Here is a 56,467-nt window from a genome sequence, read left to right as displayed (position 1 = left end):
ACCGCACGGCGTCCAGGTTCTCCCGTCCACCGTGGACGTTCGGCAGCCACTGGCCCTCCTCGCGGGAGTAGTCCAGGTACAGCATCGAGGCCACCGCGTCGACCCGCAGGCCGTCGATGTGGAACTCCTCGATCCAGTACAGCGCGTTGGCCACCAGGAAGTTCCGCACCTCGGTCCGGCCGAAGTCGAACACGTACGTGCCCCAGTCCGGGTGCTCGCCTCGGCGCGGGTCGGCGTGCTCGTACAGCGCGGTGCCGTCGAACCGCGCGAGCGCCCACTCGTCCTTCGGGAAGTGCGCCGGCACCCAGTCCATGATCACGCCGATGCCCCGGTTGTGCAGGGTGTCGACGAAGTACCGGAAGTCGTCCGGCGAGCCGAACCGCGCGGTCGGCGCGTAGTACGACGTCACCTGGTAGCCCCACGACCCGCCGAACGGGTGCTCGGCCACCGGCAGCAGCTCGACGTGGGTGAACCCGTGCTCCTCGACGTGGTCGGCCAGCTCGACGGCCAGCTCGCGGTACCCGAGGCCGGTCCGCCACGAGCCGAGGTGCACCTCGTAGACGCTCATCGGCGCGTTGTGCCACTCGGTGGCCTCGCGCCGGGTGACCCACTCCTGGTCGGTCCACTCGTGGGTCGACACGGTCACCCTGGACGCGGTGTTCGGCGGCACCTCGGTGCCGAACGCCATCGGGTCGGCCTTCTCGTGCCAGGCGCCGTCGTGGCCGAGGATGCGGAACTTGTAGCAGGTTCCGGCCGGCAGTCCGGGCACGAACAGCTCCCAGATGCCGGACGAGCCCAGCGAGCGCATCGGGTTCGCGCGCCCGTCCCACCCGTCGAAGTCGCCCGCCACCCGCACCCCGCGCGCGCTCGGCGCCCACACCGCGAACGACGTGCCCTCCACCGGACCGGTCGGCGTGTCGTAGGACCGCACGTGCGCGCCGAGCACCTGCCACAGCCGCTCGTGCCGGCCCTCGCCGATCAGGTGCTGGTCGAGCTCGCCCAGTGTCGGCAGCCAGCGGTACGGGTCGTCGACCAGGACCGGGTCGCCGCCGTAGTCCACTTCGAACAGGTACCCGCCGGGGGAGCCGGGAAGTACGCCGGTGAACACGCCGTCGGCGGTCTCGCTGAGCGGGTGGCGCTGCTCGCCGGCCAGGAGCGTCACCGCCTTGGCGCCCGGCCGGTACGCCCGGGCGACGGTCGTGCCGGCGTGATCGGAATGCACGCCGAGCACCGAATGCGGGTCGTGGTGCGAGCCGGTCACCAGCCGCCGCAGGTCGTCGGGCGGCATGGCGCTCGGGTCGGTTCCCGGGTTCACGTCAGTCATCGAGGTTCATTCTGCCGCTGCCCGGCGGCACCTGCTCAACAGCGTCCCCGCTCAGCCCCGCGCGATGTAGGACTCGAGCTGTTCCTGGTGCGACTCGAGCTGCTCGATGCGGCTGCGCACCACGTCACCGATGCTGACGATGCCGATCAGCCGGCCGTCCGCCACCACCGGCATGTGCCGGATCCGGCGCTCGGTCATGGTCGCGGCGAGCGAGTCGACCGCCTCGTCCGGCCCGCAGGTGACCACCCGGCTGGTCATGATCTCGGACACCGGCGCGGTCAGCAGTTCGGCGCCGCGCTCCTCGAGCCGCCGGACGACGTCCCGCTCGGAGACGATGCCGACCAGCGTCCCGGTCTCGTCCACCACCACGAGCGCGCCGACGTTGTGCCGGGCGAGATCCTCGAGCAGGCCGGAGACCGACAGCGCCGGAGGCACCGTAGCCACCTCGGAACCCTTGTGCCGCAACAAATCCGCTATCCGCACCTGGACACCCCGATTCGTCCGCGTCGGCCGCCCCGCCGCCCGGGACGGCGTGGATCCAGGCTAGCCAGCGGGGGTGGGGGCCGCCAGGGGGGAAATGGTCAGGGCATCGACCAGCGCTGGATGGCGGCCAGGGGGATCGGGAGCCAGTCCGGGCGGTTGTGGTGCTCGTAGCGGACCTCGTACACCGCCTTGTCCAGTTCCAGGGCGCGCAGCAGGGTGTCCTGCTCCGTGGGATCGCCGGCCACCTCCGCGTAGCCCGCGCTGAACGCCGCCCGGTTGCGGTCGGACCACTCCTCGGCCCGCGCCATCAGCTGCCGGTCGGTGTCCTCGCCGCCGAGCAGGTGGAACGCCGCGTAGTCGAAGCTGCGCAGCATCGCCGCGACGTCCCGCAGCGGCGAGCGCGGTGCCCGCCGCCGTTCCAGCGGCGCGGCCGGCTCGCCCTCGAAGTCGATCAGCACCCAGCCCTCGTTGCTGCGCAGCACCTGCCCCAGGTGCAGGTCGCCGTGCACCTGCTGGACGGTCAGCGGCTCCCGCAGCTCCCGGACGGCGTCGAACGCGGACCGCAGCAGCCGTTCCCTGGCGGCCAGCTCGGGCACCTCGGACAGCGCGGCGTCGAGCCGGGCGTGCATGGCGTCGACCTCGGCGTCGACCTCGTCGGGGGAGGCCGCCGAGGTGCCGGTCTCCGTCGCGAGGGCCGCGTGCACGTCGGCGACGGCGGCGCCGAGCCGGTGGGCCTCGCCGGCGAAGTCGCCGCCGACCTCGTCGGCGTGCAGGTCGCCCTCGGCGAGCAGGTCGCGGACGCTGGCGGTGGCGGTGGCCCAGCCCTCGACCGCGTTGGGCAGGAACTCCTGCAGGAAGCCGAGCACCAGGTCACCCTCGCTGATCACGCCGAGCGGGGCGGCGATGTGCGGGGTCCCGGCCGAGCGCAGCGCCCGGTGCAGCTCGACGTCCCGGTTCGGGCCGGGGTCGGGCTGGCGGTACAGCTTCAGGATGTACCGCGCGCCGTACACGATCGAGGTGTTGCTCTGTTCCACCCCGATCGGCCGGGCCCGCAGGTCGCGTTCGAGCGTGACGCCCGGCTCGGTTCGGAACGACAGGCCGTCGACGGTCGCGCCGTCGGCGAGCAGCGTCAGCAGGTGCGCCATCAGCTCGGTGTCCTGCGTCGCGTCGTACACCGACTCGTCACCCAGCCGGGTGATCACCGCGGGGGTGAGGTGGTCGGGGATGTCCCGCCGCGCGCCGAGCGGCAGCTGGTACAGGTCGGAGTCGACCTCGATCATCGTGTGCTGCAGCCCGTGCCCCAGCGCGGTCGCGCCGCGGGTGCCGACCGTCGTCGCGCCGCGCGCCTTGGCCCGGAACCAGCGCTGCTCCACCAGCCAGGTCAGTAAACCCTCGCCGAGATCCTCCGGTCGGATCACGGCGCCTCGCCCTCCTCGACGTCGGTGGTCAGCTGGAACCAGTAGAAACCGTGGCCGGGCAGCGTCAGCAGGTACGGCCACTCGCCGATCGGCGGGAAGCGCACGCCGCCGGTCAGCTCGACCGGGACCCGGCCCTCGTGCTCGGACAGGTTCAGCTCCACCGGCTGGGGGAACCGGGACAGGTTGTTCACGCAGATGACGAGGTCCTCGACGACGTCGTGCTCCGGGTCGGCCGACAGGTGTCGCAGGTAGGCGAGCACGCTCGGGTTCGAGGATCCCAGCTCGACGAACTCGCCGAGCCCGAACGCGGGGTGCTCGCGGCGGACCTGGAGCATCCGCCTGGTCCAGTGCAGCAGCGAGGAGCTGTTGTTCAGCTGCGCCTCGACGTTGACGGCCTGGTACCCGTACACCGGGTCGGCGATGACCGGCAGGTAGATCCGACCGGGATCACAGCGCGAGAACCCGGCATTCCGGTCGGGTGACCACTGCATGGGGGTACGGACGGCGTCGCGGTCACCGAGCCAGATGTTGTCGCCCATGCCGATCTCGTCGCCGTAGTAGAGGACGGGCGAGCCGGGCAGCGACAGCAGCAGGGCGGTGAACAGCTCCATCTGGTTCGCGTCGTTGTCCAGCAGCGGAGCGAGCCGCCGGCGGATGCCGATGTTCGCCTTCATCCGCGGGTCCTTGGCGTACTCCGCGTACATGTAGTCGCGCTCGTCGTCGGTGACCATCTCGAGGGTCAGCTCGTCGTGGTTGCGCAGGAAGATGCCCCACTGCGCGCCGGACGGGATCGGCGGCGTCTGGGCCAGGATCTCCGAGATCGGGAACCGGGACTCGCGGCGCACGGCCATGAAGATCCGCGGCATCAGCGGGAAGTGGAACGCCATGTGGCACTCGTCACCGCCCGTGTTCGGGTCGCCGAAGTAGGCGACCACGTCCGAGGGCCACTGGTTGGCCTCCGCGAGCAGCACGCGGTCCGGGAACTCGTCGTCGACGACCTTGCGGCAGCGCTTGAGGAACTCGTGCGTGCGGGGGAGGTTCTCGCAGTTGGTGCCCTCCTCCTCGTAGAGGTAGGGGACCGCGTCGAGCCGGAACCCGTCGATGCCGAGGTCGAGCCAGAACCGGAGGACGTCGATCATCGCGTCCCCGACCTCGGGGTTCTCGTAGTTGAGGTCGGGCTGGTGGGAGAAGAACCGGTGCCAGTAGAACTGCCCGCGGACCGGGTCGTAGGTCCAGTTGGAGGCCTCGGTGTCGACGAAGATGATCCGGGCGTCCGGGTACCCCTCGTCGGTGTCGGCCCAGACGTAGTAGTCCCCGTACGGCCCGTCCGGATGCTGCCGCGACTCCTGAAACCACGGATGAGCGTCACTCGTATGGTTGAGCACCAGGTCGGTGATCACCCGGATGCCCCGCTGATGCGCCTGGTCAAGCAGGTGCACGAAGTCCTCGACGGTACCGAACTCCGGCAGCACGGCCCGGAAGTCCGAGATGTCGTATCCCCCGTCCCGCAGCGGTGAGGCGTAGAACGGCGGCAGCCAGAGACAGTCGACGCCGAGCCACTGCAGGTAGTCGAGCTTGTCGGCCAGGCCCCGCAGGTCGCCGGTCCCGTCGTTGGTGAAGTCGTTGAACGCGCGGACCAGGACCTCGTAGAAGACGGCGGTCTTGTACCACTGGGCGGACTTCGGGGCGGATCTGGCGTGCCTGAACTCGCCGGCCTGCGGCTCGACGAGATGGCCGTCGGAGGTCATCGTCTCCCCGGTATGCGGCACGCCGTCCAGCCCCAGGCTGGCGTCCGGACGTGTCGTCTCGGGAGATTCCGTCATTCCCGCACCCTCACTCACACGCTCGCGTCCCACGGCCTCATTGCCGCGATTCGCGATCATGGTGCCAGGTGGTCCCCGGCACTCATCTCCATGGTCACCGCTGCCCCCCGATCGTGCACAAGGAGGGTGCCACCGATCCCGGCGACACCCTCCACTGTGGAGCTGGAGTCGCCGGGACCGCCGCGCCCGGGGTGGCCTGTTCACCGTCGGGTCCTGGCGGCCGTGGCTGGTCGTCGCCCTCTGTGTCGCACCGGCGGCGGTGGAAACCCGGCACGCCGTACTCGGGAGAGGCGGCCTGACCGGTCAGTCGTCGATACCCAGCGCCGCGCACAGTTCGGCGACGGTGTCCTCGGGAGTCTTCCCGGCCGTGTCCAGCACGACGTGCGGCCGGTCCCACGGCTCGTACTCGCGGTTCACGATGTCCGCCCAGGTCGGCAGGGTCAGGTCCGGGATGTCGACCGTGCGGGAGGTCGCCCGGCGCTCGTGTTCGGCCGGGTCCGAGCAGACCAGCTCCACCTCGACCAGGCGCGTCGACGCGGCCGCGTCGCGCCAGGCGTCGCGGGTGATCTCCATGGGGTTCACGCACTCGGCGATCACGGGTGAGCCCTGCGAGAGCAGGTCCCTGGCGACCGCGTAGGCGATGTCGTAGCCGAGTCCCCAGGTGACGGCGTGCCGCAACTCGTCGCCGGAACTCTCACGTTCGGCGAACCGGACGACGGCTTGCTCGATCGTGTCGATGCGGAGGTAGGCGGCCCCCAGTTTCCGAGCCACCGCGCGGGACACCGTCGTCTTTCCGGTCGCCGGCAGGCCACCGACCACGACCAACACGGGTCACCCGACCTGTTCCAGCACGTGGCCGGCCATCGAGGTCAGGCGGGCGGTGTCGGCCGGTGTGACTGTCACCCAGGCGTTGTCCTGCCGGATCGCGTAGCGGCCGGCCGCGGTGTCGCGCCAGGAGATCCGCACTGGTGCGTGTCGCCAGGTGCCGGTGTCGTCGCGTCGCACGGCTGCCAGCATGCCACCGTCGGTGCTGTCCTCGACCGCTCGGGCGAGCGTCGGTATGTCCCGCTGGTGCACGCCGGCACGGTCGAGAGCGTCCCGGAACGCCCCCGGGCCCCGGGCCGCCGCGGCGTCATACGCACGCTGGAAGTCGACGACCGGGGCGTTCGCCGATGCGCCGGTTCCGGGTTCCCTCGGCGGAAGGTCCTCGATCAGGTCTGTGACGAATTTGGGAGCCTTGGCTGTCCACAGTCGAATTTCCAGGTCGGTTCGGGTGGCGACCACGGCTCGCCCGTCTCGGACAGCCGCGACCGTCCACGCCGCCGCCTCGGGGCGGGTGCGGCCGAACTCGATCCGGGCCGGCGTCTCGGCCAGGAGACCCACCATTTCTCGCAGGTCTGCCGCGGGGTTCTCGATCGTACCCAGATCTCGCTCGGCGAGCGTCGCGCTCGCGGCGGCCGTGTGCTCCGCACGTTCGGTCCGGGAGTCTCCGACGGGGTTGACGCCGAGAAAGGAAGGCAGATCGCTGAGCTTGTGGTGGGCGTACCACAGCAGAAAGAACTCGGCTACTCGGAGTGATCGAATTTCAGTAGGCACCGCTGGGGCCTCCCGGAGGAGGTGGCGGCTCCTCGTAGTCCTTCAGGTCCTCGATGTCGGAGCGGTCACTCTTCTCGATGTGCCGATCGACCGATCCGCCGTTGCCGTGATCGGATCCGTTGAGATCCGGACCTTTTTCCAGTGCGCGCATGACGGCTTCGTTGTCCGTCTCGACACCGTAGTACTCGCGAGCGGTGTCATGGAGCCGAGAACCTGCCTCGTAGTACCGTGCGCAGGTGGTTCGCAAGAACGAAATCAACGAATCCCGCGTGTCTTTCAGCTCCTGATCTCCTGCGGTTTCGACATCGTTTTCCCCCGTCAACTCGCCATCGGCCGCGTCCGTCCCCAGGACCTTGCCGAGGACGCGTTCGTACTCTTCGGACGCTTCGAAGCAATACTGTGCGAGCTTGTCGACCTGCTCCACCGACACCTCGAATCCACCCGCCGGGGGCGCGGAGCTGTTTGCCGTCTGCCCCGAGAAGTCGTACAGCTCCAGCTCCGCACTCGGCACACTCGCGATAGATCTCTGCAGCTCGGTAACCTTGCCGAACCATTCGTTTTCGGCGGTGTGGGCGTCAATCCCTGCCTGTCCCAAATCAGTCATCAAGCCCACCACGACATCCTTGATCTCGTTGGCGTACTTCTGATCGGGGTTCTTGCTGTCCAAATATCCGCCGATTATCGCGCCACCAGCAAGTACCGCACCTGCTCCGGCGCTGGCGAACCCGACGGCGATGATGGCGACGTTGACGAATGCCCAACGTGCATTTTCCTCGCCGGAGGCGACGGTTTCACGGATCTTCTCCGTCGCGCGCTGGAACGCCGTCAGGGTGTTGCTGCGCGCGGCGTCGATGATGCAGGCGCGGCCATCATAGAGATTGAGCAGGCTGGTGGCGAGATCCGCCTGGTTCTCCATGGTCGGGTCGACCGTCTGCCCGAAATTGTTCCGGAACGCCTCACCGGAGATTCCCGCCCACTTGGTGAAGTCGTCGGCGTCCCCGCTGCGGCCGTTGATCTTGTTCGTCAGGGTGGGGAGCCCGCTGTCGTCACCGACGGCCGACCGCTCCCCGAGGAGCGCCGCGGCGGCATGCAGATCGTTGAAGGCCGACTCCAGCTTGCTCAGGTCCTGGCTGTCATACACCGCGATCATGGGTTCCACCTGGGCGCGGACTTCCGTCACCCAGCCGGGCGCGTTCTCCTTGGCCCTGTTGTACCCGATACTGACCGTGTCGGGCCCAGGACCCGCGCTGGCGGTCGGCTTCGGGTCGGGTTCTTCACCGTGTGGCGTCCACACCTGCATGTGGTCATCGAGGTCCGCCCTGTACCGCTCGAGGAGCGCGCTGTCGAACGCCGCCATCGCGTCCCTGAGGTCCGTGGCGTAGAGGTACGGGTTCGCGTGCTTGATCGTCATGTCCCCCCCGAATCGCATGTGCTGTGCTGGTGTCGCTCGCGGGTGTGACGTACCGGGCCCGGCGAAGGTTCCTTCATACATCAACCCGGCGGCACCGGTCGTTCCAAGGGGTACGGTTCGCTGATGACCTGGTTGAGCGAGACCCGGGACTCGTACGACAAGATCGCGGCCGGCTACGCCGACGAGACCCGCGACCTGCTCGACCGGCTGCGTCACGTTCGCGCCGGGGTCGTGCTGTTCGCCGACCTGGTCCGCGCGATCGGCGGCGGACCCGTCGCCGACGTGGGCTGTGGGCCTGGACACACCACCGCTCTGCTGCGGGAGCTTGGCACGGACGCGTTCGGCATCGACCTGTCACCCGCGATGATCGAGATCGCCCGCCGCGAGCACCCCGGTGCGCGGTTCGAGATCGGTTCGATGACCGACCTGGACGTCGCCGACGACTCCCTGGCCGGCGTGCTCGCGTGGTGGTCGCTGATCCACATCCCGGACGAGGCGGTGCCGGGCGTGCTCGCACAGTTCCACCGGGTCCTGCGGCCGGGCGGGGTGCTGGCCGCGGGGTTCCACGTCGGTGACGATGCGAAGATCGGCACCGAGCCCACCGGGGCGTATGGGCACCGCCGCCAACCGTCCCGCGTGGCCGACTGGCTCCGCGCGGCCGGCTTCACCGTGGAGGCGCAGCACCTGCTGAATCCGGACGAACCGAAGCCGGGCGCGATCCTGTTCGCTCGCAGACCGGCGGCGTCGCGGGGGTCAGGTGCTCACGCGACGCGTGAGGCCGGCCAGTAGCTCGGCGTTCGTCGGGGTGCGGCGGAGGGTGTCGAGCAGGGTGTCGACGTCGCGGTTGTCGAGGGCGCGGCGGAGCGCTCTGGTCGCGGCCAGCTCGGCGGGGGAGAGGAGGAGTTCCTCCTTGCGGGTGCCGGACTGGTGGACGTCGACGGCCGGGTAGACGCGTTTGGCGGCGAGCCGGCGGTCGAGGCGGAGTTCGGCGTTGCTGGTTCCCTTGTACTCCTCGAAGATCAGTGTGTCGCCTGCCGATCCGGTCTCCACGAGGGCGGTGGCGAAGATCGTCAGGGAGCCGCCGTGTTCGATGTTGCGGGCGGCGCCGAGGAAGCGCTTCGGCGGCGTGAGCGCGGTGGAGTCGACGCCGCCGGTGAGGATGCGCCCCGTGGCGGGGGCGGCGAGGTTGTACGCGCGGCCGAGCCTGGTGAGCGAGTCGAGCAGGACGACGACGTCACGGCCGTGTTCGACCAGGCGTTTCGCGCGTTCGATCGCCAGCTCGGCGAGCGCGGTGTGGTCCCTCGGCGGCCGGTCGAACGTCGCGGCGACGACCTCGGCGGGCACGCCGCGGGCGAGATCGGTGACCTCCTCGGGCCGCTCGCCGACGAGGACGAGCATCAGGTGACACTCGGGGTGGTTCTTGGCGATGCCGTGCGCGATGGCTCGCAGGACCGTGGTCTTGCCGGCCTTCGGCGGAGCGACGACGAGCGCGCGCTGCCCCTTGCCGACCGGCATGACGAGGTCGGCGACGCGCGTGGTGAGCGCGTGCGGCTCGGTCTCCAGCCGGAGCCTTTCGTTGGGGTACAAAGGAGTCAGCTCGGCGAACGCGGGTCGCTGGTAGTGGGGTCGATGGTCGTTGACCGTGTCGACGGCGACCAGCCGCCCGGACGCGGCGGTGCCGGTGACGGTGTCACCCCGACGCAGCCCGTTGCTACGAACGAGTCCGATGGGGACGGTCGGGTCGCCCGGGTCGGGAAGATAGCCGTCGGTACGCAGAAACGCACGTTCGCCGATGATGTCCAGAATCCCGGACACGTTGGTGGACATGGGAAAACTCCAGAAGGGTAAGACGGATCGAGGTCACGCGGCCACGGCAGGACTGCCAACGAGCCAGCGAAGAGATCCGAGAGGGTTCCGGTGGGGGCCAAGCCAACAGCCACCAGAAGTAGACGGTTCGGAGACTACCGCACGGGAAGCCGGGTCGGCAACTACTCGACGGTCCGATCACCGCCGGACCGTCGCACTCGATGAGCCAAGACCAGCGCGATCACCAGCAGCGTGAAGGAAATCCCAGCCCACAACAACCGAAACACGTTGATACCGACGTTGTCGCTCCACGAGCTGAGCAGCGACACCACCATGCTGGTGCATGTGCAGAAATTGGCGATCACTGTCAGCGTCAGCAACCGTCTGTTGTTGGAGTCGGATGATCGGCGCATTCGTGATGTCCACTTCCGCCGCGTCCCTTCACTGGAACTGTAATGTTGACGGGTGCGCTTCATCGAGCGTCGTTGGTTCGGGCCCATGGTCGCCACCAGCGCCATCCTGCTCACCGCGCTGGTCATCAACGTGGTCTCCCGGGCTTCGCGGCCCGACTATCCGCCCGTCGACCGGGCCGGGGCGGAGGCCCTGCTCGACGACACGGCCCGGCTCGCGCGGGACGGTGACTACGAACGCCTGTGCCAGACCGTCGCGGCGTCGGCGGGGATCTGCCGAGGGCTGCTGCAGACCGCGGGGCTGCCCGGCCCGGACACGCCCGACATCGTCGCGGTGTCTCGGCTGGGGGAGTCGTTGGTGTTGCACCTGCGCGGGCAGCGCGCCGACGGAACCGCCTTCACCAGCGACTTCCAGGTCAGCTGGACCGACACCGCCGACGGCCCCGACCTGCGCAGCCGCACCCCGATCTACTGGTCCGGCGTCCAGTTGGTCCACGCCGACTGCCACGCCACCGATGGCGCGTCGGCATGCACAGGTGTCGCGACCGCGCCTTCTCGTTAGCGGATCACCGTCAGGATGTGGCAGACCTGGTGGGTCGGTTCCAGGCGCACGTAGTTCGTCTGGCTCCAGTCCCAGGTTTCGCCGCTGACCTCGTCTCGGACGGCGAACCGGTCGGTCCAGTCGAGGCCGAGGGTCGGCATGTCGAGGCGGACCATCGTCTCCTGCGTGTGGTGGGAGTCCAGGTTCACCACCACGATGACCGTGTCCTTGCCGGCCGGATCCGTCTTCGAGTACGCCAGGATCGCGTCGTTGTCCGCGTGGTGGAAGCGGAGAGTGCGCAGCTGCTGCAACGCGGGATGGGCCGCGCGGATCGCGTTCAGCCTGGTGATCCACGGCTCGAGGGAGCGGCCTTCGGCCAGGGCCTTGGCGTAGTCGCGCGGGCGCAGCTCGTACTTCTCCGAGTTCAGGTACTCCTCGCTGCCCTCGCGTACGGCCTCGTGTTCGAACAGTTCGTACCCGGAGTACACCCCCCAGGTGGGTGACATGGTGGCCGCCAGCGCGGCACGCAGCGCGAACATCGCGGGACCGCCGAACTGGAGCGACGCGTGCAGGATGTCCGGCGTGTTCACGAACAGGTTCGGGCGGGCCTCGTCGGCGTGGGCGACGATCTCCTGACCGAACTCGACCAGCTCGTGCTTGAACGTCTGCCAGGTGAAGTACGTGTACGACTGGGTGAATCCCAGCTTGGCCAGACCATAGAGGCGCGCTCGGCGGGTGAACGCCTCGGACAGGAACAACACGTCCGGCTCCACCGCCTTCACCTGGTGGATCAGCCAGTGCCAGAAGTTCGGCGGCTTCGTGTGCGGGTTGTCCACCCGGAAGATCCGGACCCCGTGGCGCACCCAGTGCAGGACGACCCGGAGCACCTCGGCGTAGATGCCTTCCGGATCGTTGTCGAAGTTCACCGGATAGATGTCCTGGTACTTCTTCGGGGGGTTTTCTGCGTACGCTATGGAACCGTCCGGCTTCTTGGTGAACCACTCCGGGTGCTCCGCTACCCAGGGGTGGTCGGGGGCGCATTGGAGGGCCAGGTCCAGGGCCACCTCCAGGCCGAGCTCGCCGGCCCGGGTCACGAACGCGTCGAAGTCCTCGATCGTGCCCAACTCGGGGTGGACGGCGTCGTGACCACCCTCCGACGAGCCGATCGCCCAGGTCGAGCCGACGTCCTCGGGCACCGAGATCACGCTGTTGTTCGGGCCCTTGCGGTTCACCGTCCCGATCGGGTGGATCGGCGGCAGGTACACCACGTCGAAGCCCATGGCGGCGACCCGGTCCAGCTCGGCCGCCGCGGTCGCGAACGTGCCGTGCACCGGCTTGCCCGACGCGTCCCACCCACCCGTCGACCGGGGGAACAGCTCGTACCAGGACCCGTACAGCGCCCTCGGCCGGTCCACCCACAGCTGGTACTTCCGCCCTCGGGTCACCAGGTCGCGCAGTGGGTACGCCTGCATGTACCGCTGCACCGGCTCGTCCAGCGCCTCGGCGATCCTGGCGGGCAGAGGCGCGGTGTCGTCCCGCAGCGCGGCGGCCGCGGACACCAGCATCCGGCGCTCCCCGTTGTGCGGGAACCGGCGGGCCGCGCGGTCGAGCAGCCGCGCGCCCGTCTCCAGGTCGTTGGCCAGCTCGTCCGCGCCCTGCGCGGCGCCGACCTTCACCTCGACGGCGTGTCGCCAGGTCGACCACGGGTCGCTCCACGCGTCCACCCGGTAGGTCCACATGCCGGTCGCGTCCGGCACGACCGTGGCGACCCACTCGTCGGTGTCGACGTCCGCGCAGAGCATCCTGGTCTGCCGCTCGCCGTCGTCGTGCGGGCCGCGCCACACCACGGTCGCACCGACGGCGTCGTGGCCCTCGCGCCAGACGGTGGCCCGCACGGGGATGTGCTCGCCGACCACGGCCTTCGCCGGATAGCGGCCGCAGCTCACCATCGGGGTCACGTCGTCGATACCCAGTCGACCGCTCACCGGTCCAACCCTCCCGAAAAGATCGTCCCCCTGCGATGGCAGTCTGCCCTGTCCCCGCGATCGACACACGGCCCGGCGCCTTGAGTTCGTCCGATGGTCGCCCGATAAGGTCGGTCGGCGTGAAAGCTGTACGTCGGTTTACCGTGCGCGCCGGGTTGCCCGAGCCGCTCCGCGAGCTGGGCACCCTCGCCACCAACCTGCGGTGGACCTGGCACCCGCCCACCCAGGAACTGTTCGCCGCCATCGACCAGGGCATCTGGCAGCGGGTCGGTGACCCGCTGCGGCTGCTCGCCGAGGTGCCGGCGAACCGCCTGGAGCAGCTCGCCACCGACGGCGAGTTCCTGGCCAGAGCCGACGCGCTCTCCCGCGACCTGCGCGACTACCTGACCGGCGACCGCTGGTACCAGCACCGTCGCGCGGAGCTCGCCGGACACGGCGCCGAGGGCAACGGGCGGGCCGACCGGATGCCGTCCTCGATCGCCTACTTCTCGATGGAGTTCGGCGTCACCGAGGCGTTGCCGAACTACTCCGGTGGCCTCGGCGTGCTGGCCGGCGACCACCTCAAGGCGGCCTCCGACCTGGGCGTTCCGCTGATCGGTGTCGGCCTGCTGTACCGGTCGGGGTACTTCCGCCAGTCGCTGTCGCTGGACGGCTGGCAGGTCGAGCACTACCCGGTGATCGACCCCAACGGCCTGCCGCTCGAACCGCTGACCGAGCCGTCCGGGGCGCCGATCCTGGTGCACGTGGCGATGCCCGGCGGCCGGGTGCTGCGGGCCAGGATCTGGCAGGCCCGCGTCGGGCGGGTGCCGCTGCTGCTGCTCGACTCCGATGTCGACGGCAACGACGACGACCTGCGCGGCGTCACCGACCGCCTCTACGGCGGCGACCAGAACCACCGGATCCGGCAGGAGATCCTCGCCGGCATCGGCGGCGTGCGCGCGGTCCGCACCTACTGCGAGCTGACCGGCCACGCCCAGCCCGAGGTGTTCCACACCAACGAGGGCCACGCCGGCTTCCTCGGCCTGGAGCGGCTGCGCGAGCTGATGTCGGGCCAGAACCTGTCCTTCGACGAGGCGCTGTCCGCGGTCCGCGCGGGCACCGTGTTCACCACGCACACCCCGGTCCCGGCCGGCATCGACCGCTTCCCGGTCGACCTGGTGCAGCACTACTTCGGCGACGGCGCACTGCTGCCCGACGTGGACTTCCGCCGGGTGCTCGGCCTCGGCGCCGAGGACAACCCTGGCATGTTCAACATGGCCCACATGGGTCTGCGGCTGGCCCAGCGCGCGAACGGCGTGTCGAAGCTGCACGGCGAGGTCAGCCGGGACATGTTCGGCGCGCTGTGGCCGGGCTTCGACACCGCCGAGGTGCCGATCACGTCGGTGACCAACGGCGTGCACGGACCGACCTGGACCGCGCGGGAGGTCACCGAGTCGATCGGCGAGCCGGGCGAGACGCACCTGGCCGACGTGTCCGACTCGGCGCTGTGGAACCTCCGCTGCGAGCTGCGCCGCCGCCTGGTCGGTGAGGTGCGGCGCCGGGTGCGGGACGCCTGGTTGCAGCGCGGCGCGTCCCCGCTGGAGCTGGCCTGGACCGACACGGTGTTCGACCCGGACGTGCTCACCGTCGGCTTCGCCCGCCGGGTGCCGACCTACAAGCGGCTGACGCTGATGCTGCGCGACCAGGAGCGGCTGCGGCACCTGCTGCTGCACTCCGAGCGGCCGGTGCAGCTGGTGGTCGCCGGCAAGTCGCACCCCGCCGACGACGGCGGCAAGGCGCTGATCCAGCAGATCGTGAAGTTCGCCGACGACCCGTCGGTGCGGCACCGGATCGCGTTCCTGCCGGACTACGACATGTCGATGGCCAGGTACCTGTACTGGGGCTGCGACGTGTGGCTGAACAACCCGACCCGCCCGCTGGAGGCGTGCGGCACGTCCGGCATGAAGGCCGCGCTCAACGGTGGCCTGAACCTGTCGATCCGCGACGGCTGGTGGGACGAGTTCTACGACGGCTCCAACGGCTGGGCGATCCCGACCGCCGACGGCGTCGGCGACCCGCTGCGCCGCGACGACCTGGAGGCGGCGGCACTGTACGAGCTGCTCGGCTCCCAGGTGGCGCCGCTGTTCTACGACCGGACGGACGGCGTCCCGGCGCAGTGGCTGGCGATGGTGCGGCACACGCTGGACTCGCTCGGTCCCCGGGTGCAGGCGTCGCGGATGGTCCAGGAGTACGTCGAGTCGGCGTACAAGCCGGCGGCCACCGCGGTGGAGCTGGCGCACGCGGAGGACTACCGGGCCGCGCGCGAGCTGGCGTCCTACCGGGACCGGCTCGGCGGGGCGTGGCCGCACGTCCGGGTGACGCACTGCGAGCTGGACCTGCACGGTGCGCCGGTGCTGGGGGAGCGGGTGCGCGTCCGCGCGTCGGTGGACCTGGCCGGGCTGTCCCCGGCGGACGTCGTGGTGCAGGTGGTCGTGGGTCGGGTCACCGACAACGACGAGCTGTACGACGTGGTCACCGTGCCGATGTCGCCGGCCGAGGACGGCGCCTACGCGGCCGAGGTGCCGCTGCCGCACACCGGAACGCTCGGCGCGACGGCCCGCGTGCTGCCGCGCCACGAGCTGCTGGCCAGCCCGGCGGAACTCGGCCGCGTCGTGGTCGCGGGCTGAGCGATGAGCCCCATCGTCGTGCCGTTCCACCAGGACGAGCGGCTGGCGCCGGGAAGCCTGCCGGTGACCGGGCAGGTCGTCGCGCCCACGCTGCCGGACGGGGACCGGTGGGCGCGGCTGGTCCGGCTCTGGGACGCGGTCGCCGACGCCGTGGCGGGAGCGACCGCGCCGACGGTGGTCTCCGGCGACTGCCTGGTCGCGCTCGGCGTGCTGGCCGGGGTGCAGCGCGCCGGGGTGGACCCGTCGGTGCTCTGGTTCGACGCGCACGGCGACGTGCACACGCTGGAGTCGTCGACGTCCGGGTACCTCGGCGGCCTGTCGTTGCGGCTGGCCATGGGCGCGCACCCCGAGCGGGTGGCCGGCCCGCTCGGGCTCCGGCCACTCGCCGAGGACCGCGTCACCCTGGTCGACGCGCGGGACCTGGACCCGGCCGAGGCCGACTACCTGGCCACGGCCCGCGTCCGGCGCGCCACGGTGGACGAGGTCGAGGTGCCGCCCGGTCCGGTCGTGCTGCACCTCGACGTCGACGTGATCGACTCCGGCGACCTGCCCGGCCTGCTGTTCCCGGTGTCCGGCGGGCCGTCGCGCGCCGCGGTGCTCGCGTCGGTCCGGCGGGTGCTCGACACCGGCCGGGTCGCCGCGTTGAGCGTGGCCTGCCCCTGGCGCCCCGGCGACGACCCACGGCGCGCCGAACTGCTGTCCGCCCTCACCTGACCGCCTCCGTCGGACCCTCCCGGACCGGCAGGCCCGCGGCCCGCCAGGCGCGGAAGCCGCCGACCAGGTCGGTGGCCCGGCGCAGCCCGAGCGCCCGGAGGTCGCGGGCGGCGAGGCTCGACGAGTAGCCCTCGTTGCACAGCACGACCACGAGGGTGTCCTCGGTGAGCCCGTCGAGCCGGTGCTCGCCGTGCGGGTCGAGACGCCACTCCAGCACGATGCGCTCCACCGGGACCGAGCCGGGAACCTCGCCCTCGGCCCGGTCGCGCTCCGGCCGGATGTCGACCAGCAGCGCGCCCGGGAGCCGGGCGACCTCGTGCGCGGTCACCCGCTCCAGGCCCGCGCGGGCGAACGCGAGCGCGTCGTCGACCGCGCTCACGGCGTCGGGCGGTCGAGGCTCGGGTACTCGCGCGTCGGCACCAGCGGCGGCGAGTAGGCGTGCACGGTGGCGGCCCTGGCCGCGCTGGTGTTCCAGACCTGGTGCACCCGCCCGGCTCCGAACCCGATCGCGTTGCCGACCCGGTGGGTCCGGCGCGCGACCGGGCCGCGGGAGTACCGGTAGGTCTCGGACAACTCGCCCAGGATGACGGCGAACGCGCCGGCCGCGCCGCCGTGGTCGTGCGGGGCGGTGTGCTGGCCCGGCAGCCAGGACAGCAGCCAGACCTCCACCTCGTCGGTCAGCGCGAGGCGGGCCCACCAGCGCCGCGGGCTGGCGAAGCGGACCTGGTCGAGCAGCGATCCGGTGAGTTCGGTGCCGATCCGGCTGGTGAGGGTGCACAGCTCGGCGGGGGTCCACTCGGGGCGGCGGGGTGCGACGAGGTCGTCGATGCGGGGATGGGTCAGGACGGCTGTCATGTCCACGAGCGTGACAGCTCCGACGATATGTGGAACGCGCTCCCACATTGTGGGGACCACGTGCCGCCCGTGGGACGGCGCGCGGCCCCGAACCCGTTACAGGAGCACGCCCGCACGCCCCAGATGGTTGTCCCAGTAGGCGGCCAGGACGGCGGCCGAGGTGCGGTAGACGATCGGCTGGGATGCCGGGTCCAGCACCAGGTACTGGCCGCCCTCGTAGCCGGCGACGGTGAGGAAGTGCGGCACGTCGTTGCCCGACCACGGCAGGTCCTTCATGTTCCCGGCCATCACCACCGGCCGGCCGGCCCGCACGTGCGCCAGCGCGCGGTCGAAGTCACCGAACACGACGGTGGCGGACACGCCGTTCGCGGCCAGCGCGCGGCGCACGTCGGACTCGACGGTGCCGAAGTGGTTCGGGTCGTTCCACGTCGGGTCGAAGCCCATGTCCGAGCGGGCCCGGTTGATCGCGGCCACCGGGTTGTTCGAGTCCCACGAGCGCGGGGTCACGCCGGCGGCGAGCAGCGCGGTGACCACGCTCGTCGGGCCGCAGTCCTCGCTCTGGTTGGGCTGGCCCTGGAACTGCGACACCGGGACGTACCGCCCGGAGGTGTCACCGCAGTCCGGCACCCCCGGGATCCGGTAGTCGTACCCGGTGGCCATGTAGGCGTCGGCGAGGTACCCGCCGAGCGCCGGCACGTAGTCCCACAGGTCGCTGGTGAACCCGTTGGTGTTGGTCACCGCCTGGCCCTGGGCCTGGCAGGAGATGTCGACCACGCGCCCGTCCCAGACCAGGCCGAGGCTCCCGCTGGCGGTGGTCGGTCCGGACCGGATGTTGAGCCCGTCGCCGTCGGTGTTGCCGACCGTCGCGGTCGCCGCCGAGGCGACGCCGGTCGTGCCGACGAGTGTGCCGGCCACCACGGCCAGCACCAGCACGAGCCTCGCGGGCAGCGAGCGGATTGATCTCATGTTCGTTCTCCCATCGCGTCGTGCGCTCATGGCGCGGGGATGCGACGTGAAGAACTTTCCGGTCGTTGCCCGTTGTGCGGAAGCAACCGACTTCTTTCCCTCTGCGAATCGCATTGACGCCGACCGATGACTTTCGCCGGCGCCGCGAGTCCGTACCGGCGACGGAACGAGCTGAGGAGAACGCGATGAGCCGGGTGCTGGTGTTCAAGAGCATGTCGCTCGACGGGTACGTGGCGGGGCCGAACGTCTCGGCGGACGACCCCATGGGCGTGGGCGGTGAGCGGCTGCACGACTGGATGTTCGGCGACCCCGTGGCGTCCACCGACGAGAAGGTGGTCGCCGATCTCCGGGCGCGGGCCGCGGCCAGCGTGGTCGGCCGGCGGACGTTCGACCTCGGCCTGCCGCACTGGAAGGACGTGCCGTTTCCCGGCCCGTCGTTCGTGGTCACCCGCGAGGCGCGGGCACCGTTGGCGCAGGCCGGCGGGACCTTCACCTTCGCACCCGAGCCGGCGGAGGCCGTGGCGCTGGCGCGCGAGGCGGCCGGGGACGGAACCGTCGTCCTGCTGGGAGCCGAGCTGTCCCGGCGGGCGCTGGCCGCCGGGCTCGTCGACGAGGTGCTGCTCAGCCTGGTACCGATCACGCTCGGTGGCGGCGCACCGCTGTTCGACGGCACGGGCGACGTGACGTTGCGGCCAGCCGAGGTGGTCGGGTCGCCCGGCGTCACCCACGTGCGCTACGAGGTCGTCAGGTGACCGTCGCTCGCGGCGTGCGGAACACCAGCATGCCGCGGGCGGGCATGCTGATCGTCTTGCCGGGCGGCAGGGGAGTGTCGGACACCGGGACGCCGCGCGGGGTGCCGGTGTCCAGGACCGGCAGGTAGACCTCGCCGTACTCGCCGCCGGGCAGGGTCACGGTCGTCTCCTCCGCGCCGGCGTGCAGCAGCAGCAACCACGTGTCGTCGGCCACCAGCTCGCCCTCGCGGTCACGGGACAGCGACGTCGACCCGTCGATCCACATGCCGATCGTGCGGCGGGTGTCGTTGAACCAGTCGTTGCCGGTCATCGGCTCGCCCGCCTCGGTGAACCACACCAGGTCCGGGCGGCCGGACGTCGACGGGCGGCCGTCGAAGAACTCCGGCTGCCGCAGCGCGGGCGACCCGGCCCGCAGGGCGATCACCCGCCGGGTGAACGCCAGCATGTCCTCCGCGCGCTCGTCGAGGTCCCAGGACAGCCAGGACGTCTCGTCGTCCAGGCAGTACGGGTTGTTGTTGCCGCCCTGCGTGCGCCACAGCTCGTCGCCCGCGCACAGCATCGGGGTGCCGGTGGACAGGAGCAGCGTCGTCAGCAGGTTCCTGGCCTGCCGGTCACGCAGCGCGAGCACCGTGGCGTCGTCGGTCTCGCCCTCGACGCCGCAGTTCCACGAGCGGTTGTCGTTCGTGCCGTCGCGGTTCTGCTCGCCGTTGGCCTCGTTGTGCTTGTTGTTGTAGGACACCAGGTCGCGCAGGGTGAAGCCGTCGTGCGCGGTGACGAAGTTGATCGCCGCCCACGGCCGCCGGGTGTTCGCCGCGTACAGGTCCTCCGAGCCGGACAGCCGGTAGGCCAGGTCCCGCACGCCGACGCCGCCGCGCCAGAAGTCCCGCACGCCGTCCCGGAACCGGCCGTTCCACTCCGTCCACTGTGGAGCGAAGGCGCCCACCCGGTAGCCGTCACCGGTCGCGTCCCACGGCTCGGCGATCAGCTTGCACCTGGACAGCACCGGATCCGTGGTGATCGCGGTCAGCAGCGGTGAGTTCGGGTCGAACGCACCACCGCCCGGCCGGCCGAGCGCGCTCGCCAGGTCCAGGCGGAAGCCGTCCACGCCCAACTCGTCGGCGAAGTACCGCAGCGAGTCGGTGACCAGCCGCACCACCGTCGGCGACGCCGGGTCGAGCGTGTTGCCGCAACCGGTGAGGTCCACGTCGAACCCGTCGCGGTCCAGCAGGTAGTACGCCCGCGCGTCCAGCCCGCGCATGGACAGCGTCGGCCCGTCGATCGCGCCCTCGCCGGTGTGGTTGAACACCACGTCCATGATCACCTCGATGCCCGCGGCGTGCAGCGCGGCGACCATCGTGCGGAACTCGGCGGTCTCCCGCCCCGGCTCGCTGGCGTAGCCCTCGTGCGGGGCGAGGAAGCCGAGCGAGGAGTAGCCCCAGTAGTTGTGCCGGCCGGACCGCAGCAGCGGCGGTTCGTCGACGAACGTGTGCACCGGCATCAGCTCCACCGCGGTGACCCCGAGCCGCACCAGGTGCTCCACGACGGACGGGTGGGTCAGGCCGAGGTAGGTGCCCCGCTGGTGCGCCGGCACGTCCGGGTGCCGCTGGGTGAACCCGCGCACGTGCAGCTCGTAGATCACCGTCTCCTCGAACGGCGTCTCCGGCTTCGCGCCGGTGTCCGGGCCGCCCGGCGAGGTCACCACCGACAGCGGCACGTGGCCGAGCGAGTCGACCGGGGACCGCCCGCCGGTCAGCGGGTCGCCCCGGTAGCCGAGGGTGGCGTCCAGGTCGGTGACGGTGCCGGTGATCCGCCGGGCGTACGGGTCGACGAGCAGCTTCGCCGGGTTGCAGTGCAGGCCGCGGCCCGGGTCGTACGGGCCGTGCACCCGGTAGCCGTACCGCTGACCCGGCGTGACGCCGGGCACCAGGCCGTGCCAGATGCCGAACGTGCGTTCGGTCAGGCCGATCCGGTGCTCGGAGCCGTCGTCGGCGATCAGGCACAGGTCGACCGCCTCGGCGACCGACGACGCCACCGCGAACCGCACGCCGCCCGCCTCCGGGTGCGCGCCGAGCGGGAACGGGTGGCCGGGGTGCACGTGCAGGGAGGACATTCGCCCATCTTGCCCGTTCCGCGCCCCCGATGCCGCCACCGAGCGCGGCCCGGTGTCCTGTTTGAATGGGCACCGTGACGGGAGACGAACTCGACGACCTGGTCGTGCACATGTCCGATGTCGGGGTCCGCCGCGGCACCACCCACCTGCTCTCCGGTGTCGACTGGAGTGTCGAACTCGACGAGCGCTGGGTGATCCTCGGCGCGAACGGCGCCGGCAAGACCACCCTGCTCCGGCTCGCCGCCGCCGAGCTGCACCCCAGCAGCGGCACCGTGCACGTGCTGGGGGAGCGGCTGGGCCGGGTCGACGTGTTCGAGCTGCGGCCGCGCATCGGGTTCGCCTCGGCTGCCCTGCTCCAGCGCATCCCCGCCGAGGAGAAGGTGCTGGATGTCGTGGTCAGCGCCGGGTACGCGGTGCTCGGCCGCTGGCGCGAGGACTACGAGTCGCTCGACACCGCGCGGGCCACCGAGCTGTGCGAGTCGCTGGGCATCGGGCACCTCACCGAGCGGATGTTCGGCACGCTGTCCGAGGGCGAGCGCAAGCGCACCGTGATCGCCCGCTCGCTGATGACCGACCCCGAACTGCTGCTGCTCGACGAGCCGGCCGCCGGGCTCGACCTCGGCGGCCGCGAGGACCTGGTCGCCCGGCTGTCCGAGCTGGCCCGCGACCCCGACGCGCCGGCGACGGTCCTGGTCACCCACCACGTGGAGGAGATCCCGCCCGGGTTCACCCACCTGCTGCTGGTCTCCGGCGGCGGCGTGGTCGCCCACGGACTCCTCGAGGACGTCCTGACCAGCGAGAACCTGTCGGCGGCGTTCGGTCAGGACCTCGAGTTGGAGCGGCTCGGCGACCGGTACTTCGCACGGCGGCGCGGGTCCCGCTAGGGTCCCCAGGGGTACCGGCGAGTAGGGAGGCGTTGGCGTGGGTGAGTTCGTCAGGCTCGAAGTGGACGGTGGGGTCGGCACGATCCGGCTGGAACGGCCGCCGATGAACGCGCTCAACCAGCAGGTGCAGGAGGAGATCCGCGCCACCGCCGAGGAGGCGGCCCGGCGCGACGACGTGCGCGCGGTGATCGTCTACGGCGGGGAGAAGGTGTTCGCCGCCGGCGCGGACATCAAGGAGATGGCTGATATGTCCTATGTGGACATGTCGGCCCGCGCGGGCGCGCTGTCCTCGTCGTTCACCGCCGTCGCCCAGATCCCCAAGCCGACCGTCGCCGCGGTCACCGGCTACGCGCTCGGCGGCGGGCTGGAGCTCGCGCTGTGCTGCGACCGCCGGGTCGCCGGCGACAACGCCAAGGTCGGCCAGCCGGAGATCCTGCTCGGCATCATCCCCGGCGCCGGCGGCACCCAGCGGCTCGCCCGGCTGGTCGGGCCGAGCAAGGCGAAGGACATCGTCTACACCGGACGGTTCGTCGAGGCGTCCGAGGCGCTCGCCATCGGCCTGGTCGACGAGGTGGTGGCGCCGGACGACGTGTACGCGGCCGCCCGCCGGTGGGCCGAGCAGTTCGTGAACGGCGCCGCCCGCGCGCTGGCCGCGGCCAAGACCGCCATCGACGGCGGCCTGGACGGCGACCTGGCCAGCGGCCTGCGACTGGAGAGCCAGGTGTTCGCCGCGCTGTTCGCGACCGAGGACCAGAAGACCGGGATGCGCTCGTTCGTCGAGAACGGCCCGGGAAAGGCGACCTTCAGTGGCAAGTGAACCGGTAACTGATCCCGCACCGAACCCGCACGCCACCGAGGCCGAGGTCGAGGCCGCGCGGTCGGACCCCAAGCTGGCCAACGTGCTCTACCACGACTGGGAGGCCGGCACCTACGACGAGAAGTGGTCGATCTCCTACGACGAGCGGTGCATCGACTACGCCGTCGGCCGGTTCCGCGCGGTCGCCGGCGACGCGGACTGGCCGTACCCGAAGGCGATGGAGCTGGGCAGCGGCACCGGGTTCTTCCTGCTGAACCTCATGCAGGGCGGGGTGATCAAGCAGGGCTCGGTCACCGACCTGTCGCCCGGCATGGTCGAGGTGGCGCTGCGCAACGCCGAGCAGCTCGGCCTGGACGTCGACGGCCGGGTCGCCGACGCCGAGACGATCCCCTACGACGACGACACCTTCGACCTCGTCGTCGGGCACGCGGTGCTGCACCACATCCCGGACGTGCCGGCCGCGTTCCGCGAGGTCATGCGGGTGCTCAAGCCCGGCGGGCGGTTCGTGTTCGCCGGCGAGCCGACCCGGATCGGCGACCGGTACGCGCGCAAGCTCGGCCAGCTCACCTGGTGGCTCACCACCAACGTCACCAAGCTGCCGCCGCTGTCCGGGTGGCGCCGCCCGCAGGCCGAGCTGGACGAGTCCTCCCGCGCCGCCGCGCTGGAGGCGATCGTCGACCTGCACACGTTCGACCCGACCTCGCTGGAGCGGGTCGCGCGGGACGCGGGCGCCGCCGACGTCCGGGCGGTGACCGAGGAGCTGGCCGCCGCGCTGTTCGGCTGGCCGGTGCGCACGTTCGAGGCGGCGGTGCCGCAGGAGAAGCTCACCTTCGGCTGGCGGATGTTCGCGTACAAGGCGTGGCAGCGGCTGTCCTGGCTGGACGAGAACGTGCTGAGCAAGGTCGCGCCGAGGGACGTGTTCTACAACGTGCTGGTGACCGGGACCAAGCCCTGACGTACGGATTCACCACGGCCGACGTCACGTTCCTCCGCTCGCCCGAGGGGCGGGCGGCGCTCGCCGAGGTCGACCGGCTGGCGCTGACGTCCGCGTCCCACCTGGCCGACGTGGCCGCCGCCCGCCGGTCCCTGGGGGAGCGGGCGGGCCCGGTGCTGGAGACCGTGCTGCTCCGCCGCCGCGCGGCGTCCAAGGTGGACGAGCCGGACCGGTGGCTGTTCACCGACACCGCGCTGCAGCAGGCGACCGCCGCGCCGGTGGCCCGGCTGCGCGCCCGCCGGTTCGCCGGCCGCGATGTCCACGACGTGACCTGTTCGGTCGGCGTCGACCTGGCCGCCCTGGTCGAGGTCGCCGCCCGGTGCGTCGGCTCCGACCTCGACCCGGTCCGGCTGGCGATGGCCCGGCACAACGTGCCCGGCGCGACCCTGGCCAGGGCCGACGCCCTGCACCCGGTCACCCGAGGCACCGCCGTCTTCGCCGACCCCGCCCGCCGCGACGCCGCCGGCCGCAGACGCTGGCACGCAAGCGATTTCGTCCCCCCGCTCGACGGGCTCGCCGCCGCCTGGCCCGGCGTCGACCTGGCCGTGAAGTGCGCCCCTGGCGCCGACTTCGACGCGCTCCCGTGGACCGGCGAGGTCGAGCTGGTGTCCCTCGACGGCCAGGTGCGCGAGGCCTGTCTGTGGACCGGCTCCCTCGCCACCGCCGGCGTCCGCCGCCGCGCCACGGTCCTGCGCCCGAACGCTCCCGAGTGGACGGTCACCGACGCCGACCCGGACGACTGCCCGGTCGTCGAGCCGTGCGAGTGGCTCGTCGACCCGGACGGCGCCGTGGTCCGCGCCGGCCTGGTTCGCCATTACGCCGCCCGGCACGGCCTGGCCCAGCTGGACGAGCGGATCGCCTATCTCACCGGCGACACCCCGCCGCCCGGCATCCGCGCGTTCCGCGTACTCGAGTTCGGCCACTACAGCGAGAAGGAACTGCGCGCCACCCTGCGCCGCCGCGAGGTCGGCCGCCTGGAGATCCTCGTCCGCGGCCTCGACGTCGACCCGAACACGCTCCGCCCCCGCCTCAAGCTACGCGGCCCGCACGCCGCCACCGCCGTCCTCACCCGCATCGGCCGCACCCCCACCGCGTTCGTCTGCGCCGCGGCAGAGGTCACAGCCGGGGCATGATCCGTTCGGCGACCTGTTCGGTGAACTCGACCGGGTGGCGGTCCGGGAGGATCTGGAGCTCGGTGACGCCCAGGGCCGCGTAGGACTCCGCGTCGGCCAGGAAGCGGTCCACGTCGTCGAGCACCGGGCGGCTGACCATCACGGTCTTGTCGATGGCGTCGTAGTCACGGCCCTCGGTGGCGCAGTGGTCGCGCAGCACGTCGAGCTTGTGCGCGACCTCGTCGAGGCCCCGGTCGAACAGGTTGCACGCGTCGGCGTGCCGGGCCACCAGGCGCAGCGTCTTCCGCTCGCCCCCGCCGCCGATCAGCACCGGCACCCGGTGCGGTGGTGCCGGCACGCACAGGGTCTCCGCGAGCGAGTAGTGCCGGCCCTCGAACGGGCCGTCGTCGTCGCTCCACATCTGCCGGCAGATCCGCACCGCCTCGTCCAGCCGCTCGAACCGCTCGGCCACCGGCACCACCGGCACACCGAGCCCCAGCTGCTCCCGCTCGTACCAGGACGCGCCGATGCCCAGCACCGCCCGGCCGCCGGACAGCACGTCGAGCGTGGCCACGACCTTCGCCAGCAGCCCCGGGTGCCGGTACATCACACCGGTGACCAGCAGCCCGAGCGACATCCGCTCGGTCAGCGCCGCCACGTACCCCAGCGCCGTGTAGCCCTCCAACATCGGCTCCTCGGCGCGGCTCTGCCGGGTCCGCATCTGGAAGTAGTGATCCATCAGGCTGAACGACGCGAACCCTGCCTGTTCGGCGACCCGCGCGGTCTCCGCCAGCGTCGGCGCGATCAGCGCCGGATCCTCGGGAGTCGAGAAGTTCCAGTAGTGCAGGCCGATCCTCATGCGCACAGCCTTTCCAGGAGGAACTCGCGGACGGTGTCCAGGTCGGCGTCCAGCGCGACGTCGACCCGCCGGCCGCCACGCACGCCGAGTTCCTCGCGGACCGCGGGTGCGCGCCGGTCGGCCACCACCATCCCCCGGCCGGGGCCCTGCCCGCACTCGATGTCCAGCGGCAGCGGCGTCGTCTTCAGCAGACCCGGGCTGATCGCCTCCGCCATCGCCACCGCGTCGTGCAGGACCGTGCCGTCGCGGCCGAGGCTCTTGCGGTAGTGCTGCCGGTACACCGACGTCAGCGCGACCAGCGCCGTTCCGCGCGGGCCACTCGCCCCGAGCCGGTCCAGCCACGCCGTGTCGACCGGGCAGCGCACGGTCAGGTCGGTCGGCACCAGGACCGTGGGGACCTCCTCCTCGACCAGCACCCGGCGCGCGGCCTCGGGGTCGCTCCACAGGTTGAACTCCGCCGCCGCGGTGACGTTCCCGCCGGCCAGCGCGCCGCCCATCACCACGATTCGCTCGATCTTCCCGGTCAGCGACGGGTGCACGGCCAGCAGCAGCGCGATGTTCGTCAGCGGCCCGATCGGCACCAGCGTCACCGGCTCGGTCGCCCGGTCGAGCAGGGACGCCATCAGCGACACGGCGTCGGTGTTCGCCAGGCCCGTCTCCCGTTCCGGCAGCGTGTCGGCCAGGTCGGACAGGCCGTCGCGGCCGTGCACGGTGCGCGCGCGGTGCGGGTGCGGGAAGACCAGCGGCCGGTCGGCACCCGCCGCGACCGGCACGTCCTCACGGCCGTACAGCGCGAGCAGGCGCAGCGCGTTGCGGGTGGTCATCGCCAGGCCGACGTTGCCGAACACGGTCGTCACGCCGAGCAGGTCGACCTCCGGGCTCGCGCACGCCAGTGCGATCGCGAAGGCGTCGTCCACGCCCGGGTCGGTGTCGATGATGAGTGCGGTCACCCGCTCGACGGTAGCGGCGATTGACAGTAACCCCCAAGAGGGTTATCTATGGGGTTATGCGCAAGGTGCTGTGCTTCGTCGGATTGGCCCTGCTGACCGCGTTGCTGGTGGTCGTCGCGACGGGTGCCGCGTGAGCTACGGTCCCCTGCCATGACGTCCATGTGGGGTGCGCCGGTGGCCGACCGGGTGCGGGGCTGGCGGCGCTCGCGGCGGGATCCGGACCAGGCCAGGTTCCTCACCCTCGACTCGCTGCGCTGGGTGGTCCGCAACCGCGCCTGGACGCCCTGGTACCTGGTGCGGTACTGGCGGCTGCTGAAGTTCCGCCTGGCCAACCCGCACGTCGTGCTGCGCGGCATGGTGTTCCTCGGCAAGAACCTCGACGTGCACTGCCGCCCCGGCTACGGGCGGCTGGAGATCGGCCGCTGGGTGCACATCGGCGACGGCAACGCGATCCGCTGCCACGAGGGCTCGCTGCGGATCGGCGACAAGGCCGTGTTCGGCCGGCAGAACGTCGTCAACTGCTACCTCGACATCGAGCTCGGCGACGCCGCGCTGATCGCCGACTGGGTCTACATCTGCGACTTCGACCACGTCACCGCCGACATCCACCAGCCGATCAAGGACCAGGGCATCGTGAAGGCCCCCGTACGCATCGGCCCGGACACCTGGCTGTGCACCAAGGTCACCATCACCAAGGGCACCAGGATCGGCCGAGGCTCCGTGATCGCTGCGCACGCCGTCGTGAAGGGCGACGTGCCCGACTACGCCGTCGCCGCCGGCATCCCGGCGAAGGTCGTGCGCGACCGCCGCGCCGCCTACGAGGCCGACGCCGAACGCCGCGCCGCCGTAGCCGACATGTCCCGCAAAGCCTCCGCCGCCCTACGCAAGACCCTGCGAAGCAGCTGAACCGCCCGAAGTCCTCAGTCTCCGCACAAAAGCCCGCACCCGACCAACAGCGACCTCAGGGGAACGTGAAGCCACGCAACCACAATCCACCTCAGCCACCCGCACCCACGCCGGAACGCAACCGCCGCATAAAAATCCCGGGGAGGCGGACGAGCTAGCTCGCGAGGGGCTCGACGGCGAGGTAGGCGTGGTAGTCGCTGAAGTGGCGGCGGTAGACCTCGGCGCCGTCGCCGAGCTCGTCGTCCACCTGGGTGACGTCGACGAGGTGGCGGAAGCTCACGGTGACCGTGTCGCCGACGGCGTTGCGGTAGCTCGTCTCGCGGGCCTCGGCGTGCGCACGGGCCTTCTCCGCCGCGTGCTCCGGCGAGTCGGCGAGCAGCAGGGTCACCGTCTCCTCGAACAGCGGCGCGTGGCCGGGCCGCGAACTGCTCGACTCGTACACGAGCACCGCCGCGTACATGTTCATGATCGTTCTCCCCCGATCGGTCGTACCCACGACCGTATGTGCAAACGGTCGTCGGTGCCATGGGGAAACGCCCCGACTCGACCCTGAAACTAGTCCCGGAACGCGTTCCCGGTCGCGATCTTGGGTCGGCCGAGCACGGGGTGTGTTCGAACGGTCGCCGAGCGGTACACGTCCGTGGTCGCCGCCGCGATCGTGGCCCAGTCGAACTCGCGCGCCAGCCGGGCCTTCGCCGCCCTGGCCCGGCGCGCGGCCGCGGGCGGGTCGGCGAGCACCGCGCGCACGCCGGCCACGATGCCGTCCACGTCGCCGGGCTCGACCGACACCCCGGTCTCGCCGTCCACGACCAGCTCGGCGAGCCCGCCCGCGGTCGAGGCCACCAGCGGCGCACCGACCGCGGCCGCCTCCAGCGCGGCGATCCCGAACGGCTCGTAGCGGCTCGGCAGCACCACCGCGTCCGCCGCCGCCAGCAGCGCCACCAGTGCCCGGTCGGGCAGGTGCCCGACGAAGTCCACCGACCGGCGAACCCGCAGCTTGCGGGCCTGCTCGACCAGCGCCTGCGCCTGCACGCCCTTGCCGGCCACCACCAGCCGCGCGCCCGGGTGCGCGCGCCGCAGCTTCGGCAGCGCCGCGAGCAGGTCGAGCACGCCCTTCTCCCACTCCAGCCGGCCGAAGTACACCACCAGCGGGGTGCCGGCCGGGCTGTGCCGCTCCCTGGCCGCGCGCACGGCGGTGGGGGAGATCCGCCAGCCGCGCGGCTCGATGCCGTTGTGGATCACGGTGATCTCGGTCGGGTCGAGCTCGAACAGGTGCGCGACCTCGGCCCGCATCGCCGACGAACAGGTGATCACGCTGTCCGCCCGGTTCGCCAGCCACCACTCGACCGAGTGAACCTGCTGGTTGAGCCGTTGGGAGAGCCAGCCGCTGTGCCGGCCGGCCTCGGTGGCGTGCACGGTCGCCACCAGCGGCACCCGCGTGTGCTCGGCGAGCGTGATCGCCGCGTGCGTCACCAGCCAGTCGTGCGCGTGCACCACGTCCGGCCGCCACCCGGACAGCAGGGACAGGCCGGCGCGGATCATCCCGTGCCCCATGGCGAGCGTCCACGCCACCAGGTCGCGCTCGAACAGCAGGTGGGTGGGGTCCTCGGCGACCCGGACCACCCGCACGCCCTCGACCACGGTGTCGGACGTCGGGTGGGTGGCCGCGTCGGTCCCGGCCTCGTGCCGGCAGAGCACGACGACCTCGTGCCCGAGCGCGGTGAGGTGCCTGGCCAGCGCGTGCACGTGCCGGCCGAGCCCGCCGACCACGACCGGCGGGTACTCCCACGACAGCATCAGGATCCGCACGCCAGCCCCCGGGCGTCGAGGTGGCCGAACGGGCCGTCGGCGGCGCGCAGCTCGGCGGCGCGGCGGGCGGCGCGCTCGTGGTTCCCGCCGCGGACCATGCCGGCCAGCTCGCCGAACCGGTCGCCGTGGATCTTCGCGCGGCGGCGGGCGTAGTCGGCGGCGGAGTCCTTGGTGACCATGAACGCCCAGTCGCTGGACAGGGCCAGCAGGGCCTCGCGGACCAGCTGGTCGCGGGCCGGGTCCCGGTGGCCGGGCGTGCCGGGCGGCAGCGCGAGCAGCTCGTCCTGGACGGCGGCCCCGGCGGCGACGAGGTCGGAGACCTGCTCGCCGTCCCAGACCCGCCAGTCCTTGCCGGAGCCCCACGACGACGCGGGCAGCTCGACCGGCGCGCCGACGTGTCCCGCCTCGACCGCGCCGCGCAGCGTCGTGACCCGCACCCCGGCCGCCGGCAACGTGCGCAGCACCGCCTCCAGCCACCGCGGGCCCTCGTGCCACCAGTGGCCGAACAGCTCGGTGTCGTACGCGGCGACGACCAGCGCGGGCCGCCCGTGCCGGGCCCGCAGCTCGCGGAGCCGGTCGACAACGGTGGCCACGAAGTCCTCCGCGTGCCTGGTCACCGCGGCGGCGGCCTGCTCAGGGTCGTACGGGCGCTTCCGCTCCGGCGGCACGTGTCTGCCGGTGACCCGCGCCGGCTTGAGCCCGGTCGGGTGGTCGAAGGTGTGGAAGTCCCGGTACGCGGGGTCGCCCGGGTAGCCGGCCTTCGGCGACCAGACCCGGTAGGTGACCTCCAGGTCGCGGCCGAAGCAGACGACGTCCGAGCCGCCGACCGGCCGGGCCGCGTGCGTGTCGCCGCGCAGCGCCGGGCCGTCCACCAGGAACCGCCGCACACCGGCGCGGGCGTAGTCGTGTTCCATGCCGGGCGCGTAGCCGCACTCGGGTGCCCAGATCCCGTGCGGCGCCCGGCCGATCCGCCGCGCGCTGTCGGCGAGCCCGGTCTCCAGGGCGAACCGGCGGACGGGTTCGCGCAGCAGCGGCTGGAACGGGTGCGTGGCCGGGCCGCCGAGCGGTTCCACCACGCCGGCGTCGACGAGCGGGCGCAGTACCGGGGAGAACCCGTGCCGCCAGCGGGTCTCGAACTCCTCGATCGCCCACCCCGCCGCGCGGTGCTCGGCCGAGGCGAGGTCGCGCAGCAGCGGGTCGGCGGCCCGCCACCGGTCCGCGGCGTGCCGGGCGCGCAGCTGCCAGGTGCCGAGCCAGTCGTGCGCGGCACGCAGCGCGTAGGGGTCGTCGAGCTGGGCGGCGAGGACCGGGGTGACGCCGAGGGTGAGCACGTCCCGGCGGCCCTCCTCGCCGAGCCGGTGGACCAGGTCGAGCACGGGCAGGTAGGAGTGTGCCCACGCCTGGTACAGCCATTCCTCGCCGACCGGCCAGGTGCCGTGGTGGGGGAGCCAGGGCAGGTGGCTGTGCAGCACCAGGCAGAAGGTGCCCTCGTCGGTCATGCGCGGACCGCCACGGCGACCAGGTCCAAACAGGACGCCAGGTCGTCGGTACCGAGGTCGAAGTCGCCCTCGGTCACGCCGGCCACCGCCGCCCGCAGTTCGTCCGGCCACGGGGTGCCGGCGACCGCCGCGTCAACCTGCGCGTCGACGATCGACCCGCCGAGCGCCGTCTCGACCGCACGCAGCCGGGGCCCGTGCCGCAGGCCGCCGAGGTACTCGACGCCGAAGCCGGTGTCGCGGATCAGCCCGGCCAGCTCACCGGGGTCCAGTTCGCGGGTGTGGAACGGGTTGAGCGGGGTGTCCCGGCCCGGGGAGAAGGTGAGCCGGTTCGGCGTGGTCACCAGCAGGCGCCCGCCCGGCCGCAGGACCCGGTGGCACTCGCGCAGGAACCCGGCCTGGTCCCAGAGGTGCTCGATGACCTGGAGGTTGGCCACCACGTCCACGGTCGCGTCCCGGACCGGCAGCGCCGCGAGGTTGCCGCGCAGCGCCCGCACCCTCGGGTAGGCCCGCGCGACGTGCGCGGCGGTCAGCGCGTCGTAGTCGAGGCCCACGACCAGCGTGGCGTCCTCGGCGAGCAGGTCGGCGCCGTAGCCCTCGCCGCAGCCCGCCTCCAGTACGAGCGCGCCCGCGCAGTGTTGGCGCAGGGCTCGGTACGCGGCCTCGTGGCGTCTGAACCAGTAGTTCTCCTCCGCGATGCCGGGCACGGTGCGCTCACCGGTCAGGGGAAGGGAGTCAACCGCCACCGCGGCAGGTTACTACGGGGTAGGGAGCGTTCACTGCGTGGCGGAGATCGTGATGCCGACCGCGCCCGGTCCGACGTGGACGCCGATCGCCGCGCTGACCTCCGTGAACGTGATCTCCTGGGTGGCCGGAAGGCGTTGCTTGAGCCGGTCGAGGACCGTGGTCGCCCTGGCCGGGGCGCCGAAGTGCTCGATCGCCACGTCGACCTCCCGGCCGTCGGCCCGGCGGACCGCCGCGTCGACCAGCCTGCGCAGCGCGCGCTCCGCGCCGAGCACCCGCTCCAGCGGCGTGACCTGCCCGTTCTTCATCGTCAGCAGCGGCTTGAGGGACAGTGCGCTGCCGAGGAACGCCGACGCCGCGCCGATCCGGCCGCCCTTGCGCAGGTACTCCAGGGTGTCGACGTAGATCAGCTCCGAGCTGTGCTCCAGGCGCTTGGTGAGCGTGCCCATCACCCGCCGGGCGTTGCCGCCAGCGCCCGCGGTTCTGGCCGCGGCCAGAACCGCGTACCCGAGACTCATCCCGGTCGTCGCCGAGTCGACCACGTGCACCGGGATACCCGCCTGCGCGGCGGCGGCGCGGGCGACCTCGATGGTCTCCGACTGCCGGCCGGAGATGTGCACCGAGATCACCTCGTCGGCGCCGCGCGCGGCGAGGTCCTGGTACGCCCAGACGAACCCGGCGGGGTCCGGGGCGGACGTGGCGACGTCTATGTTCCGTCGCAGTGCGGTCACCAGCACGTCCGACGGCACCACGTGCTCGGCGCGGACGTGCTGGCCGATACGGATCTGGGTGGGCACGACGGTGATTCCCCACTGCGCCGCGAGCGACGCCGGGATACTCGAGGTCGAATCCGTCACCAACCCAACACGGCCAGCCATGTGAACGAGGGTAACTCACCCATTTGGGTGAGCGTGATCACGGCCAGTTAGCTACCGGTAGTGGCGGCGGTAGGCTACTGATGAGTAACATATGGCCAAGGACACCGTGCCAAGGCGCGACCAGCATGGCAGGGTCGGGTCAACCGTCGGAGCAACCCCATATCCTCTGGTCGCACAAGCGGATGGGCTCGTCATCGGGAGGTCGGAGCAGACCAATGCCAAACATCGTCGTGCTGGTCAAACAAGTGCCGGACACCTATTCGGAGCGCAAGCTCAGCGAGGGTGACCACACCCTCGACCGTGACTTCGCCGACGCGGTGCTCGACGAGATCAACGAGCGCGCCATCGAGGAGGCGCTCCAGATCAAGGAGGCGCACGACGGCGAGGTGACCGTGCTCTGCGTCGGCCCCGACCGGGCCACCGACGCGATCCGCAAGGGCCTGTCCATGGGCGCCGACAAGGCGATCCACGTGCTCGACGACGCCCTGCACGGTTCGGACCTGCTGCAGACCGCGAAGGTCCTGGCCGCCGCGATCCGCACCGTCGAGGACGTCGACCTGGTCATCGCCGGCAACGAGGCGAGCGACGGCGCGGGCGGCGCGGTCCCGGCGGTCGTCGCCGAACTGCTCGGCTACCCCCAGCTCACGCACGCCCGCGAGGTCACCGTCGACGGCACCACCGTCAAGGTCACCCGCGAGACCGAGGACGGCCTGACCCACCTGGAGGCGAGCCTGCCCGCGGTGGTCAGCGTCGGCGAGAAGATCAACGAGCCGCGCTACCCGTCGTTCAAGGGCATCATGGCCGCCAAGAAGAAGCCGGTCGAGACCGTCGACATCGCCGACCTCGGCGTGGACGCCGGCGACGTCGGCCTCGCCAACGCGTGGTCCACGGTCGTCGAGGCCGCGCCCAAGCCGCCGCGCGAGGCCGGCCAGCGCGTCGAGGACGACGGCGACGGCGGCGTGAAGATCGCCGAGTACCTGGTCGGCCAGAAACTGATCTGAGGAAGGGAATCCACGCAATGGCAGAGGTTCTGGTCCTCGTCGATCACCTGGACGGCGAGGTCAAGAAGGTCACCGGCGAGCTGCTCACCGCGGCCCGCGCGCTCGGCGAGCCGAGTGCCGTCGTGGTCGGCGCGCCCGGCGACGCGGCGAAGCTGAAGGAGTCGCTCGCGTCCTACGGCGCCGAGAAGGTCTACGTCGCCGAGTCCGAGGACGCCGCGAACTACTTCGTCACCCCCAAGGTCGACGTGCTGGCCGCGCTGGTCGAGTCGAAGTCCCCGGCCGCGGTGCTGGTCGCCGCCGGCTCGGAGGGCAAGGAGGTGTCCGGCCGGCTCGCCGCGCGGGTCGGCGGCGCGCTCCTGGTCGACGCGGTCGGCGTCGAGGGCAGTGGCGACGACGCGACCGTCACCCAGTCGGTCTTCGGTGGCGCGTTCGTGGTGAAGGCCAAGGCCGCCAAGGGTCTTCCGGTCATCTCGGTGCGCCCCGGAGGGCTCGACGCCGAGCAGGCCCAGGGCGCGGCCGCCGAGGAGACCGTCGAGGTCCCCGCGGTCGACCCGGCGAAGGCCACCCGGATCACCGGCCGCGAGCCGGTCGTCGGCGGCGACCGCCCGGAGCTCACCGAGGCGTCCGTGGTCGTCTCCGGCGGGCGCGGGGTCGGCAGCGCGGAGAGCTTCGAGGTCGTCGAGAAGCTGGCGGACGCGCTCGGCGCCGCCGTCGGCGCGTCCCGGGCCGCGGTCGACTCCGGCTACTACCCGGCGCAGTTCCAGGTCGGGCAGACCGGCAAGACCGTGTCGCCGCAGCTGTACATCGCGCTCGGCATCTCCGGGGCGATCCAGCACCGCGCCGGCATGCAGACGTCCAAGACGATCGTCGCCGTGAACAAGGACGCGGAGGCGCCGATCTTCGAGATCGCCGACTACGGCGTCGTCGGCGACCTGTTCAAGGTCGCGCCCCAGCTGACCGAGGAAGCGGCCAAGCGCAAGGGCTAAGACACTGTTCACTGACGCGTCACGGTAAAGCGCACGTGAGGTTTGCCGGGCGCCGCGTACACCTGAGGGCATGACGCAGGCCCAGTTGCTGGTCAGCACCACAGGTGATGGATCCACGCGGCCCCGGTACTCACTGCTGGTCGCTCGGGACGGTGAGGAGGTTCGCGCGGCGCAGAGACTCCGGTACCGCGTGTTCGCCGGGGAGATGGGCGCGAACCTGCACACGGACACGCCGGGCGCGGACGTCGACGCGTTCGACCGGTACTGCGACCACCTGGTGGTGCGCGAGGACCACACCGGCGAGATCGTCGGCTGCTACCGGATGCTGCCGCCCGAACGGGTGGCCGACGCCGGGATGCTCTACTCGGAGACCGAGTTCGACCTGCGGGGGATCGCCCCGCTGCGGGACGCCCTGGTGGAGACCGGGCGCTCCTGCGTGCACCCCGACCATCGCACGGGCGCCGTGGTCAGCCTGGTGTGGGCCGGCATCGCGCGCTACCTGCTGCTGTCCGGGCACCGCTGGCTCGCCGGCTGCGCCTCCATCCCGCTCGCCGACGGCGGTGCGCTCGCCGCCGGCGTGTGGGAGACCGTGCGGCACAAGCACCTCGCGCCGCCGGAGTACCGGGTGCGGCCACTGCGACCCTGGGACGCCGACGGGGTGACACCGCCCCGCCGCGTGGTGCTGCCGCCGCTGCTCAAGGGCTACCTCCGGCTCGGCGCCTGGGTGTGCGGGCCGCCCGCGCTGGACGCCGACTTCGGTGTCGCCGACCTGTTCGTCCTGTTGGGACTCGAGCACGTCGACCAGCGGTACCTCAGCTACTTCCTCGGCGAGCACGCATGACCACGCACGCCTGGTTCCCCGCCTCGCCGTGCGGACCGGGATGCCTTTCCGGGCGCGAGCCCTCGGTGTCCCGGTTCCTGTGCTGGCTGCGGCTGACCGCGCTCGTGCTCGTGGTGCTGCTGTCGCTGCTGCTGATCGTGTTCCTGCCGGTGCTCGGCCGGCGCGGGCGGGAGGGCGTGGCGCGCGCGGTGTTCCGCTCGGTGCTGCTGTCCGTCGGCGTCCGGCTGCGCCGCCTCGGCGGGGACGGGCTGGCCGCCCGCGGGCGCGGCGTCCTCGTGGTCAACAACCACACCTCCTGGCTGGACATCGTCGCGGTGAACGCGGTGCGGCCGATGCGCGCGCTGGCGAAGTCGGACATCGCGAGCTGGCCGGTGCTCGGCTGGCTGGTGTCGGCCGCCGGCTCGGTGTACGTGCACCGCGAGGGCCTGCGCTCCCTGCCGGCCACCGTCGCCGAACTCGCCGAGGTCCTGCGTGCCGGTTCGATGGTCAACGTGACCCCCGAGGGCACCACCTGGTGCGGGCTCACCCACGGCCGCTTCCGCCCGGCGGTGTTCCAGGCCGCCATCGACGGCGGCGTACCGGTACTCCCGGTCGCCCTGCGCTTCCGCCTCCGCGACGGCTCACCCACCACCGCCCCCGCCTTCGTCGGCGACGAGACCATCGTGGACTCCGTGCTCCGCGTCGCCCGCCTGCGCGGCCTGGTGCTCGAGGTGCACGTCCTCGACGAGCTAGCCCCCGGCCGCACCACCGACCGCCGCGAACTCGCCGCTCTCGCCGAGTCCGCCGTCGACACCGCCCTCCCCGCCCCCCGACCCCCCGCCCCTCACCCCGCGAGTCGTACGTTCCCGTCGCGCGAGTCGTACGTTCCCGTCGCGCGAGTCCCGCACTGACCGACTGGACCTCCACCGCGCTGGAGGTTGCACGATGCCCAGGTGACCATCACCAGCGCCGAGACCGAGCCGGCTTCCCTGTGGAGCGGCCGGTACCGGGCCACCACCATCGGCATGACGACGCTGGTGACGATCGCCGCGTTCGAGCACCTCGGGGTCTCCACCGCGATGCCCCGCATGGTCGCCGACCTCGACGGCGCCGCCCTGTACTCCTGGCCGTTCACCGCGTTCCTCGCCGCGAGCGTCATGGCCACCGTGCTCTCCGGGCGGGTCAGCGACCGGCTCGGACCGGTGCCGGCGCTGCTCACCGGGCCGGCGCTGTTCCTCGCCGGGCTGTTCACCGCGGGCCTCGCCGACGGGATGGCGGTGCTCCTCGTCGGGCGGGTGCTGCAGGGTCTCGGGCTCGGCACCCAGGTCGTCGGCATCTACGTGCTGGTGGCACTCGTGTTCCCGGTACGGCGCCGGCCCGCGGCCTTCGGGCTGCTGGCCGCCGCGTGGGTGGTGCCGTCGCTGGTCGGGCCGACCGCCGCCGGCCTGGTCACCGAGCACGTCGGCTGGCGCTGGGTGTTCCTCGGCATCACACCGTTCGCGCTGCTCGGCGTGCTGCTGCTCCTGCCCGCGATCCGGTCGCTGCCGCCGAACGGGGGTGACCGGGCGCCGGCACGCCGGGGTGTCGTGCCGGCCGCGGTCGCGACCGCCGCCGGGATCGCCGCGCTGACCTGGGCCGCCCAGCACGCCGTGTGGTGGCTCGCGCTGGCCGGGATCGCCGCCCTGGTGCCCGGGCTGCGGGTGCTGCTGCCGAGAGGGACGTTCGCCAACCGGCGCGGGCTGCCGGCGACGGTGCTCGCGCGCGGGGTGTTCGCCGGCGCGTTCTTCGCGGTCGAGGCGTACGTGCCGCTCACGCTCACCGCCGTGCACGGGTTCTCGCCGGCGGCGGCCGGGCTCCCGCTCACCGTCGGCGCCTGCGGCTGGGCGGCGGCCTCGCACTGGCAGGGCCGCTACCCGGACATCCCGAGGGAGCGGCTGATCCGGGTGGGCATGGCGAGCCTCGGCGTCGCGCTGGCCTGCACCGCGCTGATCGGCCCGGACTGGGGGCTCGGCTGGCTCAGCGTGCCGTGCTGGCTGCTGGCGGGGGCGTCGATGGGCCTGGCGTACCCGTCGATCAGCGTGCTCGGCCTCGAGTACGCCGGTGAGCGCGAGCGCGGGTTCGTGTCCTCGGCGCTGCAGGTCAGCGACATGACGATGGCGGCGACCATGGTCGGGCTCGGCGGCGTGATGCTCGCCACGTTCGCGTCGACCGCCGATCCGACGGCCGCCGTCGTGCCGCTGAACCTGCTGATGGCGGGCCTGGCGTTGGTCGGCGCCCTGACCGTCCGGCTCGGCCGGGCACGCTCGTGACCTTGATCCGCCGGCGGCGGTCTACGCTGGAGTGGCGATGACCTATCTCGACCACGCGGCCACCACACCGATGCTGCCCGAGGCAGCGGCGGCGATGACCGCGCTCCTCAGCGAAGCGGTGCCCGCCAGGGGCAACGCGTCCTCGCTGCACACCTCCGGCCGGCGCGCCAGGCGGCGGGTGGAGGAGGCACGCGAGGAGATCGCCTCGGCGCTGGGCGCCCGTCCGTCCGAGGTGGTCTTCACCGCGGGCGGCACGGAGAGCGACAACCTCGCGGTCAAGGGGATCTACCTGGCCAGACGGACCCCGCGGCGGCGCAGGCTGCTCGTCTCGGCCGTCGAGCACCACGCCGTGCTGGACGCCGCCGAGTCGCTGGTCGAGCACGAGGACGCCGAGCTGACGCTGCTGGAGGTCGACGCGTTCGGCCGGGTGCACGACGACACGCTCCGCGCGGCCATCGCCGGCGACCCGGACTCGGTGGCGCTGGTCAGCGTCGTGTGGGCCAACAACGAGGTCGGCACGGTCAACCCGGTGCGTGAGCTGGCCGCCACCTGTGCCGAGCACGGCATCCCGTTCCACACCGACGCGGTGCAGGCCGTCGGCGCGCTCGCGGTCGACTTCGGCGCGTCCGGGGCGAGCGCGCTGACCGTGTCCGGGCACAAGCTCGGCGGCCCGTTCGGCGTCGGCGTACTGCTGCTCGGCCGGGACGTGCCGTGCGTGCCGGTGCTGCACGGCGGCGGACAGGAGCGCGAGGTGCGGTCGGGCACGCTGGACGTCCCGGGCATCGTCGCCACCGCCGCCGCGGTGCGCACGGCCGTCGACACCCGCGAGGCCCAGGCGGAGATGCTGGCCGGGCTGCGCGACGAGCTGATCGCCGCCGTGCGGGCCGCCGTGCCGGACGCCGTCCTCAACGGCGACCCCGGCCAGTCCGACGTGGACGGCGGGCCGTCGCGGCTGCCCGGCAACGCGCACTTCACGTTCCCCGGCTGCGCGGGGGACAGCCTGCTGATGCTGCTCGACGCCAAGGGCATCGAGTGCTCCACCGGCTCGGCGTGCACGGCCGGGGTGGCGCAGCCGAGCCACGTGCTGCTCGCCACCGGGGTCGACCCCGACCTGGCCCGCGGCTCGCTGCGGTTCTCCCTCGGGCACACGTCCACCGGAGCCGACGTGCGCGCGCTGGCCGAGGCGATCGGTCCGGTGGTGGAACGGGCGCGCGCGGCCGGCCTGGTCGGTGCGCGCAAGCGGGTGGAGGTCTAGGCCGTGCGTGTGCTGGCGGCGATGAGCGGTGGGGTCGACTCGGCGGTGGCGGCCGCGCGGGCGGTGGCGGCCGGGCACGACGTGACCGGGGTGCACCTCGCGCTGTCGGCCAAGCCGGGGACGTTGCGTACCGGCTCCCGGGGGTGCTGCACGATCGAGGACGCCGGCGACGCCCGGCGGGTGGCGGACATGCTCGGGATCCCGTTCTACGTCTGGGACTTCGCCGAGCGGTTCACCGAGGACGTGGTCGAGGACTTCGTCGCCGAGTACGCCGCCGGGCGCACCCCCAACCCGTGCCTGACCTGCAACGAGCGGATCAAGTTCGCCGCGCTGCTGGACAAGGCGATCGCCCTCGGCTTCGACGCGGTCTGCACCGGCCACTACGCCCGGCTGTCGGTCGTCGACGGCCGCCCGGAACTGCGCCGCAGCGCCGACGACGGCAAGGACCAGTCGTACGTGCTCGCGACGCTGCGGCCGGACCAGCTGCGGCACGCCATGTTCCCGCTCGGCGACTCGGTGAAGGCCGACGTGCGCGCCGAGGCGGCCGACCGTGGGCTGCTGGTCGCCGAGAAGCCGGACAGCCACGACATCTGCTTCATCCCGGACGGGGACACCCGCGCGTTCCTCACCCGCCGCCTCGGCGAACGCCCCGGCGAACTGGTCGACGACGAGACCGGCGCGGTACTCGGCGCGCACGCCGGGGTGCACGGCTTCACCGTCGGCCAGCGGCACGGGCTCGGACTGCGGGTGCCCGCCCCGGACGGCCGCCCCCGCTACGTGCTCTCGCTCGAACCGGTGTCCGGCTCGGTGCGCGTCGGGGGCGCCGAACGCCTGGCGGTGCGCGAGATCGTGGCCACCCGCCCGACCTGGCCCACCGGCGACCAGCCGGCCGGCGAGGTCGAGTGCGTCGCCCAGGTCCGCGCGCACGGCGGCACCGCCCCGGCCACGGCCTCGGTCGTCGACGGCGAGCTGCGCGTACGCCTGACCGGCGAACTACGCGGCGTCGCCCCCGGCCAGGCCGTCGTCCTCTACCGCGAGGACCCGGCCGGCGACGTGGTCATCGGCAGCGGCCGCATCGCCATGACCCGGTAGTCGTTGGTCAGCCGACCGTGGTCGAACGGATCTCGGTGTGCGGTGGCAGTTCGGGTGCGGAAGGTTCGGATATCGAACTCACAACGGTCGGCGTCAATCGACCGACCGGGTGATCGGGGTGACGACTATGCTCGCCGGCAACGCCGTTGGATTGGGGAGGGACCGGCCGTGACCGAGCTCCTGCTTGTGCTCGTCCTGCTCGCGCTCGTCGGGGTCGGGGTGGTGCTGTGGATGCGCTCCCGCGCCAACCGCAAGCCCGTCGCGCCGGAACAGCCGAGCAAGCCCGTCGACCCGTTGGCCGACCACCAGGGCGTCACCGACGTCCGCACGGTCCGGGCCGGCGACATGATCGACTACGGCGACCAGCTGTACTTCGTGCGCGGGTCGTTGCGGATCACCGAGGGTGGGTACTCCTGGTCGGAGCACTTCCTCGACGACGCGCGGGGCGACCGGCTCTGGGTGTCCGTCGAGGAGGACCCCGACCTCGAGGTCTACTTCTGGCGCGAGACCGACCTCGCCACCGCTCCCGGCGGCAAGACCATGGAGGTCGGCGGCGTCACCTACACCCGCGACGAGGACGGCACCGCCAAGTACACCTCCGAGGGAACCACCACCGTCGCCGAGCGCGGGACCGTCGAGTACGTCGACTACGAGGGCCCGAACGGCAAGGCGCTGAGCTTCGAACGCTTCGACGGCGGCAAGTGGGAGGCCGGTCTCGGCGAGGAGGTCCCGCTGCCCGCCCTGCGCGTCTACCCGGCGGGCAGTGATCGCACGTGAGGGCACGCCTGTCCACCCGGTTCGCCGACTCCCGGGCCGCGGACCTCAGCCTCGCCTACGGCCTGCGTCCGTTACCCGCGCTCGGCACCCATCGGGTGAGCCTGCCCGGCATCGACCTCGAACTGCGGGTGCTCGGCGCCTCGCACCAGGTCGTGGTGGGCGACTGGTCGGAGACCGTGGCCTGCCTGCCCGACCGGACCGGCGCCCTGCCCGAGCGGGAGGAAGTCGTCGCCGGCGGGCTGCGCACCACGTTCGAGGCCCGCTGCCACCGGCTCGACCCCGACGCGCTGGCCGCCCGGGTCGCCGACATCGTCCGGGACTGCGAGGCCGACCCGCACGCGCTGGTCGGCGAGTTCCCCGGCTCACCGCTCGCGGTCACCGCCCTGCGTGCCTGGCCGACCGCGACCGGCGCCGCCTGGCGGACCTGGCACGCCTACCCACAGGCCGGTGAGCTGGTGGAGACGCTGAGTGAGGTGGCACCGGTATGAGGACCAGAACGAAGCTGTTCATCGCCGGCGGGCTCGGCGGCGTCGGGCTGATCGTGCTGCTGGTGGCACTGCTCGGCGGCAGCGGCATCCGTGGGCACCTGGCGGACAACTACCGGCGCGTCTCCGCCGACGGTGACTCGATCGTGTACACCTCGAACCAGAAGCCGACCAAGGTCTACGAGTCGATCCGCTCGGCGGTGTCGCCGGCCGACGTGCAGGTCGACCCGAAGGGCTACTTCCTGCGCTACTCCGACGACATCGTCGCGGTCACCGCGAGCGACGGCGGCTCCCGCATCTACATCGACGACGAGCGGCGCGGCTACGCGCACTGGTACCCGTTCGTGGTCGGGTTCTGGGGCACCGGCAGCGGATACGGCGAGGGGATCCGCGGCGGCGGCCCGGGGGCGGGCAAGTGAGGCGCGCGCTCGTCACCCTCGCCGCCGCGCTGCTGCTCGCCGCCGCGCCGGGCACCGCGTCCGCCCAGGTGATCTTCGAACCGTCCGACGCCGACGACCTGGCCCAGAAGCTCGAGGACGCCTACCAGGAGCAGGGCGTCTGCTACGGCTGGGACGTCGACGTGGACAACGTGGGCAGTCAGCAGGAGAGTGTCGGCTCGAACTTCGGCGCCGACACCGACGTCGACGACGGCACCGGGGACTGCGACGCCACCGTGGAGTTCCAGGCGTCGATCCGGTGGACCAGCGAGTCCTCCGAGATCGAGGACTCGGCCTCCTACCAGGTGGTCAGCTCGGGCAGCGGCCCGACGACCAGCGACCTGGACAGCCTGGAGATCATCAGCGCCGAGGGTATGGCCGGCGACAACGTGGGGCTCGAGGTCTACAAGGCGGTCTCCGCGCTGCCGCTGCTGGCCGCCGAGGCCGGCCTGGCCGACCCGATCGAGGCGAGCCCGGCGCCGCCGTCGGAGGCGCGGGCCGACAACGCCGAGCCGACCGACTCACCCACCTCGGACTTCCTCCGCCAGTCCGGCGGGGCCTTCCTGTTCGGCGCGGTGCTGCTGGTCGCCGGCGTGGTGTTCGCCATCTGGGCGTTCCGGACGCGCGGTCAGGGCAGCCGGCCGGTGCGGACCGCTCCGCCGCCGGAGTACGTGCCGCCGGAGTGGTACGACCCGAACACCGCCAGGGGCGATGTCCGACCCAGGCCGCCCGACCAGCCTGAACCGGGCACACCGAACCAGAACAAGACCAGGCCAGAGGAATAAGGAGCCACCCACCCATGCTGTCCGATGTCTTCTCCGAGGTCGGCATCGCCGCCACCTACGGGCTCGCCGGCCTGCTGCTGATGGCGGTCGGCTTCGTGCTGGTCGACGTGCTCACCCCGGGTAACCTGCGCGAGCAGATCTGGGTGCAGCGGCACCGCAACGCCGCCATCCTGCTGGCCAGCAACCTCATCGGCGTCGGCATCATCGTCGCCACGGCCATCGCGGCCAGCCACGGCGACTGGGCCCAGGGCATCCTGTCCACGCTGGCGTACGGCCTGCTCGGGCTCGTCCTCATGGGACTGTCCTTCGTGGTCATCGACGCGGTGACGCCGGGCAAGCTCGGTGCGCTGCTGATGGAGGAGCAGGCCCACCCGGCGGTCTACGTGAGCGGCGCGTCGCACCTGTCGGTCTCGGCGATCGTGGCCGTGGCCATCTTCTGAGCGAGGACATGACCGTCGTCGACAACCCGGTCGACACCGACGCTCCGGTACGCCAGAGCCGGCGGACCAGGCTGATGCGGGCCGGCCTGCTGTTCGCCACGTTCGCGTGCGCGGCGTGCGGCCTGGTCTACGAGCTGGCGCTGGTCGCGCAGGGCTCGTACCTGCTCGGCGACTCGATCACCCAGGCCTCGGTGGTGCTGGCCACCATGGTGTTCGCCATGGGCATCGGCTCGCTGGCCGCGAAACCGTTGCAGCGCAGGGCGTTGGCCAGCTTCGCGGTGATCGAGGCGGTGCTCGCGCTGGTCGGCGGGCTGTCGGTGCTCGGCCTGCACGCCGCGTTCACCTGGCTCGACCTGTACTGGCCGGCGCTGATCGCGATCTCGCTGATCGTCGGCGGGCTCATCGGTGCGGAGATCCCGCTGCTGATGACGCTGCTGCAGCGGATCCGCCGCCAGGACGCGGGTTCGGCCACCGCGGACCTGTTCGCCGCGGACTACGTCGGCGCGCTCGTCGGCGGACTGGCGTTCCCGTTCCTGCTGCTGCCGCTGCTCGGGCAGACCAGGGGAGCGCTGCTGGTCGGCATGGTCAACGCGGTCGCCGGTGCGTGCGTGGTGCTGTTCCTGTTCGCCAGAACGGTGACGCGGCGACGCCGGCTCGCGGTGGCCGCCGGGACGCTGGCCGTGCTGGCGGTGCTGGGAGTGGCCTTCGCCAGTAGCGACACGTTCCTGCGCTACTCCCGCGACGTGCTGTACCGGGACCCGGTGGTGTACCAGGAGACCACGTCGTACCAGGAGATCGTGGTCACCGAGTCGTCGCCGGTGGCCGGCGGAGCGCCCGACACCCGGCTCTTCCTCAACGGCGACCTGCAGTTCTCCTCGATCGACGAGTACCGCTACCACGAGGCGCTGGCGCACCCGGTGCTCGCCGGGAAGCGCGACCGGGTGCTCGTGCTCGGCGGTGGGGACGGCCTGGCGCTACGCGAGGTGCTGCGCTATCCCGACGTGCGGGAGGTCGTCGAGGTCGAGCTCGACCCGGCCGTGCTCCGGCTGGCGCGGCAGAACCCGACGCTGCGGGCGCTGAACGAGGACTCGCTCGCCGACCCGAGGGTGCGCGTGGTCGCCGACGACGCGTTCGCCTGGCTGCGCGACAACTCCGCGCGCTTCGACGCGGTGATCGTCGACATGCCGGATCCCGACTCGACGGCGACGGCGAAGCTGTACTCCCACGAGTTCTACCTACTCGCGCGGCGCGCGCTGGCACCGGGCGGCCGGATGGTGGTGCAGGCCGGGTCGCCGTACTTCGCGCCGAGGACGTTCGACTGCGTCCTGGCGTCGATGCGCGCGGCCGGCCTTGCCGTCACTCCGTACCACGTCAACGTGCCGACGTTCGGTGACTGGGGTTTCGTGCTGGCGCAGGAGGGCGAGGCGCCGACCCCGCGGCTGGACCCGCCGGAGCCGCTGCGCTTCCTCGACGCGGACGTCCTGGCGAGCGCCCAGGTGTTCCCGGCCGACCGCCGGCCGACCGGCGAGGGTGTTCCGTCCACATTGGACGACCCGAGGGTGCTGCGGCTGTCGACCGACGAGTGGCAGCAGTACTGAGCGGTCGGAATCTTCTCGGAAATATCCCGGAAGACATCGCTGTCAACGGATCGATCTTGATGTTCACTGAACAGGATAAGTGCAGGTGAACACCTCTTTCGGTCGTCTTTCGCGTGGTCGAATCTTGCGAGAACGGGACGATTGACGCGTCCCCGTCACCGCTCCATACTTCGTCCATATCGCCGTCGGCACGAATTCCCGCCCGTGCCGGCGGCGGTTCCGTCGAGGGGGCCAGGACCGCGCACCGGGGCGAAGAGATTTTCGCCGACCCCACGGAAGGTCGCCGCGGACTATGATCCGTTGTTCGTGACGGTTGTTCGATCGGCCGACCCCCTCGCCGAGGTGCTGGCGGGTCTGCGGCTGTCGACGACCTACTTCGTCCGCGCCGAGTTGAGTGCGCCCTGGGGGATCGAACTGCCCGAGTCCGGGCGGCTGTCGTTCCACTTCGTGGTGGCCGGGCGGTGCTGGCTCGGCGGTGCCGGTGAGGGCCGGTGGCTCACGCCCGGCGACCTCGCCGTGGTGCCGCACGGGGGTGCGCACCGCGTCGCGGACCAGCCGGACCGGGTGGCGGACGACGTCAACACGTTGCCGCGCGTCGAACTCGGGCGGCGTTCGTCGCTGCTGCGGCACGGCGGCGGTGGTACCCCGGTGCTGCTGCTGTGCGGGCGGGCGGTGCTCGACCAGGCGGACGAGCCGCTGGCCGGACAACTGCCCGCGCTGCTGGTCCTCCCCGGGGCGTCCGGCGGCGGGCTCGCGGCCACCCTGGCCCACGAGGTGGCCAGCTCGGCACCAGGCGCGGAGACCGTGATCGCGCGGCTGGTCGACGTGCTGGTGGTGTACGCGCTGCGGGCGTGGCTGCGGTCCGCGCCGCGCAGCGGGTACCTCGGCGCCCTGCGGGACCCGCACCTCGGACCGGTGCTGGCGCGGATGCACCGGGATCCCGGGTACGCCTGGTCGGTGGCCACGCTCGCGACGGCCGCGCGGCTGTCCCGGTCGGTGTTCGCGGAGCGGTTCACCGCCACCGTGGGGCGGACCCCGATGGCGTACCTGACCGACATCCGAATGCGCCTGGCCACCACGCTGCTGACCGACGGGCTCGCCCCCGCGAAGGTCGCCGCCCGCACCGGGTACGACTCGGTCGCCGCGTTCTCCCGCGCCTACAAGCGCACCACCGGCAACTCCCCGGCCGTGATCCGCCGTGGCGACTGACCTTTACACGTCCTACGGCCGGTCTTGACATTCCGCCCGTAGCGTCCGGGATCATGCGTATTCCCATCATCCGACCGTTGCTGGCGGCCGCCGTGGCACTGACCCTGGTGCCGGCCGCGGCGCCGAGCGTCGCCGCTCCCGCGTCCGCCGACGTGCCGACCGTGACCTACCAGGACGTCCTGCCGCACCTGGAGCGTTTCCAGCGGATCGCCGACGACAACGGCGGCAACCGCGCGCACGGCACCACCGGCTTCCGGCAGTCCATGGACTACGTGCGGGCGGAGCTGGACGCGGCGGGCTTCCGCACCCGGGTGGAGACCTTCCGGCACGACGGCCGGACCGGGCACAACCTGATCGCGGACTGGCCGGGCGGCGACGAGGGGAACGTGCTCCTGCTCGGCGCGCACCTGGACAGCGTGCCGGAGGGCCCCGGCATGAACGACAACGCGTCCGGCGCCGCCGCCCTGCTCACGACTGCGCTGACCGTCGCGGAACAGGACCTCCGGACCGGCGACCACCTGCGCTTCGCCTGGTGGGGCGCGGAGGAGCTCGGGCTGGTCGGCTCCAGGTATCACGTGGCCCAGCGGTCCGAGGCCGAGCTGGCGGCGATCGACACCTACCTCAACTTCGACATGACCGGTACGAAGGACCCGAGCCTCTACCTCCTCACCGACAGCGGCGCCGAGGCCACCGACGTGTTCGAGACGTACCTGAACGACCACGGCACGGACACGATCAGGGTCGACGGCGGCACCAGCTCCGACCACGCGTCCTTCGCCGAGCAGGGGATCCCGGTCGCCGGTTTCACCAGCGGGCTGGGCGAGTGCTACCACCAGGCCTGCGACACGCTGTCCAATGTGGACCCGGCCACCGAGGCGCTGAGTACGAACGCCCTGATCGACGCGGTGTGGGAGCTGGCCAGGACCGACGACCTGTCCGGCATCGGCGACCCGTACTACCCGAAGGACGGCAACGCCGGGTACGACGTCGGGCACTACGACGTCCGGCTCGACTACGACCCCGCGGTCCCGGACCGGCTCACCGGCGACACCACGGTCACCGCGACCGCGACCCAGGACCTGGACCGGTTCCACCTGGACTTCGAGGGCTACACCATCGCGGGGGCGACGGTGAATGGGGATCCGGCGGAGCACCGCCGGGAGGGCGAGCACGAACTGGTGCTCACGCCGAGCGAGACGATCCGATCGGGCAAGAAGTTCACCGTTCGGGTGAAGTACACCGGCGAGCCGACCGGCGACGCGTGGCACCCCATCGACGGCGGCGGGTTCGCCGTGTACGGCGGGCTGAACTCGGCCACCACCTGGTACCCGGCCAACGACCACCCCAGCGACAAGGCCACGTTCTCGCTGACCGCGACGGTGCCGGACGGCTGGCAGGTCATGGGCAACGGCGTCCCGGGCCGGACGACCAGGGCCGACGGCCGCAGCACCTTCCGCTGGCACAAGGACAAGCCGATGGCCACGTACCTGTCCACGGTGGCGGTCGACAAATTCACCGTCCGCCGCGACACGCTGGACAGCGGGCTCCCGGTGATCTACGCCTACGGCACCGGCACGACCATCCTGCCGGAGTCCGAGGCGCTCCTCGAGCCGATGATCGAGCACTTCAGCGACCTGTTCGGCCCGTACCCGTTCGGCAACACCGGCGCGATCGTGGTCAATGCGCGGGGCGGGCATCCCGCGTTCGAGACGCAGAGCAGGCCCACCTACTCGGGCGGGATGGTCGAGCCCGCCATGGCGCACGAGCTGAGCCACATGTGGTTCGGCAACGCGGTGTCCATCAGCGACTGGCGCAACGCCTGCATCAAGGAGTGCATCGCCCAGTACGCCAACCAGCTGTGGGAGGAGTACAAGGGCGCGGACCTGGACAGCGGCTTCTACGCGCACGAGATCGAGGCCAACCGCGACAACCCCGAGTTCTGGGACACCCGCCTGTACGACCCGGGCAAGGGCAAGGAACTGGACAGTGCCCTGTACTCCAAGGGCTCGCTGATGATCCACGCCCTGCGCAAGGCCATGGGCGACGACTCGTTCTTCACCCTGCTGAAGCGCTGGGTGCGGGACCACCGGCACGGCAACGCGAGCTGGCCCGAGTTCGAGCGGTTGGCCCAGGACGTGTCGGGCAAGGACCTGAGCGCGTTCTTCGACGCCTGGGCGCACTCGACCACGGTGCCGGCCGAGGAGTACCTGTTCCCGGCCGGGCGCTGACCAGGCGTGGCTAGGCGGGTGTCCAGTCGGTGTTCGCGCCGCACAGGATGAGGCAGGGCAGATCGCCCGGGACGTGACCGGCGAGCCAGGCGGCGAACGGGACCGCGCCGGCCGGCTCAACGGCCAGGCGGAACTCCTCCCACAGGCGGTCCCGCGCGGCGAGGATCTCCGCGTCGGTGACCAGCACCGAGCTGGCACCGTCGCGGAGGATCGCGAAGGGGAGCTCGCCGACCCTGGTCGCGCCGAGCGCGGACGCGGCCACGGAGTCCACTGTGGAGTCCACCGGCGCCCCGGCCCCGACCGCCGCGTGGAACGCCGCGCAGCCGACGGGCTCCGCGGCGACGACCGGGCGGCCGCCGGCGCCGAGCACGGTCCCGGCGGCCAGCCCGCCACCGCCGACCGCGGCCACCAGGACGTCCACATCGGACTCCGCACGTACCGTCTCGGCGGCACAGGTGCCCTGGCCGGCGATCACCAGCGGGTCCTCGTAGGCGGGCACGTACCGGCGACCGGCCGCGGCCGCGTCGGTCTTCGCCGCGCCGGCGGCCTCGGCGTAGGTGGCGCCGTGGCGGATCAGCTTCGCGCCGGTCGCCTCGATCCGCCTGGCCTTCGCGGCCGGCACGGACTCCGGGACGTAGACGGTCGCCGGCAGGTCGAGCAGCCCGGCCGCGGTGGCCACGGCGAGCCCGTGGTTGCCGCCCGACGCGGTGACCACGCGTTCCGCTCGCGGGCCGGCGAGGAGCGCGTTGAGGGCGCCGCGCAGCTTGAACGAGCCGGTGAGCTGGAGCTGCTCGAGCTTGAACACCACCGGGCGCCCGTCGACGGTCGCGCGCAGTACCGGGGTCCGGCGGGCGTGCGGCGCGATCCGTTCGGCGGCGCTGTCGACATCGGCGGGGGTGGGCAGTGCTGGTGTCACGCCGCCGACCCTACGCCCGCCGCTCGGCCCCGCGCCGGAACCACCGCTGGCGGAAACACGTTCGCGGCACCCGCTCGCGTCGGTTAGGGTGACGATCATGTACGTGTTCGTCCGTCTCCGGGATGCCTGAGTAGTACTCGCCCGGCCTCCGGCCGGTGTCCGCGTTGGGCACCCGCCGTCGACAGGCCTCGGTTCCCGGCATTCCCTTTCCGCGGCGGTGACGTCCGCCGCGGCCGATCCCATAGGACGACACGTCATGTCTTCGAACACCTCGGCACGCCCGACCTTCGTACTGGTGCACGGCTCCGGCTCGAGCTCGTTCATGTGGGCCCCGATCCAGCGTGAGCTCGCGCTGCTGGGCCACCGCAGCTACGCCGTCGACCTGCCCGGGCACGGGTTGGACGCGCAGTACCCGGTCGCCTACCAGGCTCCGCAGGATCTCGACGCCTGGGCGGCGGAGCCGTCGACGCTGGCCGGGGTCACCCTGCGGGACAACGCCGACGTGGTCGTCGACGTCGTCCGTCGCGTCGCCGAGCACGGGCCGGTGGTGCTGGTGGGCGCGAGCCTCGGTGGAACGGCCATCAGCGTGGCCGGCAACCTGGTGCCGGACCTGGTGGACCGGCTCGTGTACATCTCCGCATGGTCCTGTGTGGAGCGGGCCAACCCGATCGAGTACTTCGGCGAGCCGGAGTTCGCCGACAACCTGTTGGGCACGGTGTCCGCGCTCAGCGTGGGCGACCCGGCGACCCTCGGCGTCGGCCGGGCCAACTACCGGACGGCCGACCCCGAACTGCTCGCCGCGCTGAAGGCGGCCGTCGCCGCCGACCTCACCGACTAGCGGTTCCTGGCCTTCCTCAACATCCTGCAACCCGACGAGTCGCTGGCGGTGATGACCGGGGACGCGCGGGTCGAGGCGGACACCTGGGGCACGATCCCCCGCGGCTACGTCCGCCTCACCGAGGACCGCTCACTCCCGATCGCCATGCAGGACCGGTTGATCGCCGAGGCGGACGCGCTGACCCCGGACAACCCGTACGACGTGCACACCATGGACACCTCGCACATCGGCTTCGTGTTCCGGGCGGCGGAGGTGGCCGCGATCCTCGACGACCTGCCCGGCTAGGACGCCGATGGCGTCGTGGCATCCTCTGGTCAGGGAGGTGGCGGGTGCTGTCGGTGGTGGCGTTCGGGGTCGCCTGGTGGCTGGGGCTGTACCTGCTCGCCCGCGATCCCACCAAGCCGATCCTGCGCCGCGCCGGCGCCGGGCTGCTGAGCTACGGCCTCGCCCTGGCCCTCGACGTGCTCCGCCCGCACGGCACCGTGCTGTCGATCGCGCACGTCGTCCTGCTGGGGCTCCCGGCCGTCCTGTGGGCCGGTGTCCTGCTCGGACTTCGGGCCCGCGAGACCCGCACCCGGCGCGGCGACGTGCTGGTCGGGGCGCTGCTCGTCGGGCTCGCCGGCGGGCTGGTCCTGCTCGGCACGGTGGGGGAGCCGAGGGTGGTGCTGCTCGCCGCCATCGGGGTCGACCTGGTGGCGCTCGGGGTGTGCGTCGCGGTCTTCGACAGCTTCGACGAGGGCGAGACGCTGCGCCGCGACATGCTCGGCTCGCTGCTGCTCGCCGGCACGACCGCGGTGCTGTTCGGCGGGCAGGTCGGGCTCGCGATCCTGCTCGCCGGTGACCGGACCGGGCTCACCCTGCTGCTCTACGGCGTGGTCGCGGCCGCCATCGCCGTCCAGGTGCTGGCCCGGCCCATCCAGCGCGCCGCCGACCGGCTCGCCCTGCCGGAACCCCTGCGGGCACGGCGCACGGAGCTGCGCGAGGCCGCCGACGCCCTGCCGCGCCGCGACGAGACGATCGCCCTCGCCGGACTCACCGAGGCCGAGTTCGTCCGGCTCACCCGCCTCGCGCTGCGCCACTACGGCGACCTCGGCAAGCTCGTGGCCAGCCCGCTGACCGCGCTGCCGGCGATCGACGCCCGGCTGGCCGCCCGCGGCGCGCCCGACGCCCCGCTGGAGCGGGCCACCGAGCTCAAGGCACTGCTGCTGGACACGATCGTCCGGCTCAAGCCCCGCGACGGCGAGTTCGGCACGAGCGAGGAGTGGCGGCACTACAACGCGCTCTACTTCTACTACGTCGCGGGCGTCCGCCCGTACAGCGTGCGCACCAAGCTCACCGAGATCGACCCGACCGCCCGGCGCGCGCTGTCCTGGTTCGCCGACCACGTGCCGGAGCGCACCCTGCACAACTGGCAGGCCGCCGCGGCGAGGCTCGTCGCCGAGGACCTGCGTGCCGGTCTGCCCGCCGACCTGCGGTGACGCGCGGCTGGCAGCACTTGGCAGCGGATTGCGTGGTGCTGGCAGTGCCCGCCGCCGCACGGTCGGACCATGACGATCACAACGAACACCGTGCCGAGAACCACCCAGCTCCTCCGCCTCGCCCTGACCTTCGACGGGGTCGCCACCGGTCTCTCCGGGGTCGCGCTCCTCGCCCTCGGCGCCGTGCTCGACGGCCCGCTCGGCGTGCCGGCGCCCGCCCTGTTCGGTGCCGGCGCGTTCTTCCTCGGCTGGGGCGCGTTCGTGCTGTTCCTCGGCACTCGACCGGTGGTCGACCGCCGCGGGGCGGTGACCGTGGTCGTGGTCAACCTGCTCGCCGCGCTGGACAGCGTGCTGCTGGTGGCCACCGGCCTCCTCGACCTGACCACCCTCGGCAGCGCGGTCGTCCTCGCACTCGCCGTCGCGATGGCGGCGCTGGCCGCGCTCCAGATCCAGGGGCTGCGTCAGAACTGAGCGAAGATCGAGGTGAACTCGAACGGACCCTGGGCGATGCCCGAGCAGGTGGGGGACACCCCACCGCCCGGGCACGACCCGTTGTCCCGGCCGGCGGACCAGAAGCCGAGCATGCCGATCTGGTTCGCCCGTGCCCAGTCGACCAGCTGCCGGGCGTGCCCGAGCTCGAACACCTTGCCGTTGTAGTTCTGGCCGATCATCGGGGTCACGCCGAGCCGGGCGCGCAGCTCGGCGTCCGAGAGCCCTGGCCAGATCTCACCCATCTGCCGCAGGGTGCTCTCCGCGGCCGCGATCACCGCGTCGCCCCAGTTCGGGCGGCTGCTGCCGAACTCCATCGTCATCGGGTTCACCAGCACGTCGACGCCGTGCGCGGCGGCCGACTGGAGGACCTGCACCGAGTACGGGTCCATGCCGTAGTCGTCGCCGAGCACCCGCATCGTGTAGCTGACCGAGGTGCCGCGCTCGTCCTGGAGCCGCTTGAGCGCGGTGTTCACCATGTCCTGCGGGATCGTGGCCTCGACGTCGACGTCGAGGTGGTTGGTGCCGACGGTGTCCAGGATCTCCCGGTAGGCGTCGGCGAGGGCGTCCGCGCTGCCGCACGTGTACTCCAGGTACGGCCCGGCCGCTCCGCCGGTGGCGACCACCACCTCGCCGCCCTGGGCCTGCAGGGCACGGATGTCGCCGATGATCCGCGGGTCGTCGAGCGGGATCGTGCCGCCCCACGACGGGTTGCAGCCGGTCGAGTCGGCGAGCACGAACGCCAGGGTGAACGTCCTGTGCCCGGTGGCGTTCGCGACGTCCACCAGGGACGGCGACGGCATCGTGATGTCGATGTAGGGCGCCGACCCGAGCGCGGCGGCCCGGGGCTCGGCTGTGGACGGCGCGGCCACCACGGCGGTCGCGGCGGCCGCGACGAGAACGGTGGACGCGACCTTGCGCGCGCTGAGCATCGTTGATCACCCTCGCGAGGTACGTCAGGTGCAGGGAACTTCACGGTAAGTGGTTCAGACCACAGGGTCAACAGGTCTAGACCTTTGCCGGTACGCGAGACTGTCCGGGTGTCAACCCAACCCTGGCCACCCGGCACGGCGACCGCCGTCGGCTCGATGCCGGGCACCGACCCGGTCGAGGCGGCCGCCGTCGTCCTTGGCGAGCTGCCCGACCTGCCGCACCTGCCGGAGCTACCCGCCCGCGGTACCGGCGCCGACCTGGTCGGCCGCGCCGCAGGCCTGCTCGTCGACCTCGCCGTCGAACTGGTGCCGTCGGCCTACCGGGTGACCGCCCGGCCCGGCGTCGACCACCGCCGCGCCGCCGACCACCTGCGCCGCGACCTCGACGCCCTCGACCTCGCGCTCGACCGCGCCGGCCGCCCGTCCGTGGTGAAGGTGCAGGTGGCCGGGCCGTGGACGCTCACCTCCGAGATCGAGCTGCCGCGCGGGCACCGGGTCCTCACCGACCCCGGCGCGCTCCGCGACCTCACCGAGTCGCTGGCCGAGGGCCTGACCAGGCACGTCGACGAGGTCCGCGCGCGTACCGGCGCCGACGTGGTCGTCCAGCTCGACGAGCCGTCGCTGCCCGCCGTGCTCGCCGGCGCGCTGCCCACCCCGTCGAAGCTCGGCACGGTCGCCGCGGTGCCGGAGCCCGACGCCCGCGAGACCCTCGCCGTCGTCGTCGACGCCGCCAGGAAGGCCACCGGGCGCCCGGTCGTCGTGCACTGCTGCGCGCCCCGTCCGCCGGTGGCGCTGCTCCGCGCGGCCGGCGCGGAGGCCGTGGCCCTCGACGCGACCCTGCTGGAGGGCATGCCCGCCGCGTTCACCGACCAGCTCGGCGAGGCGGTCGACGCCGGCTGCGTGCTGTTCCTCGGCCTGGTCCCCAGCACCGAACCGGACACCCCGCCCACGCTGCGTACCCTCGCCCGCCCGGCGCTGGACCTGTTCGACCTGCTCGGCTTCGCCCGCGAGCGGCTCGCCACCCAGGCCGTGCCCACCCCGGCCTGCGGGCTAGCCGGCGCCACCCAGGCGTGGGCCCGCCGCGCGCTCGGCCTCGCCCGCGACCTCGGCAAGGGCTTCGTCGAGCCCCCCGAATCCTGGGCGAAAACGGAGTAATGTCCCGCGGGTGACCGTCGTCCTCGCCATCGGCACCCGCAAGGGCCTCTGGCTCGCCACCAGCACCGACGGCCGCGCGACCTGGGAGCTGACCGGTCCGCGGCACCCCATGACCGACGTCTACGCCGTCGGGTTCGACACCCGGCGCGACACTCCCCGCCTGCTCGCCGGCGTCACCAGCGAGCACTGGGGCCCGAGCGTGGCCGTCAGCGACGACCTCGGCGCGACCTGGCACGAACCCGACCACGCGCCGGTCGCGTTCCCCGCCGACACCGGAGCCGCGCTGCGCCGGGTGTGGCAGTTCGCCTTCGGCCCGCCCGACGTCGTGTACGCCGGCAGCGAGCCGTCCGCGCTGTGGCGCTCGGCCGACGGCGGCGAGACCTACGAGCTGGTGCGGGGCCTGTGGGACCACCCGCACCGCGAGAAGTGGGGCGAAGGCTTCGGCGGCCAGGCGATTCACTCGATCGTGCCGCACCCCACCGACCCCGACCGGGTGACCGTCGCGATGTCCACCGGCGGCGTGTACGTCACCGCCGACGGCGGCGCGAGCTGGGAGCCGCGCAACCAGGGCATCGCGGCCTGGTTCGAACCGGATCCGTACCCGGAGTTCGGGCAGTGCGTGCACAAGATCGCCCAGCACCCGTCCCATCCGGACCGGTTCTTCGCGCAGAACCACGGCGGCGTGTACCGCAGCGACGACGCCGGCAGGACCTGGGCGTCCATCGCCGACGGGCTGCCGGCCGACTTCGGCTTCCCGATGGTCGTGCACCCGCACCGCCCCGACGTCGTCTACACCGTGCCGCTGGTGGCCGACGCGATGCGCTTCCCGCCGGAGGGCCGCTGCCGGGTGTACCGCAGCGAGGACGCTGGCGGCTCGTGGACCGGTCTGGGCACCGGCCTGCCGGACTCGTGCTGGACCGGCGTGCTGCGCGACGCGATGTGCGTCGACTCGGCCGACCCGGCGGGCGTCTACTTCGGCACCCGGTCCGGCACCGTCTACGCGAGCCGGGACGAGGGCGAGCACTGGCAGCCGGTCGCCGAGCACCTGCCGGACGTGTTGTGCGTGCGCGCGGCGGTGGTGTAGCCGTGGCGGTGACCGTGCGGCTGCCCAGCGCGCTGCGCCGGCAGGCCGGCGACCGTCCCGCGGTGGACGTGGAGCTGCCCTCGCGGGCCACGCTCGGCGACCTGCTCGACGTGCTGGCCGCCGCCCACCCCGGCCTGGAGCGGCGGCTGCGCGACGAGCGGGGCGGCCTGCGCCGGTACGTCAACTTCTTCGTCGACGGCGAGGAGTGCCGCCGCCTGGCCGGCGCCGACACCCCGCTCGACGGCGCCCGCGAGGTCCAGATCATCCCGTCCGTGGCCGGTGGTTCGGGCACCATGGGGGCATGAAGTGGTTCCGCAGGCGACCGGCCCAGCCCGTGCCCGACCGTCCCGACCCGCGCGTGCTGGCGGAACGGTTCTGGTGCGGCTGGCAGGAGATGCTGCCGGAGGTCGCCGCGGCGCTCGGTGACCGGGAGCCCAACCGGGTGGAGAACCAGCTCTGCCAGCTCGTCGCGGACCTGCACCCGGACCTGCACTTCTCCCTCGAACGCGGACAGCGGGCGATCTACGCGCTGGTCGTCACCGGCCAGGAGGACCCCCGGCTGCGCGCCTACACCGACGCCTGGCGCGCGGCCGCCCCGCCCGAGGACGCCATCTGGGAGTACCACGACGCCGTCCCGCCGGTGCCCGACCCGACGCTGGTCACGGTCAACCTCGGCGCGCACCGGATCCGGCTCGCCGACGTGCGGGTGGTGGCCCAGGTCGACCGGTCGGAGGGCGTCGTCGACGTCGCCGTGCACCACCCGACGATGACCGACCTCGACCAGGCCGCCCGCTCGGCGATGACGTACCTGCCGCTGGACGCGGCGCTGGGGGAGCGGCTCGCGGCCGAACGGCTGCGCCGGGTGGAGACCGCGGAGAGCGAACCACGCGACACGATCGGGTTGCTCGAACTCCGTGATCTGGTGCACGAGCTGGCGGGCGTCGAGCCGCCGGGAAATGTCCCACCGGCCGACTAGTCTGACCGCGTGACCAGTGTTAACGAGCAGGAGGGCCTGGAGGACGTCCCGGCCGACGTCCGGGAGCGGCACGGGGCCCTGGCCGAGGAGATCAACGGCCACCGCTTCCGCTACTACGTGCTCGACTCGCCGACGATCTCCGACGGCGAGTTCGACGCGCTGTGGCACGAGCTGCTGGCCATCGAGGAGCGCCACCCCGGGCTGGTCACCCCCGACTCGCCGAGCCAGCAGGTCGGCGGCACCTTCTCCACCGAGTTCGCCGCCGTCGACCACCTGGAGCGGATGCTCAGCCTGGACAACACCTTCGACGCCGACGAGCTCGGTGCCTGGGTGGACCGGGTGGAGAAGGAGCTCGGCGAGACGTCGTACCTCTGCGAGCTGAAGATCGACGGCCTGGCCGTCAACCTGCTCTACGAGAACGGCCGGCTCGTCCGCGCCCTGACCCGGGGCGACGGCCGCACCGGCGAGGACGTCACGCTCAACGTCCGCACCCTCGACGACGTGCCCCAGCAGCTCACCGGCACCGACGAGTTCCCGGTGCCCGCGCTGGTCGAGGTGCGCGGCGAGGTGTACTTCCGGCTCGAGGACTTCGAGGAGCTGAACGCGAAGCTCGTCGAGGCCGGCAAACCCGCGTTCGCCAACCCGCGCAACACCGCGGCCGGGTCGCTGCGGCAGAAGGACCCCAAGGTCACCGCGAGCCGCCGGCTGCGGATGGTCTGCCACGGCCTCGGCCGGCGCGAGGGCTTCGAGCCGGCCCGCCAGTCCGAGGCGTACCGGGCGCTCGCCGCCTGGGGCCTGCCGGTGTCCGCGCACACGAAGGTGATCTCCGCCCGCGCGGACCTGTTCGCGCACATCGACTACTGGGGCG

At 72.3% G+C, this 56,467-nt stretch carries 56 protein-coding genes and 1 pseudogene (2 of these 57 cut by a window edge); 34 read left to right on the top strand and 23 right to left on the bottom strand.

Annotated features, from left to right (window positions below; genetic code table 11):
- From glgB to JT362_RS18070, 7 genes are all read right to left on the bottom strand, one after another.
- On the bottom strand, positions 1-1,324 hold the 5' portion of the coding sequence (gene glgB, locus JT362_RS18100) for a 1,4-alpha-glucan branching protein GlgB (RefSeq protein WP_260192438.1). Its footprint begins 872 nt before the window's first position; only the first 1,324 of its 2,196 coding nucleotides appear in the window; it begins with the start codon at positions 1,322-1,324; its stop codon lies beyond the left edge, outside the window.
- Between the two features lie 51 nt (positions 1,325-1,375).
- Entirely contained in the window at positions 1,376-1,807 is a 432-nt protein-coding gene (locus JT362_RS18095) for a CBS domain-containing protein (RefSeq protein WP_260192437.1), read from the bottom strand.
- 98 nt (positions 1,808-1,905) lie between these two features.
- Positions 1,906-3,225: a maltokinase N-terminal cap-like domain-containing protein gene (locus JT362_RS18090; RefSeq protein ID WP_260192436.1), complete on the bottom strand. Its 1,320-nt coding sequence runs from the start codon at positions 3,223-3,225 to the stop codon at positions 1,906-1,908.
- Positions 3,222-5,048: a maltose alpha-D-glucosyltransferase gene (gene treS / locus JT362_RS18085; protein ID WP_260192435.1), complete on the bottom strand. Its 1,827-nt coding sequence runs from the start codon at positions 5,046-5,048 to the stop codon at positions 3,222-3,224. Before treS ends, JT362_RS18090 begins: the two co-directional genes overlap by 4 nt.
- A gap of 303 nt (positions 5,049-5,351) precedes the next feature.
- The gene (locus JT362_RS18080) at positions 5,352-5,876 is read right to left on the bottom strand and encodes a P-loop nucleotide/nucleoside kinase family protein (protein WP_260192434.1); all 525 of its coding nucleotides are present in this window, start codon (positions 5,874-5,876) and stop codon (positions 5,352-5,354) included.
- A 3-nt stretch (positions 5,877-5,879) separates the two neighbouring features.
- Positions 5,880-6,644 (bottom strand): ESX secretion-associated protein EspG, encoded by a 765-nt coding sequence (locus JT362_RS18075; protein WP_260192433.1) that lies wholly within the window; start codon positions 6,642-6,644, stop codon positions 5,880-5,882.
- Positions 6,634-8,055, bottom strand: a complete 1,422-nt coding sequence (locus tag JT362_RS18070) for a hypothetical protein (RefSeq protein WP_260192432.1) — start codon at positions 8,053-8,055, stop codon at positions 6,634-6,636. The genes JT362_RS18075 and JT362_RS18070 overlap by 11 nt, the downstream gene beginning before the upstream one ends.
- Positions 8,056-8,178: 123 nt before the next feature.
- Here JT362_RS18070 and JT362_RS18065 point away from each other — a divergent pair, with 123 nt between their 5' ends.
- Positions 8,179-8,844: a class I SAM-dependent DNA methyltransferase gene (locus JT362_RS18065; RefSeq protein WP_260192431.1), complete on the top strand. Its 666-nt coding sequence runs from the start codon at positions 8,179-8,181 to the stop codon at positions 8,842-8,844.
- Here the strand turns inward: JT362_RS18065 and JT362_RS18060 are convergent.
- Both JT362_RS18060 and JT362_RS18055 read right to left on the bottom strand, forming a co-directional pair.
- Positions 8,809-9,870: pseudogene (locus JT362_RS18060) on the bottom strand (transcription termination factor Rho, short form); the annotation flags it as partial. The gene JT362_RS18065 and the pseudogene JT362_RS18060 sit on opposite strands and share 36 nt — an antisense overlap.
- A 173-nt stretch (positions 9,871-10,043) precedes the next feature.
- A complete protein-coding gene (locus JT362_RS18055; RefSeq protein ID WP_260192430.1) occupies positions 10,044-10,379 on the bottom strand; it encodes a hypothetical protein in 336 nt (111 codons plus the stop codon).
- Here JT362_RS18055 and JT362_RS18050 point away from each other — a divergent pair.
- Entirely contained in the window at positions 10,360-10,833 is a 474-nt protein-coding gene (locus JT362_RS18050) for a hypothetical protein (RefSeq protein WP_260192429.1), read from the top strand. The genes JT362_RS18055 and JT362_RS18050 overlap by 20 nt on opposite strands.
- On the opposite strand, the gene JT362_RS18045 is transcribed toward JT362_RS18050, so the two are convergent.
- The gene (locus JT362_RS18045) at positions 10,830-12,797 is read right to left on the bottom strand and encodes an alpha-1,4-glucan--maltose-1-phosphate maltosyltransferase (RefSeq protein ID WP_260192428.1); all 1,968 of its coding nucleotides are present in this window, start codon (positions 12,795-12,797) and stop codon (positions 10,830-10,832) included. The genes JT362_RS18050 and JT362_RS18045 overlap by 4 nt on opposite strands.
- Positions 12,798-12,916: 119 nt before the next feature.
- On the opposite strand from JT362_RS18045, the gene glgP reads away from it, so the two are divergent.
- Both glgP and JT362_RS18035 read left to right on the top strand, forming a co-directional pair.
- A complete protein-coding gene (glgP, locus tag JT362_RS18040) occupies positions 12,917-15,463 on the top strand; it encodes an alpha-glucan family phosphorylase (RefSeq protein WP_260192426.1) in 2,547 nt (848 codons plus the stop codon).
- Positions 15,464-15,466: 3 nt separating this feature from the next.
- Positions 15,467-16,177, top strand: a complete 711-nt coding sequence (locus JT362_RS18035) for an arginase family protein (protein WP_260192425.1) — start codon at positions 15,467-15,469, stop codon at positions 16,175-16,177.
- Here JT362_RS18035 and JT362_RS18030 read toward each other — a convergent pair.
- From JT362_RS18030 to JT362_RS18020, 3 genes are all read right to left on the bottom strand, one after another.
- The gene (locus tag JT362_RS18030; protein ID WP_260192424.1) at positions 16,170-16,556 is read right to left on the bottom strand and encodes a rhodanese-like domain-containing protein; all 387 of its coding nucleotides are present in this window, start codon (positions 16,554-16,556) and stop codon (positions 16,170-16,172) included. The genes JT362_RS18035 and JT362_RS18030 overlap by 8 nt on opposite strands.
- A complete protein-coding gene (locus tag JT362_RS18025; RefSeq protein WP_260192422.1) occupies positions 16,553-17,032 on the bottom strand; it encodes a cysteine dioxygenase in 480 nt (159 codons plus the stop codon). The genes JT362_RS18030 and JT362_RS18025 overlap by 4 nt, the downstream gene beginning before the upstream one ends.
- A gap of 96 nt (positions 17,033-17,128) precedes the next feature.
- Complete coding sequence (locus JT362_RS18020; RefSeq protein WP_260192421.1) at positions 17,129-17,998, bottom strand: C39 family peptidase; 870 nt, start codon at positions 17,996-17,998, stop codon at positions 17,129-17,131.
- 185 nt (positions 17,999-18,183) lie between these two features.
- Here JT362_RS18020 and JT362_RS18015 point away from each other — a divergent pair, with 185 nt between their 5' ends.
- Positions 18,184-18,750, top strand: coding sequence for a dihydrofolate reductase family protein (locus JT362_RS18015; RefSeq protein WP_260192420.1), 567 nt, complete (start codon positions 18,184-18,186; stop codon positions 18,748-18,750).
- Here the strand turns inward: JT362_RS18015 and glgX are convergent.
- A complete protein-coding gene (gene glgX, locus JT362_RS18010; RefSeq protein WP_260192419.1) occupies positions 18,743-20,860 on the bottom strand; it encodes a glycogen debranching protein GlgX in 2,118 nt (705 codons plus the stop codon). The two genes, JT362_RS18015 and glgX, sit on opposite strands and share 8 nt — an antisense overlap.
- Positions 20,861-20,970: 110 nt before the next feature.
- Here glgX and JT362_RS18005 point away from each other — a divergent pair, with 110 nt between their 5' ends.
- From JT362_RS18005 to JT362_RS17990, 4 genes are read left to right on the top strand one after another with little or no spacing between them, the layout of a single operon-like run.
- A complete protein-coding gene (locus JT362_RS18005) occupies positions 20,971-21,744 on the top strand; it encodes an ABC transporter ATP-binding protein (protein ID WP_260192644.1) in 774 nt (257 codons plus the stop codon).
- A gap of 37 nt (positions 21,745-21,781) precedes the next feature.
- Positions 21,782-22,561, top strand: coding sequence for an enoyl-CoA hydratase/isomerase family protein (locus JT362_RS18000; protein WP_260192418.1), 780 nt, complete (start codon positions 21,782-21,784; stop codon positions 22,559-22,561).
- Positions 22,551-23,516 carry a class I SAM-dependent methyltransferase gene (locus JT362_RS17995; RefSeq protein ID WP_260192416.1) on the top strand — a complete coding sequence of 322 codons (966 nt, stop codon included), beginning with the start codon at positions 22,551-22,553 and terminating at the stop codon, positions 23,514-23,516. The genes JT362_RS18000 and JT362_RS17995 overlap by 11 nt, the downstream gene beginning before the upstream one ends.
- On the top strand, positions 23,513-24,688 hold the full coding sequence (locus JT362_RS17990) for a THUMP-like domain-containing protein (protein ID WP_260192643.1): 1,176 nt from the start codon (positions 23,513-23,515) through the stop codon (positions 24,686-24,688). The genes JT362_RS17995 and JT362_RS17990 overlap by 4 nt, the downstream gene beginning before the upstream one ends.
- Here the strand turns inward: JT362_RS17990 and JT362_RS17985 are convergent.
- The gene (locus JT362_RS17985) at positions 24,672-25,526 is read right to left on the bottom strand and encodes an LLM class F420-dependent oxidoreductase (RefSeq protein WP_260192415.1); all 855 of its coding nucleotides are present in this window, start codon (positions 25,524-25,526) and stop codon (positions 24,672-24,674) included. The genes JT362_RS17990 and JT362_RS17985 overlap by 17 nt on opposite strands.
- Positions 25,523-26,476, bottom strand: coding sequence for a nucleoside hydrolase (locus JT362_RS17980; RefSeq protein WP_260192414.1), 954 nt, complete (start codon positions 26,474-26,476; stop codon positions 25,523-25,525). Before JT362_RS17980 ends, JT362_RS17985 begins: the two co-directional genes overlap by 4 nt.
- Before the next feature lie 150 nt (positions 26,477-26,626).
- Here JT362_RS17980 and JT362_RS17975 point away from each other — a divergent pair, with 150 nt between their 5' ends.
- Complete coding sequence (locus tag JT362_RS17975; RefSeq protein ID WP_260192412.1) at positions 26,627-27,382, top strand: acyltransferase; 756 nt, start codon at positions 26,627-26,629, stop codon at positions 27,380-27,382.
- A 154-nt stretch (positions 27,383-27,536) separates the two neighbouring features.
- Here the strand turns inward: JT362_RS17975 and JT362_RS17970 are convergent, their stop codons facing one another.
- From JT362_RS17970 to JT362_RS17950, 5 genes are all read right to left on the bottom strand, one after another.
- On the bottom strand, positions 27,537-27,848 hold the full coding sequence (locus JT362_RS17970) for a DUF4288 domain-containing protein (RefSeq protein ID WP_260192411.1): 312 nt from the start codon (positions 27,846-27,848) through the stop codon (positions 27,537-27,539).
- Between the two features lie 89 nt (positions 27,849-27,937).
- Positions 27,938-29,191, bottom strand: a complete 1,254-nt coding sequence (locus tag JT362_RS17965) for a glycosyltransferase family 4 protein (protein WP_260192410.1) — start codon at positions 29,189-29,191, stop codon at positions 27,938-27,940.
- Complete coding sequence (locus JT362_RS17960; RefSeq protein ID WP_260192409.1) at positions 29,179-30,690, bottom strand: 1,4-alpha-glucan branching protein domain-containing protein; 1,512 nt, start codon at positions 30,688-30,690, stop codon at positions 29,179-29,181. The genes JT362_RS17965 and JT362_RS17960 overlap by 13 nt, the downstream gene beginning before the upstream one ends.
- Complete coding sequence (locus tag JT362_RS17955) at positions 30,687-31,433, bottom strand: class I SAM-dependent methyltransferase (RefSeq protein WP_260192408.1); 747 nt, start codon at positions 31,431-31,433, stop codon at positions 30,687-30,689. Before JT362_RS17955 ends, JT362_RS17960 begins: the two co-directional genes overlap by 4 nt.
- Before the next feature lie 30 nt (positions 31,434-31,463).
- A complete protein-coding gene (locus JT362_RS17950) occupies positions 31,464-32,309 on the bottom strand; it encodes a DegV family protein (protein ID WP_260192407.1) in 846 nt (281 codons plus the stop codon).
- A 215-nt stretch (positions 32,310-32,524) separates the two neighbouring features.
- On the opposite strand from JT362_RS17950, the gene JT362_RS17945 reads away from it, so the two are divergent.
- The 15 genes from JT362_RS17945 to JT362_RS17875 all read left to right on the top strand — a co-directional run bounded on the left by JT362_RS17945 (position 32,525) and on the right by JT362_RS17875 (position 47,731).
- Positions 32,525-33,310, top strand: a complete 786-nt coding sequence (locus JT362_RS17945; RefSeq protein ID WP_260192406.1) for an electron transfer flavoprotein subunit beta/FixA family protein — start codon at positions 32,525-32,527, stop codon at positions 33,308-33,310.
- Positions 33,311-33,327: 17 nt separating this feature from the next.
- On the top strand, positions 33,328-34,296 hold the full coding sequence (locus JT362_RS17940) for an electron transfer flavoprotein subunit alpha/FixB family protein (protein WP_260192405.1): 969 nt from the start codon (positions 33,328-33,330) through the stop codon (positions 34,294-34,296).
- A gap of 70 nt (positions 34,297-34,366) precedes the next feature.
- A complete protein-coding gene (locus JT362_RS17935; RefSeq protein WP_260192404.1) occupies positions 34,367-35,137 on the top strand; it encodes a GNAT family N-acetyltransferase in 771 nt (256 codons plus the stop codon).
- The gene (locus tag JT362_RS17930; protein ID WP_260192403.1) at positions 35,134-36,027 is read left to right on the top strand and encodes a lysophospholipid acyltransferase family protein; all 894 of its coding nucleotides are present in this window, start codon (positions 35,134-35,136) and stop codon (positions 36,025-36,027) included. Before JT362_RS17935 ends, JT362_RS17930 begins: the two co-directional genes overlap by 4 nt.
- A 42-nt stretch (positions 36,028-36,069) precedes the next feature.
- Positions 36,070-37,425: an MFS transporter gene (locus JT362_RS17925; RefSeq protein ID WP_260192401.1), complete on the top strand. Its 1,356-nt coding sequence runs from the start codon at positions 36,070-36,072 to the stop codon at positions 37,423-37,425.
- 37 nt (positions 37,426-37,462) lie between these two features.
- Positions 37,463-38,680 (top strand): cysteine desulfurase family protein, encoded by a 1,218-nt coding sequence (locus JT362_RS17920; protein WP_260192399.1) that lies wholly within the window; start codon positions 37,463-37,465, stop codon positions 38,678-38,680.
- Positions 38,681-38,683: 3 nt separating this feature from the next.
- The gene (gene mnmA, locus JT362_RS17915; protein ID WP_260192398.1) at positions 38,684-39,772 is read left to right on the top strand and encodes a tRNA 2-thiouridine(34) synthase MnmA; all 1,089 of its coding nucleotides are present in this window, start codon (positions 38,684-38,686) and stop codon (positions 39,770-39,772) included.
- 168 nt (positions 39,773-39,940) lie between these two features.
- Positions 39,941-40,549, top strand: a complete 609-nt coding sequence (locus JT362_RS17910; RefSeq protein WP_260192397.1) for a DUF4178 domain-containing protein — start codon at positions 39,941-39,943, stop codon at positions 40,547-40,549.
- Positions 40,546-41,037, top strand: coding sequence for a DUF2617 family protein (locus JT362_RS17905; RefSeq protein ID WP_260192395.1), 492 nt, complete (start codon positions 40,546-40,548; stop codon positions 41,035-41,037). The genes JT362_RS17910 and JT362_RS17905 overlap by 4 nt, the downstream gene beginning before the upstream one ends.
- Positions 41,034-41,453, top strand: a complete 420-nt coding sequence (locus tag JT362_RS17900; protein WP_260192393.1) for a DUF4247 domain-containing protein — start codon at positions 41,034-41,036, stop codon at positions 41,451-41,453. Before JT362_RS17905 ends, JT362_RS17900 begins: the two co-directional genes overlap by 4 nt.
- On the top strand, positions 41,450-42,256 hold the full coding sequence (locus JT362_RS17895) for a hypothetical protein (protein WP_260192392.1): 807 nt from the start codon (positions 41,450-41,452) through the stop codon (positions 42,254-42,256). Before JT362_RS17900 ends, JT362_RS17895 begins: the two co-directional genes overlap by 4 nt.
- Before the next feature lie 14 nt (positions 42,257-42,270).
- The gene (locus JT362_RS17890) at positions 42,271-42,696 is read left to right on the top strand and encodes a DUF350 domain-containing protein (RefSeq protein ID WP_260192391.1); all 426 of its coding nucleotides are present in this window, start codon (positions 42,271-42,273) and stop codon (positions 42,694-42,696) included.
- A gap of 8 nt (positions 42,697-42,704) precedes the next feature.
- Entirely contained in the window at positions 42,705-44,294 is a 1,590-nt protein-coding gene (locus tag JT362_RS17885; protein WP_260192389.1) for a polyamine aminopropyltransferase, read from the top strand.
- Between the two features lie 306 nt (positions 44,295-44,600).
- Positions 44,601-45,503, top strand: a complete 903-nt coding sequence (locus JT362_RS17880; protein WP_260192387.1) for an AraC family transcriptional regulator — start codon at positions 44,601-44,603, stop codon at positions 45,501-45,503.
- Positions 45,504-45,556: 53 nt separating this feature from the next.
- A complete protein-coding gene (locus tag JT362_RS17875; RefSeq protein WP_260192385.1) occupies positions 45,557-47,731 on the top strand; it encodes a M28 family peptidase in 2,175 nt (724 codons plus the stop codon).
- A gap of 10 nt (positions 47,732-47,741) precedes the next feature.
- Here the strand turns inward: JT362_RS17875 and JT362_RS17870 are convergent, their stop codons facing one another.
- On the bottom strand, positions 47,742-48,647 hold the full coding sequence (locus JT362_RS17870) for a serine/threonine dehydratase (RefSeq protein WP_260192383.1): 906 nt from the start codon (positions 48,645-48,647) through the stop codon (positions 47,742-47,744).
- Positions 48,648-48,903: 256 nt separating this feature from the next.
- On the opposite strand from JT362_RS17870, the gene JT362_RS17865 reads away from it, so the two are divergent.
- The 4 genes from JT362_RS17865 (at position 48,904) to JT362_RS17855 (ending at position 51,434) form a co-directional block, all read left to right on the top strand.
- A complete protein-coding gene (locus JT362_RS17865; RefSeq protein ID WP_311202726.1) occupies positions 48,904-49,485 on the top strand; it encodes an alpha/beta fold hydrolase in 582 nt (193 codons plus the stop codon).
- Positions 49,486-49,536: 51 nt separating this feature from the next.
- Positions 49,537-49,770 (top strand): hypothetical protein, encoded by a 234-nt coding sequence (locus JT362_RS35425; RefSeq protein WP_311202725.1) that lies wholly within the window; start codon positions 49,537-49,539, stop codon positions 49,768-49,770.
- Between the two features lie 44 nt (positions 49,771-49,814).
- Complete coding sequence (locus tag JT362_RS17860) at positions 49,815-50,963, top strand: hypothetical protein (protein WP_260192382.1); 1,149 nt, start codon at positions 49,815-49,817, stop codon at positions 50,961-50,963.
- A 69-nt stretch (positions 50,964-51,032) separates the two neighbouring features.
- A complete protein-coding gene (locus tag JT362_RS17855) occupies positions 51,033-51,434 on the top strand; it encodes a hypothetical protein (protein ID WP_260192381.1) in 402 nt (133 codons plus the stop codon).
- On the opposite strand, the gene JT362_RS17850 is transcribed toward JT362_RS17855, so the two are convergent.
- Positions 51,425-52,384, bottom strand: coding sequence for a chitinase (locus tag JT362_RS17850; RefSeq protein WP_260192380.1), 960 nt, complete (start codon positions 52,382-52,384; stop codon positions 51,425-51,427). The genes JT362_RS17855 and JT362_RS17850 overlap by 10 nt on opposite strands.
- 108 nt (positions 52,385-52,492) lie before the next feature.
- On the opposite strand from JT362_RS17850, the gene JT362_RS17845 reads away from it, so the two are divergent.
- The 5 genes in view from JT362_RS17845 to ligA are tightly spaced (at most 10 nt apart) and all read left to right on the top strand, a layout consistent with a single transcriptional unit that may run on beyond the window.
- Positions 52,493-53,539: a uroporphyrinogen decarboxylase/cobalamine-independent methonine synthase family protein gene (locus JT362_RS17845; protein WP_260192378.1), complete on the top strand. Its 1,047-nt coding sequence runs from the start codon at positions 52,493-52,495 to the stop codon at positions 53,537-53,539.
- Between the two features lie 10 nt (positions 53,540-53,549).
- Positions 53,550-54,623 (top strand): WD40/YVTN/BNR-like repeat-containing protein, encoded by a 1,074-nt coding sequence (locus JT362_RS17840; RefSeq protein ID WP_260192376.1) that lies wholly within the window; start codon positions 53,550-53,552, stop codon positions 54,621-54,623.
- 2 nt (positions 54,624-54,625) lie between these two features.
- A complete protein-coding gene (locus JT362_RS17835; RefSeq protein ID WP_260192375.1) occupies positions 54,626-54,928 on the top strand; it encodes a MoaD/ThiS family protein in 303 nt (100 codons plus the stop codon).
- Positions 54,925-55,599, top strand: coding sequence for a hypothetical protein (locus JT362_RS17830; RefSeq protein WP_260192374.1), 675 nt, complete (start codon positions 54,925-54,927; stop codon positions 55,597-55,599). The genes JT362_RS17835 and JT362_RS17830 overlap by 4 nt, the downstream gene beginning before the upstream one ends.
- A gap of 9 nt (positions 55,600-55,608) precedes the next feature.
- Positions 55,609-56,467, top strand: partial view of an NAD-dependent DNA ligase LigA gene (gene ligA, locus JT362_RS17825; protein WP_260192373.1) — the beginning only. 1,253 nt of this gene lie beyond the right edge of the window; only the first 859 of its 2,112 coding nucleotides appear in the window; its start codon is at positions 55,609-55,611; its stop codon lies beyond the right edge, outside the window.

It is taken from the genome of Actinophytocola gossypii, from assembly GCF_025165815.1.
Taxonomy (GTDB): Bacteria; Actinomycetota; Actinomycetes; order Mycobacteriales; family Pseudonocardiaceae; genus Actinophytocola; species Actinophytocola gossypii.
Note: the sequence above shows the minus strand (reverse complement) of the source record. Positions and strands in the feature narration are given on the sequence as shown.

Bases quoted from the DNA above. Each gene is read 5' to 3' on its own strand.
- JT362_RS18070 (WP_260192432.1), bottom strand. From the start codon at position 8,055: ATGACGATCAAGCACGCGAACCCGTACCTCTACGCCACGGACCTCAGG.
- JT362_RS18025 (WP_260192422.1), bottom strand. From the start codon at position 17,032: ATGACAGCCGTCCTGACCCATCCCCGCATCGACGACCTCGTCGCACCC.
- JT362_RS17945 (WP_260192406.1), top strand. From the start codon at position 32,525: ATGCCAAACATCGTCGTGCTGGTCAAACAAGTGCCGGACACCTATTCG.
- JT362_RS17970 (WP_260192411.1), bottom strand. From the start codon at position 27,848: ATGAACATGTACGCGGCGGTGCTCGTGTACGAGTCGAGCAGTTCGCGG.
- JT362_RS17885 (WP_260192389.1), top strand. From the start codon at position 42,705: ATGACCGTCGTCGACAACCCGGTCGACACCGACGCTCCGGTACGCCAG.
- JT362_RS17890 (WP_260192391.1), top strand. From the start codon at position 42,271: ATGCTGTCCGATGTCTTCTCCGAGGTCGGCATCGCCGCCACCTACGGG.
- JT362_RS17920 (WP_260192399.1), top strand. From the start codon at position 37,463: ATGACCTATCTCGACCACGCGGCCACCACACCGATGCTGCCCGAGGCA.
- JT362_RS18050 (WP_260192429.1), top strand. From the start codon at position 10,360: ATGGTCGCCACCAGCGCCATCCTGCTCACCGCGCTGGTCATCAACGTG.
- JT362_RS17900 (WP_260192393.1), top strand. From the start codon at position 41,034: ATGAGGACCAGAACGAAGCTGTTCATCGCCGGCGGGCTCGGCGGCGTC.
- glgX (WP_260192419.1), bottom strand. From the start codon at position 20,860: ATGTCCTCCCTGCACGTGCACCCCGGCCACCCGTTCCCGCTCGGCGCG.
- JT362_RS35425 (WP_311202725.1), top strand. From the start codon at position 49,537: ATGACCGGGGACGCGCGGGTCGAGGCGGACACCTGGGGCACGATCCCC.
- JT362_RS18035 (WP_260192425.1), top strand. From the start codon at position 15,467: ATGAGCCCCATCGTCGTGCCGTTCCACCAGGACGAGCGGCTGGCGCCG.
- JT362_RS17940 (WP_260192405.1), top strand. From the start codon at position 33,328: ATGGCAGAGGTTCTGGTCCTCGTCGATCACCTGGACGGCGAGGTCAAG.
- JT362_RS18065 (WP_260192431.1), top strand. From the start codon at position 8,179: ATGACCTGGTTGAGCGAGACCCGGGACTCGTACGACAAGATCGCGGCC.
- JT362_RS17960 (WP_260192409.1), bottom strand. From the start codon at position 30,690: ATGACCGACGAGGGCACCTTCTGCCTGGTGCTGCACAGCCACCTGCCC.
- JT362_RS17865 (WP_311202726.1), top strand. From the start codon at position 48,904: ATGTCTTCGAACACCTCGGCACGCCCGACCTTCGTACTGGTGCACGGC.
- JT362_RS17935 (WP_260192404.1), top strand. From the start codon at position 34,367: ATGACGCAGGCCCAGTTGCTGGTCAGCACCACAGGTGATGGATCCACG.
- JT362_RS18055 (WP_260192430.1), bottom strand. From the start codon at position 10,379: ATGGCGCTGGTGGCGACCATGGGCCCGAACCAACGACGCTCGATGAAG.
- JT362_RS17830 (WP_260192374.1), top strand. From the start codon at position 54,925: ATGAAGTGGTTCCGCAGGCGACCGGCCCAGCCCGTGCCCGACCGTCCC.
- JT362_RS17985 (WP_260192415.1), bottom strand. From the start codon at position 25,526: ATGAGGATCGGCCTGCACTACTGGAACTTCTCGACTCCCGAGGATCCG.
- JT362_RS18020 (WP_260192421.1), bottom strand. From the start codon at position 17,998: ATGAGATCAATCCGCTCGCTGCCCGCGAGGCTCGTGCTGGTGCTGGCC.
- JT362_RS17975 (WP_260192412.1), top strand. From the start codon at position 26,627: ATGACGTCCATGTGGGGTGCGCCGGTGGCCGACCGGGTGCGGGGCTGG.
- treS (WP_260192435.1), bottom strand. From the start codon at position 5,048: ATGACGGAATCTCCCGAGACGACACGTCCGGACGCCAGCCTGGGGCTG.
- JT362_RS18005 (WP_260192644.1), top strand. From the start codon at position 20,971: ATGTCCGATGTCGGGGTCCGCCGCGGCACCACCCACCTGCTCTCCGGT.
- JT362_RS17930 (WP_260192403.1), top strand. From the start codon at position 35,134: ATGACCACGCACGCCTGGTTCCCCGCCTCGCCGTGCGGACCGGGATGC.
- JT362_RS17875 (WP_260192385.1), top strand. From the start codon at position 45,557: ATGCGTATTCCCATCATCCGACCGTTGCTGGCGGCCGCCGTGGCACTG.
- JT362_RS17850 (WP_260192380.1), bottom strand. From the start codon at position 52,384: ATGCTCAGCGCGCGCAAGGTCGCGTCCACCGTTCTCGTCGCGGCCGCC.
- JT362_RS18015 (WP_260192420.1), top strand. From the start codon at position 18,184: ATGAGCCGGGTGCTGGTGTTCAAGAGCATGTCGCTCGACGGGTACGTG.
- JT362_RS17950 (WP_260192407.1), bottom strand. From the start codon at position 32,309: ATGGCTGGCCGTGTTGGGTTGGTGACGGATTCGACCTCGAGTATCCCG.
- JT362_RS17855 (WP_260192381.1), top strand. From the start codon at position 51,033: ATGACGATCACAACGAACACCGTGCCGAGAACCACCCAGCTCCTCCGC.